53 protein-coding genes, 1 tRNA gene and 1 riboswitch (2 of these 55 running past the window's edge) are annotated in these 55319 nt (G+C 66.5%); of the genes, 26 read left to right on the top strand and 28 right to left on the bottom strand.

Annotated elements, in window-relative coordinates; all coding sequences use genetic code 11:
* The 3 genes in view from lptC to AC1DOQ_RS04815 are tightly spaced (at most 13 nt apart) and all read right to left on the bottom strand, a layout consistent with a single transcriptional unit that may run on beyond the window.
* Positions 1–395, bottom strand: the 5' portion of a protein-coding gene (lptC, locus tag AC1DOQ_RS04805; protein WP_477360797.1) for an LPS export ABC transporter periplasmic protein LptC. The gene continues 214 nt to the left of window position 1, outside the view; 395 of the gene's 609 nt are visible here — the first part of the coding sequence; its start codon is at positions 393–395; the stop codon falls past the left edge of the window.
* Positions 396–408: 13 nt separating this feature from the next.
* A complete protein-coding gene (locus tag AC1DOQ_RS04810) occupies positions 409–942 on the bottom strand; it encodes a KdsC family phosphatase (protein WP_441934927.1) in 534 nt (177 codons plus the stop codon).
* On the bottom strand, positions 942–1964 hold the full coding sequence (locus tag AC1DOQ_RS04815; protein ID WP_477360799.1) for a KpsF/GutQ family sugar-phosphate isomerase: 1023 nt from the start codon (positions 1962–1964) through the stop codon (positions 942–944). The genes AC1DOQ_RS04810 and AC1DOQ_RS04815 overlap by 1 nt, the downstream gene beginning before the upstream one ends.
* A gap of 87 nt (positions 1965–2051) precedes the next feature.
* Between AC1DOQ_RS04815 and AC1DOQ_RS04820 the strand changes: the two genes are divergently transcribed.
* Positions 2052–4034 (top strand): monovalent cation:proton antiporter family protein, encoded by a 1983-nt coding sequence (locus AC1DOQ_RS04820; protein WP_477360801.1) that lies wholly within the window; start codon positions 2052–2054, stop codon positions 4032–4034.
* Positions 4035–4104: 70 nt separating this feature from the next.
* On the opposite strand, the gene AC1DOQ_RS04825 is transcribed toward AC1DOQ_RS04820, so the two are convergent.
* The 4 genes from AC1DOQ_RS04825 to AC1DOQ_RS04840 all read right to left on the bottom strand — a co-directional run bounded on the left by AC1DOQ_RS04825 (position 4105) and on the right by AC1DOQ_RS04840 (position 7841).
* A complete protein-coding gene (locus AC1DOQ_RS04825) occupies positions 4105–5223 on the bottom strand; it encodes a GGDEF domain-containing protein (RefSeq protein ID WP_477360803.1) in 1119 nt (372 codons plus the stop codon).
* Positions 5224–5299: 76 nt separating this feature from the next.
* The gene (locus AC1DOQ_RS04830) at positions 5300–6148 is read right to left on the bottom strand and encodes an MOSC domain-containing protein (protein ID WP_477360805.1); all 849 of its coding nucleotides are present in this window, start codon (positions 6146–6148) and stop codon (positions 5300–5302) included.
* Between the two features lie 56 nt (positions 6149–6204).
* Complete coding sequence (locus AC1DOQ_RS04835) at positions 6205–7041, bottom strand: DUF6159 family protein (RefSeq protein ID WP_477360807.1); 837 nt, start codon at positions 7039–7041, stop codon at positions 6205–6207.
* Between the two features lie 20 nt (positions 7042–7061).
* Positions 7062–7841 (bottom strand): hypothetical protein, encoded by a 780-nt coding sequence (locus AC1DOQ_RS04840; protein WP_477360809.1) that lies wholly within the window; start codon positions 7839–7841, stop codon positions 7062–7064.
* Positions 7842–7970: 129 nt separating this feature from the next.
* A riboswitch (TPP riboswitch) is annotated at positions 7971–8071 on the top strand.
* A gap of 192 nt (positions 8072–8263) precedes the next feature.
* Here AC1DOQ_RS04840 and thiC point away from each other — a divergent pair.
* From thiC to thiE, 5 genes are read left to right on the top strand one after another with little or no spacing between them, the layout of a single operon-like run.
* A complete protein-coding gene (thiC, locus tag AC1DOQ_RS04845) occupies positions 8264–10144 on the top strand; it encodes a phosphomethylpyrimidine synthase ThiC (protein WP_477360811.1) in 1881 nt (626 codons plus the stop codon).
* A 5-nt stretch (positions 10145–10149) separates the two neighbouring features.
* Complete coding sequence (thiS, locus tag AC1DOQ_RS04850; protein ID WP_477360813.1) at positions 10150–10353, top strand: sulfur carrier protein ThiS; 204 nt, start codon at positions 10150–10152, stop codon at positions 10351–10353.
* 24 nt (positions 10354–10377) lie between these two features.
* Positions 10378–11169 carry a thiazole synthase gene (locus AC1DOQ_RS04855; RefSeq protein WP_477360815.1) on the top strand — a complete coding sequence of 264 codons (792 nt, stop codon included), beginning with the start codon at positions 10378–10380 and terminating at the stop codon, positions 11167–11169.
* Complete coding sequence (thiD, locus tag AC1DOQ_RS04860; RefSeq protein WP_477360817.1) at positions 11166–11909, top strand: bifunctional hydroxymethylpyrimidine kinase/phosphomethylpyrimidine kinase; 744 nt, start codon at positions 11166–11168, stop codon at positions 11907–11909. Before AC1DOQ_RS04855 ends, thiD begins: the two co-directional genes overlap by 4 nt.
* Positions 11910–11925: 16 nt before the next feature.
* Entirely contained in the window at positions 11926–12531 is a 606-nt protein-coding gene (gene thiE / locus AC1DOQ_RS04865) for a thiamine phosphate synthase (RefSeq protein WP_477360978.1), read from the top strand.
* A 46-nt stretch (positions 12532–12577) separates the two neighbouring features.
* Here thiE and AC1DOQ_RS04870 read toward each other — a convergent pair whose 3' ends face one another.
* A complete protein-coding gene (locus AC1DOQ_RS04870) occupies positions 12578–14572 on the bottom strand; it encodes a PhoX family protein (RefSeq protein WP_477360819.1) in 1995 nt (664 codons plus the stop codon).
* 409 nt (positions 14573–14981) lie between these two features.
* On the opposite strand from AC1DOQ_RS04870, the gene AC1DOQ_RS04875 reads away from it, so the two are divergent.
* Positions 14982–15536: a porin family protein gene (locus AC1DOQ_RS04875; protein ID WP_477360821.1), complete on the top strand. Its 555-nt coding sequence runs from the start codon at positions 14982–14984 to the stop codon at positions 15534–15536.
* A 129-nt stretch (positions 15537–15665) separates the two neighbouring features.
* Complete coding sequence (locus tag AC1DOQ_RS04880) at positions 15666–15914, top strand: outer membrane beta-barrel protein (RefSeq protein ID WP_477360823.1); 249 nt, start codon at positions 15666–15668, stop codon at positions 15912–15914.
* Between the two features lie 9 nt (positions 15915–15923).
* On the opposite strand, the gene AC1DOQ_RS04885 is transcribed toward AC1DOQ_RS04880, so the two are convergent.
* A complete protein-coding gene (locus AC1DOQ_RS04885) occupies positions 15924–16586 on the bottom strand; it encodes a GntR family transcriptional regulator (RefSeq protein ID WP_477360825.1) in 663 nt (220 codons plus the stop codon).
* 134 nt (positions 16587–16720) lie between these two features.
* Here AC1DOQ_RS04885 and AC1DOQ_RS04890 point away from each other — a divergent pair, with 134 nt between their 5' ends.
* From AC1DOQ_RS04890 to AC1DOQ_RS04935, 10 genes are read left to right on the top strand one after another with little or no spacing between them, the layout of a single operon-like run.
* Positions 16721–17746 (top strand): TRAP transporter substrate-binding protein, encoded by a 1026-nt coding sequence (locus AC1DOQ_RS04890; protein ID WP_477360827.1) that lies wholly within the window; start codon positions 16721–16723, stop codon positions 17744–17746.
* Positions 17746–18294: a TRAP transporter small permease gene (locus AC1DOQ_RS04895; protein ID WP_477360829.1), complete on the top strand. Its 549-nt coding sequence runs from the start codon at positions 17746–17748 to the stop codon at positions 18292–18294. The genes AC1DOQ_RS04890 and AC1DOQ_RS04895 overlap by 1 nt, the downstream gene beginning before the upstream one ends.
* A 4-nt stretch (positions 18295–18298) precedes the next feature.
* Positions 18299–19648, top strand: a complete 1350-nt coding sequence (locus AC1DOQ_RS04900; RefSeq protein WP_477360831.1) for a TRAP transporter large permease — start codon at positions 18299–18301, stop codon at positions 19646–19648.
* Positions 19649–21316, top strand: coding sequence for a malonate decarboxylase subunit alpha (gene mdcA, locus AC1DOQ_RS04905; RefSeq protein ID WP_477360833.1), 1668 nt, complete (start codon positions 19649–19651; stop codon positions 21314–21316).
* 2 nt (positions 21317–21318) lie between these two features.
* Positions 21319–21630, top strand: a complete 312-nt coding sequence (gene mdcC, locus AC1DOQ_RS04910) for a malonate decarboxylase acyl carrier protein (protein WP_477360835.1) — start codon at positions 21319–21321, stop codon at positions 21628–21630.
* The gene (locus AC1DOQ_RS04915) at positions 21627–22526 is read left to right on the top strand and encodes a biotin-independent malonate decarboxylase subunit beta (RefSeq protein ID WP_477360837.1); all 900 of its coding nucleotides are present in this window, start codon (positions 21627–21629) and stop codon (positions 22524–22526) included. The genes mdcC and AC1DOQ_RS04915 overlap by 4 nt, the downstream gene beginning before the upstream one ends.
* Complete coding sequence (mdcE, locus tag AC1DOQ_RS04920) at positions 22523–23239, top strand: biotin-independent malonate decarboxylase subunit gamma (protein ID WP_477360839.1); 717 nt, start codon at positions 22523–22525, stop codon at positions 23237–23239. The genes AC1DOQ_RS04915 and mdcE overlap by 4 nt, the downstream gene beginning before the upstream one ends.
* Positions 23223–23906, top strand: coding sequence for a malonate decarboxylase holo-[acyl-carrier-protein] synthase (mdcG, locus tag AC1DOQ_RS04925; protein WP_477360841.1), 684 nt, complete (start codon positions 23223–23225; stop codon positions 23904–23906). Before mdcE ends, mdcG begins: the two co-directional genes overlap by 17 nt.
* On the top strand, positions 23899–24768 hold the full coding sequence (mdcB, locus tag AC1DOQ_RS04930; RefSeq protein ID WP_477360843.1) for a triphosphoribosyl-dephospho-CoA synthase MdcB: 870 nt from the start codon (positions 23899–23901) through the stop codon (positions 24766–24768). The genes mdcG and mdcB overlap by 8 nt, the downstream gene beginning before the upstream one ends.
* Positions 24769–24770: 2 nt before the next feature.
* The gene (locus tag AC1DOQ_RS04935) at positions 24771–25697 is read left to right on the top strand and encodes an ACP S-malonyltransferase (protein ID WP_477360845.1); all 927 of its coding nucleotides are present in this window, start codon (positions 24771–24773) and stop codon (positions 25695–25697) included.
* A gap of 9 nt (positions 25698–25706) precedes the next feature.
* Here the strand turns inward: AC1DOQ_RS04935 and AC1DOQ_RS04940 are convergent, their stop codons facing one another.
* On the bottom strand, positions 25707–26168 hold the full coding sequence (locus tag AC1DOQ_RS04940) for a hypothetical protein (protein WP_477360847.1): 462 nt from the start codon (positions 26166–26168) through the stop codon (positions 25707–25709).
* Positions 26150–27061: a LysR family transcriptional regulator gene (locus AC1DOQ_RS04945; protein ID WP_477360849.1), complete on the bottom strand. Its 912-nt coding sequence runs from the start codon at positions 27059–27061 to the stop codon at positions 26150–26152. The genes AC1DOQ_RS04940 and AC1DOQ_RS04945 overlap by 19 nt, the downstream gene beginning before the upstream one ends.
* 126 nt (positions 27062–27187) lie before the next feature.
* Between AC1DOQ_RS04945 and AC1DOQ_RS04950 the strand changes: the two genes are divergently transcribed.
* Complete coding sequence (locus AC1DOQ_RS04950) at positions 27188–28264, top strand: tartrate dehydrogenase (protein WP_477360851.1); 1077 nt, start codon at positions 27188–27190, stop codon at positions 28262–28264.
* Positions 28265–28280: 16 nt separating this feature from the next.
* On the opposite strand, the gene AC1DOQ_RS04955 is transcribed toward AC1DOQ_RS04950, so the two are convergent.
* Positions 28281–29051 carry a class I SAM-dependent methyltransferase gene (locus tag AC1DOQ_RS04955; protein WP_477360853.1) on the bottom strand — a complete coding sequence of 257 codons (771 nt, stop codon included), beginning with the start codon at positions 29049–29051 and terminating at the stop codon, positions 28281–28283.
* A 90-nt stretch (positions 29052–29141) separates the two neighbouring features.
* Here AC1DOQ_RS04955 and AC1DOQ_RS04960 point away from each other — a divergent pair, with 90 nt between their 5' ends.
* The gene (locus AC1DOQ_RS04960) at positions 29142–29909 is read left to right on the top strand and encodes a helix-turn-helix transcriptional regulator (RefSeq protein WP_477360855.1); all 768 of its coding nucleotides are present in this window, start codon (positions 29142–29144) and stop codon (positions 29907–29909) included.
* Positions 29910–29962: 53 nt separating this feature from the next.
* Here the strand turns inward: AC1DOQ_RS04960 and ychF are convergent, their stop codons facing one another.
* The gene (gene ychF / locus AC1DOQ_RS04965) at positions 29963–31054 is read right to left on the bottom strand and encodes a redox-regulated ATPase YchF (RefSeq protein WP_441934895.1); all 1092 of its coding nucleotides are present in this window, start codon (positions 31052–31054) and stop codon (positions 29963–29965) included.
* A 108-nt stretch (positions 31055–31162) separates the two neighbouring features.
* On the opposite strand from ychF, the gene AC1DOQ_RS04970 reads away from it, so the two are divergent.
* Entirely contained in the window at positions 31163–31801 is a 639-nt protein-coding gene (locus tag AC1DOQ_RS04970; RefSeq protein ID WP_477360857.1) for a hypothetical protein, read from the top strand.
* 1 nt (position 31802) lies between these two features.
* Here AC1DOQ_RS04970 and AC1DOQ_RS04975 read toward each other — a convergent pair whose 3' ends face one another.
* Entirely contained in the window at positions 31803–32900 is a 1098-nt protein-coding gene (locus AC1DOQ_RS04975) for a patatin-like phospholipase domain-containing protein (RefSeq protein ID WP_477360859.1), read from the bottom strand.
* A 97-nt stretch (positions 32901–32997) separates the two neighbouring features.
* On the opposite strand from AC1DOQ_RS04975, the gene AC1DOQ_RS04980 reads away from it, so the two are divergent.
* Positions 32998–34797 (top strand): DUF3857 domain-containing transglutaminase family protein, encoded by a 1800-nt coding sequence (locus AC1DOQ_RS04980; protein ID WP_477360861.1) that lies wholly within the window; start codon positions 32998–33000, stop codon positions 34795–34797.
* 4 nt (positions 34798–34801) lie between these two features.
* On the opposite strand, the gene AC1DOQ_RS04985 is transcribed toward AC1DOQ_RS04980, so the two are convergent.
* Complete coding sequence (locus AC1DOQ_RS04985; RefSeq protein ID WP_477360863.1) at positions 34802–35284, bottom strand: GNAT family N-acetyltransferase; 483 nt, start codon at positions 35282–35284, stop codon at positions 34802–34804.
* Positions 35285–35328: 44 nt separating this feature from the next.
* On the opposite strand from AC1DOQ_RS04985, the gene AC1DOQ_RS04990 reads away from it, so the two are divergent.
* A complete protein-coding gene (locus tag AC1DOQ_RS04990; RefSeq protein WP_477360865.1) occupies positions 35329–36771 on the top strand; it encodes an HD domain-containing phosphohydrolase in 1443 nt (480 codons plus the stop codon).
* 30 nt (positions 36772–36801) lie between these two features.
* On the opposite strand, the gene pth is transcribed toward AC1DOQ_RS04990, so the two are convergent.
* The 7 genes from pth to AC1DOQ_RS05025 all read right to left on the bottom strand — a co-directional run bounded on the left by pth (position 36802) and on the right by AC1DOQ_RS05025 (position 43018).
* Entirely contained in the window at positions 36802–37386 is a 585-nt protein-coding gene (gene pth / locus AC1DOQ_RS04995; protein ID WP_441934890.1) for an aminoacyl-tRNA hydrolase, read from the bottom strand.
* Between the two features lie 134 nt (positions 37387–37520).
* Entirely contained in the window at positions 37521–38108 is a 588-nt protein-coding gene (locus AC1DOQ_RS05000; RefSeq protein ID WP_477360867.1) for a 50S ribosomal protein L25/general stress protein Ctc, read from the bottom strand.
* A 245-nt stretch (positions 38109–38353) separates the two neighbouring features.
* On the bottom strand, positions 38354–39304 hold the full coding sequence (locus AC1DOQ_RS05005; RefSeq protein ID WP_477360869.1) for a ribose-phosphate pyrophosphokinase: 951 nt from the start codon (positions 39302–39304) through the stop codon (positions 38354–38356).
* A 155-nt stretch (positions 39305–39459) separates the two neighbouring features.
* A tRNA-Gln gene (locus AC1DOQ_RS05010) sits at positions 39460–39536 on the bottom strand.
* A gap of 78 nt (positions 39537–39614) precedes the next feature.
* The gene (gene ispE, locus AC1DOQ_RS05015) at positions 39615–40514 is read right to left on the bottom strand and encodes a 4-(cytidine 5'-diphospho)-2-C-methyl-D-erythritol kinase (RefSeq protein WP_477360871.1); all 900 of its coding nucleotides are present in this window, start codon (positions 40512–40514) and stop codon (positions 39615–39617) included.
* Between the two features lies 1 nt (position 40515).
* Positions 40516–41127, bottom strand: coding sequence for an outer membrane lipoprotein LolB (locus AC1DOQ_RS05020; RefSeq protein WP_477360873.1), 612 nt, complete (start codon positions 41125–41127; stop codon positions 40516–40518).
* A gap of 85 nt (positions 41128–41212) precedes the next feature.
* A complete protein-coding gene (locus tag AC1DOQ_RS05025; RefSeq protein ID WP_477360875.1) occupies positions 41213–43018 on the bottom strand; it encodes a tetratricopeptide repeat protein in 1806 nt (601 codons plus the stop codon).
* 117 nt (positions 43019–43135) lie between these two features.
* Between AC1DOQ_RS05025 and mutM the strand changes: the two genes are divergently transcribed.
* The 3 genes from mutM to mutY are packed head-to-tail and all read left to right on the top strand — an operon-like array spanning position 43136 to position 47080.
* Positions 43136–43981 (top strand): bifunctional DNA-formamidopyrimidine glycosylase/DNA-(apurinic or apyrimidinic site) lyase, encoded by an 846-nt coding sequence (gene mutM, locus AC1DOQ_RS05030; RefSeq protein ID WP_477360877.1) that lies wholly within the window; start codon positions 43136–43138, stop codon positions 43979–43981.
* Between the two features lie 22 nt (positions 43982–44003).
* Positions 44004–45965 (top strand): dynamin family protein, encoded by a 1962-nt coding sequence (locus AC1DOQ_RS05035; protein WP_477360879.1) that lies wholly within the window; start codon positions 44004–44006, stop codon positions 45963–45965.
* Positions 45962–47080 carry an A/G-specific adenine glycosylase gene (gene mutY, locus AC1DOQ_RS05040; RefSeq protein ID WP_477360881.1) on the top strand — a complete coding sequence of 373 codons (1119 nt, stop codon included), beginning with the start codon at positions 45962–45964 and terminating at the stop codon, positions 47078–47080. The genes AC1DOQ_RS05035 and mutY overlap by 4 nt, the downstream gene beginning before the upstream one ends.
* 193 nt (positions 47081–47273) lie before the next feature.
* Here mutY and AC1DOQ_RS05045 read toward each other — a convergent pair whose 3' ends face one another.
* The 6 genes from AC1DOQ_RS05045 to AC1DOQ_RS05070 form a co-directional block, all read right to left on the bottom strand.
* Positions 47274–48413, bottom strand: a complete 1140-nt coding sequence (locus AC1DOQ_RS05045; RefSeq protein WP_477360883.1) for a deoxyguanosinetriphosphate triphosphohydrolase — start codon at positions 48411–48413, stop codon at positions 47274–47276.
* Positions 48410–50080: a bifunctional shikimate kinase/3-dehydroquinate synthase AroKB gene (aroKB, locus tag AC1DOQ_RS05050; RefSeq protein ID WP_477360885.1), complete on the bottom strand. Its 1671-nt coding sequence runs from the start codon at positions 50078–50080 to the stop codon at positions 48410–48412. Before aroKB ends, AC1DOQ_RS05045 begins: the two co-directional genes overlap by 4 nt.
* Positions 50081–50167: 87 nt before the next feature.
* Positions 50168–52144 carry an Ig-like domain-containing protein gene (locus AC1DOQ_RS05055; RefSeq protein ID WP_477360887.1) on the bottom strand — a complete coding sequence of 659 codons (1977 nt, stop codon included), beginning with the start codon at positions 52142–52144 and terminating at the stop codon, positions 50168–50170.
* A gap of 34 nt (positions 52145–52178) precedes the next feature.
* Positions 52179–54311, bottom strand: a complete 2133-nt coding sequence (locus AC1DOQ_RS05060) for a type IV pilus secretin PilQ (RefSeq protein ID WP_477360889.1) — start codon at positions 54309–54311, stop codon at positions 52179–52181.
* On the bottom strand, positions 54308–54856 hold the full coding sequence (locus AC1DOQ_RS05065; protein WP_477360890.1) for a pilus assembly protein PilP: 549 nt from the start codon (positions 54854–54856) through the stop codon (positions 54308–54310). The genes AC1DOQ_RS05060 and AC1DOQ_RS05065 overlap by 4 nt, the downstream gene beginning before the upstream one ends.
* On the bottom strand, positions 54853–55319 hold the 3' portion of the coding sequence (locus AC1DOQ_RS05070) for a type IV pilus inner membrane component PilO (RefSeq protein ID WP_477360892.1). The gene runs 196 nt beyond the window's last position; 467 of the gene's 663 nt are visible here — the last part of the coding sequence; its start codon lies off the right edge, out of view; the stop codon is at positions 54853–54855. Before AC1DOQ_RS05070 ends, AC1DOQ_RS05065 begins: the two co-directional genes overlap by 4 nt.

Genomic DNA, 55319 nt, shown 5'->3' on the forward strand with positions numbered 1-55319 from the left:
CGCGAGATGTCGACATTGCCGGCCAGGTCGATCTGGTTCTGGTCCTGGTTGACGTTGGCGGTGTTGGCCGTCATCGTCATGTGCGGACGGTCGGCGCTCATGGCCTGCACGACCGGCTTGTCGATCACCGAGGTATTGTTGGCCGGGCGGTGGGTCAGGCGCTCGCCCGAGATCACGTAGCGCGGCTGGCCGGTTTCCGACATCCGCACGAAGCTGAAGTTGTCGATGATGTAGTCCGGATCGTCGCCCACGTCGACGCGGTGCGCGTCGCCTTCGCCGCGCATCACCTGCACCAGCCAGAAGCTGCCGAAGGCGAAGAACAAGGCCGCCAGCATCAATGCCAGCAGACGCCAGCGGTGCGCGGTGCGCTTGTTGACGTAGGTGGTGGTCGCCATGGCTTGCGAGGGATTATCCAAAGTACGGTGCCAATGCCTGTTCGTAGGTTCCCTGGGCGCGCATCACCATGTCGCAGACTTCGCGCACGGCGCCGCGTCCGCCCGCATTCTTCGTCACGTAGTGGGCGCGGTACTGCACTTCCGGATGGCCGCTCGGCACCGTGACGGCAAAGCCGACACGGGTGAACAGCGGCAGGTCGATCACGTCGTCGCCGATGTAGCCGCACTGCTCGGCCGTCACGCCGGTCTTTTCCAGCAGTTCGGCAAAGGCCAGGCGCTTGTCGTGCTGGCCCTGGAACACGTGGGTGATCCCGAGGTCGGCGGCGCGCTTCACCACGATCGGCGAATTGCGCGCGCTGATGATCGCGGTCTGCACGCCGGTGCGGTTCAGCAGCTGGATGCCGAGGCCGTCCAGCACGAAGAAGGTCTTGGTGATCTCGCCGTTGGCGTCATAGGTCAGGCTGCCGTCGGTGAGGACACCGTCGACGTCGAAGATCATGACCTTCACGCGCGCGGCACGCTGCAGATGTTCCAGCTGGGTCACCATCAGATCACCTTGGCGCGGGTCAGGTCGTGGATGTGGAGGGCACCGACCAGCACGTCGTCGGCGTCGGTCACCAGCATCTGGTTGATGCGGAATTCCTCCATCACGGCAACGGCGTCGACCGCCAGCTGCTCGGGATGGATGCGGCGCGGATTCGCGTGCATGACGTCCTGGATCGTCAGCCGGCTGAAGTCGTGGGTCTTCTCGAACAGGCGGCGCAGGTCGCCGTCGGTGAACACGCCGACCGGGCGGCCGGCGTCGTCGACGACGGCGGTCATGCCCATCCCCTTTTGCGAGATTTCCAGCAGGGCCTCGGTCAACGGGGCATCCGGTTTGACTTTCGGCACCGCGTCGCCGCTGCGCATCACGTCGCGCACGTGGGTCAGCAGCTTGCGGCCGAGGGCGCCGCCCGGGTGCGACAGGGCGAAGTCTTCCGACTTGAAGCCGCGCAGCTCCAGCAGCGCGACGGCGAGGGCATCGCCCAGCGCCAGGGTGACGGTGGTGGAGGCGGTCGGCGCCAGGTTCAGCGGGCAGGCTTCCTTGTCGACCGAGACGTCGAGGTGGACGTCGGCCACCTGGGCCAGGCGCGAGCCCGGCTTGCCGGTCATGGCGATCACGGGCACGCCCATGCGTTTGACGGCCGGAATCACGACCGCCAGCTCGGCGCTTTCGCCGGAATACGAGATCGCGACCAGCACGTCGTGCGGCGTGACCATGCCGAGGTCGCCGTGGGCGGCTTCGGCCGGGTGCAGGAACAGGGCCGGGGTGCCGGTCGAGGCCAGGGTCGCGGCGATCTTGCGGCCGATGTGCCCCGACTTGCCGATGCCCGAGACGACCACGCGGCCCTTGCAGGCCAGCATCAGGGCCACGGCACGCGGCAGGCTGTCGTCCTGGCCGAGGCGCGCGGTCAGCTTGCGCAGCGCTTCGCCTTCGATGTCCAGGGTCTCGCGGGCCAGCTCCAGAGCGCGCTTTGCCTGGACCTCGTCAAAACTTGTCAGCATTATTTTTTCATCGGTTACACTCATGGTGGAAGTATATCCGAATTGAGAAAGCAAAAAACTTGCCAGTCGTAACAGAGCGCACATATTTAGGGATCGTAACCACACCCCAGCATGACATCAGGCCTTGAATTAACTTTGCTCCTGCTGGGCAGCGCCGTTCTCGGCGTGGTCGCGTTCCGGATGCTCCATCTTCCCCCGATGCTGGGTTACCTGGCCGTCGGCGTCCTGATCGGCCCCCACGCCCTGCACCTGGCCGAAAACGGCCCCAGCACCCATGCCCTGGCCGAATTCGGCGTGGTGTTCCTGATGTTCTCGATCGGCCTCGAATTCTCGCTGGCCCAGCTCAAGGCGATGCGGCGCATCGTGCTCGGGCTCGGGCTGGCCCAGGTCTCGCTGACCATCCTGATCACGGTGCTGGCCTCGCTGCTGGCCCCGCGCCTGCCGGCGCCGTTCAATACCGGCTGGCAGGCCGCGCTGGCGCTCGGCGGGGCGCTGGCGATGTCTTCCACCGCGATCGTCTCCAAGCTGCTGACCGAACGCCTCGAGCTCGAGAGCGAGCATGGGCGGCGCATCATCGGGATCCTGCTGTTCCAGGACCTGGCCGTGGTGCCGCTGCTGATCCTGATTCCTTCGCTGGCGCGGCCGGCCGAGGAACTGGCGATGAACCTGGCCTGGGCCGCGCTGAAGGCCGCCGCCGTGCTGGCCCTGCTGCTGTTCTTCGGCCAGAAGCTGATGCGCAAGTGGTTCACCATCGTCGCCAAGCGTCGCTCGCAGGAATTGTTCATGCTGAACCTGCTGCTGGTGACCCTGGGCGCAGCCTGGATCACCGAGCGCGCCGGCCTCTCGATGGCCCTCGGCGCCTTCGTGGCCGGCATGCTGATCTCCGAGACCCAGTACAAGCACCAGGTGGAAGAGGACATCAAGCCCTTCCGCGACGTGCTGCTCGGCCTGTTCTTCATCAGCATCGGCATGCTGCTCAACCTGGAGCTGGTGCTGGCCAACTGGTGGCTGGTGCTGGCCATGCTGGCGATTCCGGTGCTGCTCAAGTTCGCCCTGATCGCGGCGCTGGCCAAGGCCTTCGGCTCCTCCGACGGCGTCGCCATGCGCACCGGCCTGGCCCTGGCCCAGGCCGGCGAATTCGGCTTCGTGCTGCTGAACCTGGCCTCGGGCTCGAAGCTGATCGATCCCTTCCTGATCCAGCTGGTGCTGGCGGCGATGGTGCTGTCGATGCTGCTGGCGCCCTTCATGATCGCCAACAGCGACAAGATCGTCATGAAGATGGCCTCCAACGAATGGATGCTGCAGTCGCTGCAGCTGACCCAGATCGCCAGCCGCACGATGGCGGCGCAGAAGCACGTGATCATCGCCGGCTTCGGCCGCAGCGGGCAGAGCCTCGCGACGCTCCTGTCGGAAGAAAAGCTGCCGTGGTATGCGCTCGACCTCGATCCCGAGCGGGTCCAGGAAGCGCGCGCGGCCGGCGCCAACGTCTCCTACGGCGACTGCTCGCGGCGCGAATCGCTGATCGCGGCCGGCATCAACCGCGCCAGCGCGCTGGTGATCACCTTCGCCGACACCCGCCTGGCGCTCAAGGTGCTGCACCTGGTGCACGAACTGGCGCCCAAGCTGCCGGTGATCGTGCGCGCCCACGACGACACCGAATTCGACGTCCTCAAGCGAGCCGGCGCCACCGAGGTGGTGCCGGAGGCGCTGGAATCGAGCCTGATGCTGGCCTCGCACGCGCTGGTGGTGATGGGGGTGCCGCTGCGGCGCGTGGTGCACCGCGTGCAGGCCGCGCGCGACGAACGCTATTCCTCGCTGCGCGGCTTCTTCCACGGCGCCAGCGACATCAACGAAGATCCGGAGCACAGCTACGTGCGCCTGCATTCGGTGGTGCTGGCAGAGGATGCCGGCGCGGTCGGCCGCTGCATCGGCGACCTGGGCTTCGACGAAGTCGGCGCCGAGGTGACGGCGGTCCGGCGCGGCAACCAGCGCATCGAGCCGGAAGACGATACCGAACTGCGCGCCGGCGACGTGGTGGTGCTGCGCGGGACCGGGACGGCGGTCAACCGCGCCGAGGGCCGTTTATTGCGGTAGGGTGGGCACACCGTGCCCACGCACCACGTTTGCGTCATGCCGGCTTGCGCGTGGGCTCGGAGAGCCCACCCTACGCGGAAACGACCCGGTTGCGGCCATTCTGCTTGGCCTGGTACAGCGCCTGGTCGGCCTGGGCCACCAGAGCCGAGGCCACATCCTCGATCGGATCGTCGCCCTCGGCATCGTCCAGCGCCGCCACGCCGATCGACACCGTCACCGGCAGGGCCTCCCCTTCCGGCAGCAGGAAAGCCTGGTCGGCCACGCCGGCGCGGATGCGCTGCGCCACCAGGTTCGCGCTCTCGAGGTCGGCGTCGATCAGCAGCACCACGAATTCCTCGCCGCCGAAGCGGCCCAGCGCGTCGGACATGCGCAGCTCGTCCTTGATGCGCGACGCCACTTCGCGCAGCACGTCGTCGCCGGCCTGGTGGCCGTGGGTGTCGTTGACCTGCTTGAAGTGGTCGACGTCGATGTACATACAGGCGATGCTGTAGCCCTGGCGGCGCGCACGGCCGATCTCCTCGGCCAGGCGCCGGTCCATGTAGCGGCGGTTGTAGACGCCGGTCAGCGCATCGGTCAGGCCGATGTACTTCAGCATCTCGTTGCTGATCACGTTTTCCAGGCAAATGGCGATGATCGATCCCATGTGCTCGACGAAGTCCGTGCCCAGCAGCGGCGTGAAGCGGCTCGGGTCGCGGCTGCCCAGGTTCAGGCTGCCGATCAGGCGCTTGTTGCGCAGCAGCGGCACCAGGGCGACGCTGGCCAGGCCGGCCGGCGGATTGGGGAAGGCGCTCGCGTGGCTGACCGGGTGGTAGGGAGTCAGGCGCGGCCGCGGCGGGCGGCCCGGCCCGGAGTCGAAGCCCAGCTCCTCGGGATGTTCATGGAACAGCAGGTTGGGCAGGCTGTCGAAGTCCACGCCCAGCTTGTGCATCACGGTAAAGATGTCGGCGCCGCTGTCGACCAGCGACAGGGTCACGATGTCGAGGCTGGACACGATCGGCAGCTGGCGGAAGATGGTGGCGACCAGCTCCTGGAAGCTGCCCGCGCCCACGAGCTCGAGATCGAAGGCCTGGTGGCGCATCATGATCGCGTGGTTGCTCTCGGCCTGGTCGATCAGGCTGGCGAGCTGCCTGCGCAGCGCGGCGTTCTCGGCCATCAGTTCGCGCACACTGGCGCCCTGCTGCTCGTGCATGGACATTCCTTTCCGCAATTAGCCCTAACATTACGCCAACTCGGCCGTATTGCAAATGGGCGCCACGAAAACGTTGTCAGAATGCCAGTTCGGCCGCTAGTTCCTGGTCGACGCGCAGCACGCTGCCGGCGCCCGCGGAGACGATGCAGTTCATGCCGAAACAAATCCCGCCGTCGAGTTTCGGGTTGGCGCGGTAGGTCTGCAGGATGTCGAGCGGATCGGGGCCGGGTACGCCGGTGGCCTGGTCGATCGATGGAATCGGGCAGCGTGCGCAGGGTTTCACCGGGCGGATCTCGGCCGTGCCGGTGCTGAGGAAGGCCGTGTAGTCCTCTTCATAGGCTTCCAGCCCCGCCACCACCAGGTTGGGCCGGAAGCGGTCCATCGGCAGGGCCGCGCGTCCGGCCGCGCGCAGGCGCAGGTTCAGGTCGTCGAGCGAGGACTGGCCGATCAGCAGCAGCGGATAGCCGTCGGCGAAGCGGGTCTGCGACGGCAGGCCGCCGGTCCACTTGACGCTGGTCGGGCGCACCACGTCCTGCCGGAAGCGCACCAGGCGCAGGCGTTCGCGCGCGTCCAGGGCTTCGGCGAACCAGCCGGCGGCGACGTCGCCGCAGTCGGCCGCGCGGACGTCGTCGTCCCAGATCTGCACGTGGCGGACGGGTTCCTCATGCCAGGCGAGCGGCAGCAGCAGGTCGCCCATGCCGGGACTGCTCACGCGCAGGTTGCCGCCGTCGGGACGCGGCCGGATCAGCGCCATGCGCGGGAATTCGCGCTGGGTCAGGAACTGGCCGGACGCCGTGACCAGCATCCATTCGCGGTCGTGCACGCCATGCGCGGCCAGGCCGGTTTCGAGGAGAGTGGCTTCCTGCACCGGCATGCCGGCGCAGGATTTGATCGGGTAGAGGAGCAGCTGGGACAGGGTGGGCATCGCGGCGCTTGAATCGACTTCAGGGCCGCATAGTATCGCACCAATGCCTGCCGGCTTCAGGACTTTTGCCGGAATGCCGACGCCAGGACCGGGCCGTCGAAGCCGGGCGCATCGCTGCCGTAGAGGGCGTAACGGTACAGCACGGCCGAATAGATGCCGCTCAGCGTGGCGTGCATCAGCACGCAGCCGAAGAAGGCCAGCAGGACGATGGCGACAAACACGCCCACCACCACCGTCCCGGCGGCGATCTTCGCCATCAGCATGGCCAGCACGACGGCGCCGGCCAGCAGGCCGAGGTACAGCAGGCTGAAGGCGAGGTTCAGGCCGACCTGGCCGACGATGTTCTCGCCCCAGCTCCGCTTGAGCAGGGCCGTGCTCTCGGAGATCGAGTCGAGCGCGCCGCGGTCGCTGGTGGCGATCACCGGCACGACCAGGAAGGTGGCGACCGCCCAGCCGGCGCCGAGCAGGCCGGCGATGAGGCGGCCGATGAAACCGACCCGCTCCTGGATGGCGCGCAGGATCACGCCGATGGTGGCGGAGATGACCGCATAGCCGAAGATCGTGCCGATGCGGCGGTTGGCGATACGCAGGCCGTCGCCCAGGGTCGGGCTGCCGCCTTCGAGCCGCATCACGACCGCGCCCACCAGCGCCGTGTTGAAGTAGAAGATGACGAAGTACTGGACCACGTAGAACAGGAAGGCCGTCGAATACAGGCCGCCCTTGCCAATGCCGTCGAGCGAGCCCAGGCCGAGCAGCGGCAGCGCGAAGGCCAGCAGCACCAGGAACAGGGCGAAGCCGGAGATGATGGGGAACAGCATCAGGTGCTTGTCCTGCCTGAGCACCTGGGCGCTGGCGCCGACGAGGCGGAAACTGCGGCTGAGACGGTCGAACATGTTTTTTCTCCTCAGGATTTTTAATGGTCCAAGCCCTGCCGCCATGCTGCGAGCGCTTTCTGAACCTCGGCCGCTTCGCGCAAGGTCACATCCATTTGCACGTCGGCGACGGCCCCGCCGTTCTGGACGATGCGGTCGAACTCGTCGGCCAGCCGTCCCGCGCGCGACAGCAATTCGGCAGGTGCGTGCCGGGCTGCCAGCGATTTGCGGTCGAGCTCATCGCGCGACACGATCCGGTGAAAGCCGTAGATGAAGCGACCGATACGCTCGTAGGCCGGCACGCCGTCGCCACCTGCAGCCCGGCCGCCCAGCATCTGTTTTACATAGACCAGCCATTTGTCGTCGGGATTGAACCGGCCGTCGATCAGCTCGATCTTCTCGAAGCTGCGCCGGGTCGGTGCCATTCCGAGGAACACGAGGTAGCTGTTGCCGATGACGAAACCGGGACGGATGACGCAATCGGAGCCGTTCATCGTGCGCCCGCCGCCGCGAGCCCAGAACGCAAAGTCCGAATGATCGTTGTAGGTGGTGTCATTGCCATTGCGCTCCACGGGGCCGCCTGTCACCGTGAACACTTTCAGCTCCGCTCCCGCCAACCGCTCCAGCGTCAGAAAGCGGTATTCGACCTCATAGTCGTTCAGGGGAGTGGCGCCGACAACCTGCCCAACCGCCACGTCCGTCACCAGCTGAAGCTGTTCTTCGGGAGGGATTAGTTGCCTGGCCGGCGCTACGCGGCATGCCTCGGATGCCGCCGCGTGCAGGGCCAGCAGCGCGAATACAAGGCTGCGAATGGTCGTCATCGTTTTCATCGTGGGAAGCTTAGCAGGATGGATGGCGCAGAAATGCACGCAAAATCACAACTCGTACGTCCACATTGCCATCGTCCCAAAACCCACGTACACTCCGCCCGTTGCCTCTTCATGAGGCGGCAACAACGCTAGGGGTCCTGCGCCATCAACCGCGCGGGTGAGAAATACCCTCCGAACCTGATCTGGATAATGCCAGCGAAGGGAAGCTACAGAGTCCGCGTACGCCCTCGTGCTACGTTCCTCCGCACTCCTCCGCTGGATCGCCGATCTACGGGAGTCCCCAAAACCTGCTGCGCGTTGCATTGTCGGATTGCGATGCTCGCTGTACATCTCGTACAGCTGCGCTTCTCATCCAACACTGCTGCCGCTCGCGACGGTTTTGGTGCCTCCCTTCAGTGATACAAGGAGTGCACTTGAACGCCGATCCGAAATTCCTGTCCGCCAGCGCCACGGTCGATGCCGCGGCCGTGACGCCTCTTCCCAACTCGCGCAAGGTCTACGTGGCCGGCTCGCGTCCCGACATCCGGGTGCCGATGCGCGAGATCCATCAGTCGTCCACCTCCGCTTCCTTCGGCGCCGAGCCGAATCCGCCGGTCTGGGTCTACGACACCTCCGGGCCCTACACCGACCCCGAAGCGCGCATCGACATCCGCTCCGGCCTGCCCTGCCCGCGCTCCGGATGGATCCGCGAGCGCGGCGACACCGTCGAACTGGCCGGTCCCAGCTCGGGCTATGGCCAGGAACGCCTGCGCGATCCGAAGCTGGCCGAACTGCGCTTCGACCTGCAGCGCAAACCGCGCCGCGCGGCCGGCGGCCGCAACGTCACCCAGATGCACTATGCGCGCCAGGGGATCGTCACGCCGGAGATGGAATTCGTCGCCATCCGCGAGAACCTGCGGCGCCAGGAATACCTGCGCGGCCTGGAAGCCGCCGGCCCGACCGGGAAGAAGATGGCCGCCCTGCTGGGCCGCCAGCATCCGGGCCAGTCCTTCGGCGCTGCCATTCCCGCCGTGATCACGCCGGAATTCGTGCGCGAAGAGATCGCCCGCGGCCGCGCCATCCTGCCGGCCAACATCAACCACCCGGAATCCGAGCCGATGATCATCGGCCGCAACTTCCTCGTGAAGATCAATGCGAATATCGGCAACTCCGCCGTCACGTCCTCGATCGGCGAGGAAGTCGAGAAGATGACCTGGGCGATCCGCTGGGGCGGCGACACGGTGATGGACCTCTCGACCGGCAAGCACATCCACGAGACGCGCGAATGGATCATCCGCAACAGCCCGGTCCCGATCGGCACCGTGCCGCTCTACCAGGCGCTGGAGAAGGTGAACGGCAAGGCCGAGGAACTCACCTGGGAAATCTACCGCGACACCCTGATCGAGCAGGCCGAGCAAGGCGTCGACTACTTCACCATCCACGCCGGCGTGCGCCTGCCGTTCATTCCGATGACGGCGGACCGCCTCACGGGCATCGTCTCGCGCGGCGGCTCGATCATGGCCAAGTGGTGCCTGGCCCACCACAAGGAATCCTTCCTCTACACCCGCTTCGAAGAGATCTGCGAGATCATGAAGGCCTACGACGTCGCCTTCAGCCTCGGCGACGGTTTGCGCCCCGGCTCCATCTACGACGCCAACGACGAAGCCCAGCTGGCCGAACTGCGCACCCTGGGCGAGCTCACGCAGCTGGCCTGGAAGCACGACGTGCAGACCATGATCGAGGGACCGGGCCACGTGCCGCTGCACCTGATCAAGGAGAACATGGACCTGCAGCTGGAGCAGTGCCATGAAGCCCCCTTCTACACCCTCGGCCCGCTGACCACCGACATCGCCCCCGGCTACGACCACATCACCTCGGGCATCGGCGCCGCCAACATCGGCTGGTACGGCACCGCCATGCTGTGCTACGTGACCCCGAAGGAGCACCTGGGCCTGCCCGACAAGGACGACGTCAAGGACGGCATCATCACCTACAAGATCGCGGCGCATGCGGCCGACCTGGCGAAGGGCCATCCGGGCGCGCAGATCCGCGACAACGCCTTGTCGAAGGCACGCTTCGAATTCCGCTGGGAAGACCAGTTCAACCTCGGCCTCGATCCGGACAAGGCGCGATCCTTCCACGACGAGACGCTGCCGAAGGACTCCGCCAAGGTGGCCCACTTCTGCTCAATGTGCGGGCCGCATTTCTGCTCGATGAAGATCACCCAGGAAGTGCGCGACTACGCGGCTGGCGGCATGCAGGAAAAGGCGGTCGAGTTCATGCGCAAGGGCGCCGAGCTCTATCACAAGGAGTAAACGGCATGCTGGAGATCGAACTGAACGGCGCGGCGCACACGCTGCCGCGGGCCGCCAGCCTGCACGAACTGGTCGACATGCTGGAGCTGTCCGGCCAGGCGCTGGCGCTGGCCGTGAACCGCCGCGTGGTGCCGCGCGAGCAGTGGCGCACGACCCTGCTGCAGCCGCGCGACCAGGTGGACGTGGTGCGCGCCATCGGCGGCGGCTAAACTTTTTACGGAATCGGAGAACACATGAACCAGACCAAGGACCGGCCGCTCGTCATCGCCGGCAAGGAATACAACTCGCGCCTGCTGGTCGGCAGCGGCAAATACCGCGACCTGGACCAGACCGCGACCGCCACCGCGGCCGCGGGCGCCGAGATCATCACGGTGGCGATCCGCCGTGTGAACATCGGCCAGGATCCGCATGCGCCCAACCTGCTCGACGCGGTGCCGCCCTCGCGCTACACCATCCTGCCGAACACCGCCGGCTGCTACACGGCCAAGGATGCCGTGTACACCCTGCAGCTGGCGCGCGAGCTGCTGAACGGGCACAAGCTCGTCAAGCTCGAAGTGCTGGGCGACGAAAAAACCCTGTTCCCCAACATGCCCGAAACCCTGCGCGCCGCCGAAGAACTGGTGCGCGACGGCTTCGACGTGATGGTCTACTGCAGCGACGACCCGATCCAGGCGCGCATGCTGGAGGACATCGGCTGCGTGGCGGTGATGCCGCTGGCCTCCCTGATCGGCTCCGGCATGGGCATCCTGAATCCCTGGAACCTCTCGCTCATCATCGAGCAGGCCAAGGTGCCGGTGCTGGTCGACGCCGGCGTCGGCACGGCTTCCGATGCCACGGTGGCGATGGAGCTGGGCTGCGACGGCGTGCTGATGAACAGCGCCATCGCGCTGGCGCGGGACCCGGTGCGCATGGCGGGCGCGATGCGGCTCGCGGTGGAGGCCGGCCGCGAAGCGTACCTGGCGGGCCGGATGCCGCGGCGTTTCGCGGCCTCGCCCTCGTCGCCGATGGCGGGACGGGTCGGATGAGACCCTGCGTGCTGGTGTTTTCCGGCCTCGACCCTTCGGGCGGGGCCGGCATCCAGGCCGACATCGAGGCGATCGCGGCCCAGGGTGCGCACGCGCTGCCCATCGTCACGGCGCTCACGGTGCAGGACAACGAGCGGGTGTTCGAGGTGGCGCCGGTGGACGCCGGCCTGCTGACGCGCCAGGCCATGCTGCTGGCCGACACGATGCCGATCCGCGCGGTCAAGCTGGGCATCCCGGGCAATCTCGCGAATGCCGAAGCCATCGCCGGCATCGTCCTGCTGCTGCGCGCGCGCCAGCCGGCGCTGCCGGTGGTGCTCGACCCGGTGCTGGCCAGCGGCCACGGCGATGCCCTCGCACGCGGCAATGCGCTGGCGGCGCTGGCGCCGCTGCTGGCGGTGGCGACGGTGGCCACGCCCAACCTGCCGGAAGCGGCGGCGCTGGAGCTGTCCGGCTGTCCGCACGTGCTGGTCACCGGCGGCCATGGCGCTGGTGACGAGGTCGTCAACCGCTGGCACAGCCGCGACGGCATGCGCGAATGGCGCTGGCCGCGCCTGCCCGGCGAATTCCACGGCAGCGGCTGCACGCTGGCCTCCAGCCTGGCCGCCCGCCTGGCGCTGGGCGACGCGATGGCCCAGGCCCTCGAGCGCGCCCAGCGCTGCTGCAACCAGTCGCTGGCGGATTCGTATGCGATCGCCCCCGGCCAGCGCATCCCGCGCCGTATCGAACATCGAGGAGCATGAAGTGACAACGAAAGCACTGAAAGGACTGTACCTGGTGACGCCCGACTGGACCGATACCGGGCGCCTGCTGGCCGCGACGCGGCGCGCGCTGGAAGGCGGCGCCGCGCTGGTCCAGTACCGCAACAAGACGGCGAGCGAGGTGCTGCGCGAGGAACAGGCGGCCGCCCTGCTCGCCCTGTGCCGCCGGCATGGTGTGCCGCTGGTGATCAACGACCACGTGGACCTCTGCCTGCGCCTGGATGCCGACGACGTGCACGTCGGCGGCACCGATGCGCCGGTGGCCGCCGTGCGTGCGGCGCTCGGGCCGGACAGGATCGTCGGCGCATCCTGCTATGGCCGGTTTCCGCTGGCCCTGGCGGCGCAGGCGGCGGGCGCCAGCTATGTGGCCTTCGGCGGGTTCTATCCGTCCAAGGTGAAGGTGTACGAGGTGAGCACGGCGCCGGACATCGTGGTCGGTGCCAGCGAGCGGCTAGGGGTGCCGGTGGTGGTGATCGGCGGGATGACGGCAGAGAATGCGCGGCCGCTGGTGGCGCGCGGAGCGGCTATGGTGGCCGCGATCAGCAGCGTCTACCTGGCGGAAGATCCGGCTGCGGCTGTGCGGGAGTTTGCGGACTTGTTCTGATGCTTGTTGAGCGCGTGGGCACGGAGTGCCCACGTTCGACGCCTGGTTACGCCTTGGCCAGCTTGAACTGGGTCAGCTCGCCGGTCAGGTAACCCACCGCCGCACCGAACTTGTCCTTGTAGTTCGCGCGGATCAGCGGATCCAGCGTGGTCTTCACGTTGGCGTGGATGCCGCCCCAGTCGCCGGCGTGCTGGAAGTTGCTCATGATGTAGGTCCAGCCGTTGATGTCGTCGACCGCGTGCAGGCCGGTCGACTCGCCGCCGGCCGGCACCGACATCAGGCGCGAGAGCTGCTTGGTGTCGACGTTGTAGGCCCACAGGAAGTTGTTGACGTGCTGGCTGCTGTCTTCGCCAATGAAGAGGGTGCGCATCTTTTCCGAGAACTTCAGGTTGTCCGGATTCGCGACCTTGTTCGGGTTGCCGGTATTGCCCAGCGCGTCGGCGGCAATATCCTCGCCCACCAGCAGGGCCTTGGTGTCGGCCGGCATCCACTCGCTGTTGATGGCGTTGCCCGCGGTGTCTTTCTGGCCGCCCTTCAGGCTCAGCATCATGACGGCGCCGGCATTGACCGCTTTCGGGATCGAGATGCCGTTGCCCGGCACGTTCAGGGCGTTACCGGCCACCATCGAGCTCTGGCAGTTCTGCAGGGCCGAGTAGGCAATCTTGTCCTTCAGGTTGACGGTCGTGCCCTCCATCTTGGTGAAGCCCATCGAGGCGCCGACCAGCGCCGCGTAGCGGTGGGTCTCGAGGAAGGCGGCGGCCTTTTCCATGCCCGGCTTCAGCTTGAGCCACTCGGTGCGGCCATTGGCGGCAACCTTGGTATAGCTGGCGTCCTGCGGATCGCTGCTCTTGACGTCCATGATGTCGGTCGGCTTGAGCGAGGCGGCCAGCGAGCGGATCTCGTCGCTGGTGGCGGAGCCCAGCTTGATCCAGCTGAGCGGCGCGGCGGCGGCGGCCGGGTCCAGCGAGAAGCCGGCGCCGACCTTGGCCACGTACAGGGTGCCCGAGGACAGGTCTTTTTCCTTGTCGGCGACGAACACGAAGTAGCCACTGTTGGTGGCGTCGTCGCCCATGATCACGGTGCGGTTGTCGCCCAGCACCTGCACCAGCTCGTGCGAGATGCGGCCCATGCAGTAGTGTTTCTTGATGCTGCCGGTGCCGTCGGCATTGACGGTCACTTCCGGCAGGTGGCCGTAGTTGTAGGGGTTGGCGCGGGTCTCGTCGCCGTACAGGTTCTTGCTGAAGGCCTTGAACTGGGCGTCGGTGGCGGCGGTGAAGGCGTTCGGCTCGTACTCCTCGCTCGACAGGTGGGTGCCCCACGGCGACAGGCTGGCGCCGCAGGTGATCCACAGGCCGTTCACGCCCGAGGTGTCGACGTTGTGGTACTTCACCAGGCTCAGCTTGCCGTTGGCCGGATCCTGGTCCAGGGTCAGCACGGCGATCGGCGACGGCAGCTTGCCGTACATGTCGGTGGTGCCGTCCTGGGCCCAGGTGGTGTATTCGAACTGCACCACGGCGAACACGGTATTGCCCTTCACCCCTGTCACTTTCGCGTTCGGAACCGTCAGCAGCGAGGTGCCGTCCGGCGAGTCCGAGAAGAACTGGCGCTCCTTGCCGGCCACGGTGGTGTCGACGATCGGGCGGTTAGCGATGTCGTAGTAGCCGCCGGCCAGGATGGTGCCGCCGCTGCCGTTCGGGACCATGTCGCCGGTGATGAAGAAGGGTTTATAGGACAGCTTGAAATCGAGCTTGCTGCTGTCGCTGAAGCTGACCGTCATGGTCGAGCCGACCGAGGTGGTGGCCATCGCGGCGGCGTCCGTCAGGGTCGGCGCGTTCATCGAACCGAACGAGACGCTGGACAGGGTCACGGCCGGCGGCGTGGTCTGGCCGGGGTTGCCCGGCGCCGTGGTCACCGGGCTGTCGTCACCGCCACCGCAGCCGGCAAGCATGGCGCCCACGGTGCCGGCGCCGATCGGCAGCATCGGGGTCGCGCCGAGAAGGCGCAGCAGGCGGCGGCGGGACAGGTCGGTATTCGCATTCATACGTCAACACTCCAGGATCAGGTCATTGGGACCGCGCCGACGGCACGGAGAACGCTGGGCAGGATAGTGGAGACGTATGTCAGGAACATGACGGAAATTTAACGGTTTTGTGACACGCGCAGCCGGACTCGGGAACAGCAGCCTAGGCTCGCTCTTCAAACTTGTAAGTATTCGCAACAGAAGCGCATCGACCATCTGCGCTCAATTTGGGTCGATATCGCCACCAAGTCCACGCATCTTTCCAATCATAAAGACATGCATATCTGACTTTTCAGTCATTTATATGCACATGGGTAACAGTTTCTTACCAACTCGACAGTTTTTAAAAAGAAACAAGCTGCTATCGTTTTTCACGCCGCGATGCCTGCCGCATCCCGGCAAAGTGAAAACCAAAACAAAAGGAAGAACGATGAAAAAGACGATTTTCGCAGTGCTCGCAGGGTTCCTCGCCATGGGCGCCGCCCAGGCCCAGTCCACCGCCAACGACGCGCCGCGCGCCTACATGGGCATCGGCGTGGGTGCCGTCAAGGATTCCATCACCGGCGACCACAAGCGCAGCACCAGGATCTTCGGCGGCTACGAGTTCGACCAGAACTGGGCCGTCGAAGGTGGCTACAGCTACCTCGGCAAGAGCGGCTTCTACATGCCGCTGGAAAATGACATCTACCACGTCGGCGTGAAGAGCCAGAGCTTCTACGCCGCCGCCAAATACACCTTCCCGCTGACCGAGCGCACCGCGATGTACGGCAAGCTCGGCCTGGCCCATACCGAGGCCAGGTACTCGAGTTCGTTCAAGGGATGGAACTTCAAGGACAATACCAACGGCGTGTACGCCGCGGTGGGCGTGCAGACCAAGCTGACGGAAAACGTGTCCCTGTTCGCCGAATACGAGCGCAACGGCAAGCAGTTGCGCAACGGTGCGGACAACAAGGTCTTCAGCGCTGGCGTGAAGTACGGTTTCTGAGCGGAGGCGCCAATATGAAAAATGTGATTCCAGGCGTGCTCGCGGCTTTCCTTGCCGCCGGCGCCGCCCAGGCCCAGACGGCGGACACCGCGCCTGCCGCACCTGCCGCCACCGACGCGCCGCACGCCTATGTGGGCCTCGGCGTCGGCATCGGCCTACGGCAAGTTCGGCCTGTCCCACAGCGAGAGCAAGGTCTCGGCCGGGCTCCCGGGATGGAACTATACGGTCAGCGATAACGGGCTGTATGCCGGCCTCGGTGCGCAGTACAAGCTGACCCGGGAGATTGCCGCGGTGGTCGAGTACGAGCGCTTCGGCAAGCGCAAGGAAGGCGGACCGAAGGCCGATGTCTACAGCGCCGGCCTGAAATACAGCTTCTGAGCAGGGTCGCTAAGCCGCCGCGACATTCAGCGCATCGAGGGAGGCGACCAGGTCCGTAAAGCGCTGGCCCTGCACCGCCACATGGCCGCGCAGCAGGTCGCCCGCCTTCTGGCTGTCGCCCTCGATGATCGCATTCACCACCGCATCGTGCTCGCTGAACGAGTGCTTCATGCGGTCGCGCACCCTGAGCTGCAGGCGCCGGTAGGGACGGAGCCGGCGCGACAGGGCGCCCGCCTGTTCCGCCAGAAAATGGTTGTGACTGCCCGCAAAGATGGTCTGGTGGAACACTTCGTTGCGGTAGTAGTACTCGTCCGGGTCGCGCGCCTCGTAGGCGCTGCTGCAGGCCCGGTGCGCTTCCAGCAGCTTGGCGTGCTCGGCGGCCGACATGCGCCGCGCCGCCAGGCGTGCGCACATGGCCTCCAGCTCGGCCATCACCTCGAACATCTCCACGATCTCGTGCGGCGACACCGTCGCCACCACCGCCCCGCGGCGCGGACGGATCTGCACCAGTCCCGCCGACGCCAGCTGGATCAGGGCTTCGCGGATCGGGGTACGCGATGCCCCGAATTCGGTGGCCAGTTCGGTCTCATCCAGATGCTGCCCAGGGAGTAACTTCCCGGTGGCGATCTTCTCTTCAATCTGTTCGCGTAGCCGATCAGAGAGCTTTTTCATGGCGCTGCTTCCCGCTTAAAAAATCATCGTAACCCCGATTGACATTGTATTTTTTCTACGTCATCTTGTATACACAAACAAAAAACTTGCATGCACCAGCATGTGTTCCCGTGAAGAGAACTGAGGAGATAGACATGGTATCAATCAAGCGACGCAGCACCCTGGGCGCCCTGGCACTTGGCATGAGCATGGTCCTGGCCGCATTGCCGGCATCGGCCCAGAACACGGTCATCAAGATTTCGCACCAGTTCCCCGGCGGGACCATCGACAAGGGCGATTTCCGTGACCGCCTGGTGCGCATGTTCGCCGCCGAGGTCGAAAAACGCACCAAGGGCAGCGTCAAGTTCGAGATCTACCCCGGCTCGTCGCTGATGAAGACCAACGCCCAGTTCTCCGCGATGCGCAAGGGCGCGCTCGACATGTCGCTGGTGCCGCTGTCGTACGCCGGCGGCGAAGTCCCGGAAACGAATATCGGCCTGATGCCCGGCCTGGTGACCTCCTATGAGCAGAGCGCCGCATGGAAAAATGCCGCGGTCGGCAAGGAACTCACCAGGATCCTCGCCGACAAGGGCGTGGTGATGGTTAGCTGGATCTGGCAGGCCGGCGGCATGGCATCGCGCGGCAAGCCGATCGTCGAGCCGGAAGACGCGAAGGGCATGAAGATCCGCGGCGGCTCGCGCGAGATGGACCTGATCCTGAAGGAAGCCGGCGCCGCCGTCGTGACCCTGCCGTCGAACGAGATCTATGCCGGCATGCAGACCGGCGCCATGGATGCGGCACTCACCTCCTCGACCTCGCTGATCTCGTTCCGCCTGGAAGAAGTGTCGAAGGCGCTCACCACCGGCCGCGGCAAGTCCTACTGGTTCATGCTGGAGCCGCTGATGATGTCGAAGGCCGCCTTCGACCGCCTGAGCAAGGAACAGCAGGCCGTCATCCTGCAGGTCGGCGCCGACATGGAAGCCTTCGCGCTGAAGGAAGCCAAGGCGGACGATGAAGAAGTGGCCAAGGTATTCGCCAAGGCCGGCGCCAAGACCGTCGACCTGAGCGACGCCACCGTCAAGAAATGGCAGGACATCGCCCGCCGTACCGCCTGGAAGGACTTCGCCGCCAAGAACGCCAACACCGCCAAGCTGCTGCAGCTCGCCGAACAGGTGAAGTGATGAGTGCCCACGGATACGAGGCCCAGGCGCCGCAAGCGCCTGCGCTGCCCTCGCACCGCGGGGCGGCCACGCTGGCGGTGTTCCTCAACAGGGTCAACCACCTGCTGCTGGTGATCTCGATGCTGGCCATGATCCTCACCGCGCTGGTGCTGAGCTACTCGGTGGTGATGCGCTACTTCTTCAAGGTCGCCACCGACTGGCAGGACGAGGCCGCGGTCTTCATGCTGGTCGGCGCCACTTTCTTTTGCGCCGCCTACGTGCAGTCCTTCCGCGGGCACATCGGCATCGAGGCGYTGGCCGGCCTGCTGCCGGCGAAGGTGAACCGGGTCCGCCTGATCCTGGTGGACCTGCTGTCCTTCCTGTTCTGCGCTTTCTTCTCCTGGAAATCGTGGACCCTGTTCCACGAAGCCCTGGTCGAAGGCCAGACCACCTCGTCGACCTTGGCGCCGCCGCTGTGGATCCCGTACTCGCTGATGGCGTTCGGGATGACCTTGCTGACGCTGCAGATCCTGGTCCAGCTGATCGGCCGCCTCACCGAAAAGGAATGAACCCATGAGCGCACTTTCCCTCGGCGTCGGCTACGCCGCCGCCACGCTCGTCGTCATGTTTTCGGGCATGCCTATCGCCTTCGCACTGGGCGCGGTCGCCACCGTGTTCATGTACTTCTTCATGCCGGCGTCCTCGCTCGACACGATCACCCAGAACGTGTACGAGGAAATGGCATCGATCACGCTGCTGTCGATCCCGCTCTTCATCATGAAGGGCGCGGCGATCGGCAAGTCGCCGGCAGGCCGCGACCTGTACTCGGCCATCCACGCCTGGCTGAACAAGGTGCCCGGCGGCCTCGGCATCGCCAACGTGTTCGCCTGCGCGCTGTTCGCCGCCATGGCGGGCTCCTCGCCCGCCACCTGCTCGGCGATCGGCTCGGCCGGCATTCCCGAGATGCGCAAGCGCGGCTATTCGCCCGGCTTCGCGGCCGGCATCATCGCCGCCGGCGGCACCCTCGGCATCCTGCTGCCGCCGTCGATCACGATGATCCTGTACGCGGTGGCCGCCGAGCAGTCGCTGGGCCGCCTGTTCCTGGCCGGTATCGGCCCCGGCCTGATGCTGGTGCTGCTGTTCGCCGGCTATGCCGTGCACCGGGCGCGCAAGGAATACCGCCTGGCCCATGAGCTCTACCAGCGCGGCGGCGAGAAGTCGGCCTACCTGGACGCCCATACCTACACGCTGGCGGAGAAGGTCGAGATGCTGCCGCGCGTGCTGCCCTTCCTGGTCCTGCTGACCGGCGTGATGATCGCGCTGTACGGCGGCTATGCGACGCCGTCGGAAACCGCCGGCCTGGGCGCCCTGCTGGCGATCGTGCTGATGGCCGTCGTGTACGGCATCTGGCGGCCGAAGGAACTCGGGCCGATCCTGAGCTCGACGATCAAGGAGTCGACCATGCTCCTCATGATCATCGGCATGTCCCTGCTCTATTCCTACGTGATGAGCTACCTGCACATCAGCCAGTCGGCGGCCCAGTGGGTGGTCGGGCTGCACCTGTCGAAGTGGGTGCTGCTGTCCGTGATCCTGCTGATGGTGATCGTGTTCGGCTTCTTCCTGCCGCCGGTATCGATCATCCTGATGACCGCGCCCATCATCCTGCCGCCGCTGCGCGAAGCCGGCTTCGACCTGATCTGGTTCGGCGTGGTGATGACCATCGTGATGGAGATGGGCCTGATCCACCCGCCGGTGGGCCTGAACATCTTCGTCATCAAGAACATCGCGCCGGACATCCCGCTGTCCGACGTGATCTGGGGCGTGATGCCCTTCGTGGTGCTGATGTTCGTGGCGGTGATCCTGCTGTGCCTCTTCCCGCAGATCTCGACCGCCCTGCCCGACATGATCATGGGAGCGCGCTAGATGGGTAACAACGAAAGAAGCTGGGACCGCCAGCGCGCCAACCGCGAGCGGCGCCTTGCGCGGGCGCGCGAGCAGCTGGGCGCCGGCCTGCAAGGCAAGATCGTCGACACGGGCCTGGCGCGCGAACTGCTGCACCAGGTGATCGAATGCGGCGACCGCGTCTGCCTGGAAGGGAACAACCAGAAGCAGGCCGACTTCCTGGCCAGGACCCTGGCCGCGCTCGACCCCGGCCGGGTCAACGGCCTGCACATGCTGCAGTCGGTGCTGGCCCTGCCGGAACACCTGGACGTGTTCGACAAGGGCATCGCCGCGCGCGTCGACTTCTCGTTCTCCGGACCGCAGGCCGGCCGCCTGGCCAAGCTGGTGTCGAGCGGGAAGATCAATATCGGCGCCATCCATACCTACCTGGAGCTGTTCGGCCGCTACTTCATCGACCTGACGCCGCAGGTGGCGCTGGTGGCGGCCCAGGCGGCCGACCGCCACGGCAACCTGTACACCGGCCCGAATACCGAGGATACGCCGGCCATCGTCGAGGCCACCGCCTTCAAGAGCGGCATCGTGATCGCCCAGGTGAACGAGATCGTCGACGTGCTGCCGCGCGTCGACATCCCGGCCGACTGGGTCGACTTCGCGGTGGCGGCGCCGACCCCGCACTACATCGAGCCGCTGTTCACGCGCGACCCGGCCTTGATCTCCGAGATCCAGGTGCTGATGGCGATGATGGCCATCAAGGGCATCTATGCCGAATATGGAGTCGAGCGCCTGAACCACGGCATCGGCTTCGACACCGCCGCCATCGAACTTCTGCTGCCGACCTATGCGGCCTCGCTGGGCCTGAAAGGCAAGATCGGCCGCAACTGGGCGCTGAACCCGCACCCGGCCCTGATTCCGGCGATCGAGGCCGGCTTCGTCGAGACCGTGCACTCCTTCGGCTCCGAGCTCGGCATGGAAGACTATGTGCGCTCGCGCCCCGACGTGTTCTTCGTCGGCCCGGACGGCAGCATGCGCAGCAACCGCGCCTTCTCCCAGGTGGCCGGCCACTACGCCTGCGACATGTTCATCGGCTCGACCCTGCAGATCGACTTGCAGGGCAATTCGTCGACGGCGACCCTGGGCCGCATCTCCGGCTTCGGCGGCGCCCCGAACATGGGCGCCGACGCGCGCGGCCGCCGCCACGCCAGCCCGGCCTGGCTGAAGGCCGGCGCACAGGCGCGGCGCGGCAAGAACGTGATCCCGCGCGGACAAAAGCTGGTGGTGCAGATGGTCGAGACCTTCCGCGAGCACATGCAGCCGGCCTTCGTCGAGCGCCTCGACGCCTGGCAGCTGGCCGAACAGGCGAAGATGGCGATCCCGCCGGTGATGATCTACGGCGACGACGTCACCCACATCCTGACGGAAGAAGGCATCGCCAACCTGCTGCTGTGCGCTACCTCCGAGGAACGCGAACAGGCGATCCGCGGCGTGGCCGGCTACACGCCGGTCGGGCTGGCGCGCGACCGGCGCATGGTGGAAAACCTGCGCGACCGCGGCATCGTCCAGCGGCCCGAGGACCTCGGCATCGACAAGCGGCTGGCCACGCGCGACCTGCTGGCGGCCAGGAACATGAAGGACCTGGTGCGGGCATCCCACGGCCTGTACAAGCCGCCCAAACAGTTCAGGAACTGGTAATCATGGAAACCCTACGATTCAATTTCAACGGCGGCCAACGCCGGATCACCGGTGCCCGCCTGGTGGGCGTGGTCGGCTCCGGCAACCTGGAGATCCTGATCGAACGCCGGCCGCTGGACGGCGCCTGCGCGATCGAGATCAGCACCGCCGCCCACGGCTTCGGCCCGATCTGGGAAGCGGTGGTGCGCGACTTCCACCAGCGCTGGCAGCTGGCCGACGTCCGCGTAGCCATCAACGACATGGGCGCGACGCCGGCGGTGGTCAGCCTGCGGCTCGACCAGGCCGCCGAATCCATCACGGGAGAGGCCTCATGAGCAGCTACCAGGAAGCCACCGCGCGCCAGCGCATCGCCGGCATGCTGGACAAAGGCAGTTTTACGGAATTCCTGCCGCCGCAACTACGCGTGGTGAGTCCCCACCTCCACCAGCTCGATGCGCCGGTGTCCTTCGACGACGGCGTGGTGGTCGGCAAGGGCAGCATCCAGGGCCGGCAGGTGTTCATCGCCGCCCAGGAAGGCGGCTTCATGGGCGGCGCGGTCGGCGAAGTCCATGGCGCCAAGCTGGTGGGCATGCTGCGCCGCGCCGTCGACGAAGATGCCGGCGCCGTGCTGCTGCTGCTGGAGACCGGCGGCGTGCGCCTGCATGAAGCGAACGCCGGCCTGATCGCCGTGTCGGAAGTCATGTGCGCCGTGCTCGACACCCGCGCCGCCGGCATTCCGGTGATCGCGCTGGTGGGCGGCTCGAACGGCTGCTTCGGCGGCATGGGCATCGTGGCCCGCTGCACCAACGGTGTCGTCATCTCCGAGGAAAGCCGGCTGGCGATGTCGGGGCCGGAAGTCATCGAGACCGCCGGCGGCGTCGAGGAATTCGACGCCCGCGACCGCGCCCTGGTCTGGCGCGTCACCGGCGGCAAGCACCGCTACCTGATCGGCGACGCCCAGGCCATCGTGGCCGACGACGTCACAGCCTTCCGCGATGCGGCGCTGCGGCTGGCCGATGCGGCACGCGGCGCGGGCACCGGACTGACGCTCGAAGCGCTGGAGGCCGAGCAGCGCATGCTCGGCAGCCGCCTCGAACGCTTCGGCAAGCTCGACGATCCGCTGGAGATCTGGGAAGACCTCGGCATCGACGAGCCGCAGGCTGTGCCCTTGCTCGAGATCGACGCATTCCGCGAACTGGCCGACGGCCACCGTGAAGGAGCCGCATCATGAACTGGCAACAAGTGGCGGACGCCCTGTTCCCGCAGGGACACCGCATCGTCGAACGCGACCGCTTCCTGAGCGGCGAAGCCCAGGTGGACGGCAAGACGGTGACCGTGATCGGCACCACCGGGCACACGCCGATCGGCGTCGAGATCGCACTGGCGCAGGCCAGCGCCATCCTCGACACGGTCAGGCGCCATCCGGGCCGGTCGATCGTGATCCTGGTCGACACCGAAGGCCAGCGCCTGCGCCGCCGCGACGAGATGTTGGGCATCAACAGCTACATGGCCCACCTGGGCAAGTGCGTCGAGCTGGCGCGGCGGAGCGGCCATCGTATCGTCGGCCTGGTGTACGACCAGGCGCTGTCGGGCGGCTTCATCACCAGCGGCCTGATCGCCGATGCCTGCTATGCCCTGCCCGAAGCCACCATCCGCGTGATGGGCCTGCCGGCCATGGCGCGCATCACCAAGGTGCCGCTGGAACGGCTGGAAGAGCTGGCCGAGGACAACCCGGTGTTCGCACCCGGCGCCGAAAACTACCTGCGCATGGGCGGCGTGGCCGGGATCTGGCACGAGAACCTGGCGGCCGCGCTGGCGGATGCGCTGGCCCAGGCGGGACCGGGAGACCGCCGCGCCGAAGTCGGCCTGGAACGCGGCGGCCGCAAGCTGGCCTTCCCGGTCGCGCAGGCGGTACGCACGGGATCCGATGTACAGGCGGCATGACCTGGTCTGGCCGACGCCCCGGGGCTGGGCCTCGGTCCTGCGCGGCCTGGACGGCGCGGCGCGCGAACTGGCCCAAAGCTGGCAGGCGCGCGGCTTGCCGGCCGTGGTGCGCCGGCTCGAGCCCGATACGCCGCCCGGCCTGCTCTGCCTGGGCATCCCCGCGCCGCCCGATCCGCACAGCGGCCAGAAGATCCGGCTCGGCTTTGCCGTCGAACGCAGCGAGGTCGCGGCAACGCGAGGCGCGCTGGCACTGGACGAAGCCGAAGCGCCGGCAGCGTGGCAGCCGGGCCTGCGCAAGCTGCGCATCGCGCTGCGCGCCGCGGGCGTGGACTGCCGGGTGTTCGGCTCGATGGCGATGCAGACCCTGAGCGGCGAGTGCTATCTCGGCGCCGGCTCGGACATCGACCTGCTGCTGCGTCCCCTCGACGCGGCCCAGCTCGAGGCCGGCCTGGCGCTGCTGGCGCGCCATGCACAAAGCCTGCCGCTGGATGGCGAGATCGAATTCCCGTCCGGCCATGCGGTGTCCTGGAAGGAGTGGCTGGGCACCGATGCGCCGCAGGCGAATCGACTCGATCGCGTGCTGGCCAAGCACCTGAATTCCGTGGCGCTGCTGCGGCGCGACGCCCTGCTCGCCCAGTTCGGCACGGACGGCGGCCGTCATGGCTGAGGCCTGCCTGCTCGCGCGCGGCCACGCGGTCCCGGACGCCACCGCGGCCGGCGCCATCGTCGCGCGCCACGCGGTGCGCAGCCTGTACCAGGAACTGGCGCTGTATCCCAAGCCCGGCCTGGTGTCGCTGGTGGATACCGGCAGCCACGACGACATGGACGCCTCGACGTTTGTCCGCAGCCTGTTCTCGCTGCGCCGCTACTTCCTCGACATCGCGCTGGCCGGCGCCAGCGGCAACGGATTCGAGACCCTGCGCCGGCTCGGCATCGAAGCGGAACGGCGCATGCTGCTGGCCACCGGCGGCATCAACACGCATCGCGGGGCGATCTTTTCGCTCGGCCTGCTGTGCGCGGCGGCCGGGCGTGCGGCTGGGCTGTCCTGGCAGCCGGAGCTGCTGCGCGCGACGCTTGCGGAGCGCTGGGGCGACGCGCTGGCCGGTTACCGCGGGCCGGCCGCATCGAACGGTGCGCGGGTCCGCAGCCGTCACGCGGCGCCGGGCGCGCGCGAACAGGCGGCGGCCGGCTTTCCCGCGATTTTCGAACTGGCCCTGCCCACCCTGCGCCGCACGCTGGCGGCCGGGCGCGGCCTGCGCTGCGCCCGCATCGACACCCTGTTCACACTGATGGCCGGGCTGTCCGATACGAACGTGTATCACCGCGGCGGCGCCGAAGGGGCGCGCATCGTGCGCGACACCTCCCTGCGTTTCCTGGAGCGCGGCGGCACCGCGGCCGGCGACTGGGAGGAGGACGCGGTGGCGGCGCACCACCGTTTCGTCGCGCACCGCCTGTCGCCCGGCGGCGCGGCCGACCTGCTGGCCGCGACCTGCTTCGTCCATTCCCTGGCGACCGAGGGAGCGCCCTGACGATGCGGCTGGCCATCCTCTGCCCCGGACAGGGCGCGCAAAGCCCGGCGATGTTCGGCCTCGCAAGTGGCGACCAGGCAGCCTTCGGCCAGGCCGAAGCCTGGCTGCGCGATGCCGGCGGTCCGGTGGCGGAGAAGCCATTGCGGGACCTGCTCTCTCACCCCTCGGCCATGTTCGACAACTTCTGCGCCCAGCCGCTGGTGGTAGCCGCCACCCTGATGGCCTGGACCATGCTGGCCGAACACCTGCCGCGCCCTGCCCTGGTGGCCGGCTATAGCGTCGGCGAAGTCAGCGCCTATGCGATCGCCGGCGCCCTGCCGCTGGAGCGAGCGGTCGCCATTGCCTCGCGGCGCGCCGCGATCATGAGCGAAGCCGCGGCAAGCGCCGGCGAACAAGGCATGGCGGCGGTCTCCGGGCTCACATCGCAAGCCGCGCTGGACCTCGTCCGGCAAGCCGGCTGCGAAGCGGCCATCGACACGCCCGGCGCCCTGGTTGCCGGCGGCCTGCGCGCAAACCTGGACCGCCTGGCGGCACTCGCGCCTTCGATGGGCGCAACATATAAACCCTTGCCGATCACGGTGGCGTCGCATACCGGCCTGCTGGCGAGCGCCGTCGATCCGCTGCGCAGCCTGCTGGGGGAGCATGCCGCCGCCCCTGCCCTGCCGCTGCTGGCGGGCGTGAGCGCGTCCGCCGTGCACGACGCCGCACAGGCGGCCGAGCTGCTCGCGCTGCAGACGGCAACCACGATCCGCTGGACCGAGTGCCTGGACGCGATGCTCGAGGCGCGCATCGACGTCGCCCTGGAGCTGGGTCCCGGCAGCGCGCTGTCGCGCATGCTGCGCGAACGGCATCCGCAGATCGCCTGCCGCTCGGTGGCGGATTTCCGCAGCGTGAAGGGCATTGCGGCCTGGGTCGCGGCCCAGGCCTGACACCGGTCGTCAGAACTGGTGGCGCAAGCCGATGTAGGAGATGAGGACGCACGCATCGCCGGCGCTTTCGTGGTGCCCCATCCTGCCGATATAGGTGGTCGCCTTGCCGGCGGCCCAGGACGCGCCCAGCCCAAGGCCGTCCTTCGAATACATGATGCCGCCGCCGAAGGTCGAACCGCGCGTGCCGCCGCCCGCCTGCTCGCCCGCCCCGTAGTCGAGCTGCAGGCTGACCGGGCCGACGCTGCGCTTGTCGATGACGCTGTTGTCGATGCGGCAGCCCTGCATGAAGATGTCGCCGCCCGTGTAACAGGGATCGGACCAGTAGTTGCCCCAGCTCTGGTCGAGCGGATTGAAGGACCAGCCGACGTTGTTCACGGCGTTGTACTGGCGGCCGGACGGCACGACGATGGCGGGCTGGCCTGGGTGGTCGTGGCGATCCAGCCCGTATAAACTCAGGACGCGTTCAGCCACTCTTCCAGAAAGGCGACGCAGACGCGCACATTGGCCGTCGTTCCCAGCCGCGCCGGATAGATCGCCCAGACGTCGGCTTCCTGCGCGTAGTCCGGCAGCACCCTCGCCAGGCGCCCGTCGTCCAGGCTGCGGCCGACGTCCCAGATCGAGCGCAGGATGATGCCGTGGCCGTCGATCGCCCACTGGTGCACCAGTTCGCCGTTATTGGTCGAGAGCGCCCCTTTGACGCGCACGGATTCCTCGCCGGCCGGCCCGCTGAGCTTCCAGCGGCCGAAGTCCTGGTCGCGCTCGCGGATCACGATGCACTGGTGCTGCGCCAGTTCGGCCAGCTGGCGCGGCATGCCGTGGCGTTCGAGATAGGCCGGCGCGGCGCACAGCACGCGCTGGTTCCTGGCGATGCGGCGCGCGATCAGGTGCGGCTCCTGCACCTGCCCCACCCGGATGTCGAGGTGGAAGCCCTCGGCGATCAGGTCGATCGGCCGGTCCAGCAGCTCGAGCTGCACTTCCAGCTCGGGATACTTGCGCGCCAGCGCGGAGACGGCCTGGCCGACGCGGTTGCGCCCGAAGCCGGAACTGGTACACAGGCGCAGCAGCCCGCGCGGCGTACTCCCCTTTTGCGAAATGGCCTCGCCCAGCTGGTCGACGTCTTCCTGGATCCGCAACGCCCACTGGTGGACCACGGTGCCGTGGTCGGTCAGGGCCAGCGTGCGCGTGGTCCGGTGCAGCAGGCGCACCCCGAGGGTTTGTTCGAGCACCGCGATGCGCTTGCTGACGAAGGCATTCGAGACCCCGAGTTCAAGCGCCGTCGCGGAAAAGCTGTGTTTCCTGACGACGGTGCAGAAGAGCTTGAGGTCTTCCAGCAGGGAGCGGCTGGCATGGAGATCTGGGCGCATGGGAACGAGAAGCATCGGGGGGATTATTTACGTTTCGTGTCTTTTCGATTCACGAATCTGCCGATTATATGCTCGATCGTATTCGATATGATGCTAGCCAACGTCAACCCTGTCCAAGGAATCATCATGAAGAAGCAGAAGATTGCAGTCATCGCCGGCGACGGCATCGGCAACGAAGTGATGCCGGAAGGCCTGCGCGTGCTGGAAGCCGCCGCCGCCCGCTTCGGCCTCGACCTCGAATTCACGACCATGGCCTGGGCCAACTGCGACTACTACCTCGAGCATGGCCAGATGATGCCGGACGACTGGCGCCAGCAGCTCGAAGGCTTCGACGCCATCTATTTCGGCGCCGCCGGCATGCCCAACCTGGTCCCCGACCATATCTCCCTGTGGGGCTCGCTGCTGAAGTTCCGCCGCGAATTCGACCAGTACGTCAACCTGCGACCGGTGCGCCTGATGCCCGGCGTGCCGAGCCCGCTGGCCAACCGCAAGCCGGGCGACATCGATTTTTACGTGGTGCGCGAAAACACCGAGGGCGAATACTCGTCCGTGGGCGGCAAGATGTTCGAAGGCACCGATCGCGAATTCGTGGTGCAGGATGCCGTGTTCACCCGCAAGGGCACCGACCGCATCCTGAAGTACGCCTTCGACCTGGCCCAGAGCCGTCCGAAAAAACACCTGACTTCCGCCACCAAGTCGAACGGCATCTCGATCAGCATGCCCTACTGGGACCAGCGGGTCGAAGCGATGGCCGGGTCCTATCCGGAGGTGAAGTGGGACAAGTACCACATCGACATCCTGTGCGCCCGCTTCGTGCTGTCGCCGGAACGCTTCGACGTCGTGGTCGCCTCCAACCTGTTCGGCGACATCCTGTCGGACCTGGGCCCGGCCTGCACCGGCACCATCGGCATCGCACCGTCGGCCAACCTGAACCCGGACCGCAGCTTCCCCTCGCTGTTCGAACCGGTGCACGGTTCCGCACCCGACATCTACGGCAAGAACATCGCCAATCCGATCGGCATGATCTGGTCCGGCGCGATGATGCTGGAATTCCTCGGCAACGGCGACGAGCGTTACCAGGCGGCGAATGACGCCATCATGAAGGCGATCGAACTGGTGCTGGCGCAGGGGCCGAAGACGCCGGACCTCGGTGGCTCGGCGAATACGACCGAGGTCGGCAAGGCGATTGCCGCGGCGCTGTGATCCGGCCTGCCTGCATTCATCCCACCTTGCGGGCTGCGATCAAGGCCGTATCGACGGTGAAGCTGCCGTCCTCGCCGATCTCGAAATAGTCGACGACAGCGGTGCTTGCGCGCCGCTGCAGCGAACGGATCGCGGCCGCATGGCCGGCGGGCGTCTTCATCCTTTCGATCCATGGCGCGAACGCCAGCCGCAGTTTATACGTCGCGACCTGCGCGACCTCGAAGCCGAGGGACGCCAGCGTGGCCTTCCATTCGTCCAGCGATGCATTGCGCACGTGCGAAGGGTCGCGCAACAGCTCCATGGTCTGCAGCCAGGTGTCCAGCAAGGGCAGGCCAGGCGAGACGACGTCCGCGAAGAGCGCCAGTCCATCGGGCTTCAGGACCCGGTGCATCTGCGCCAGGCCTGCCGTGAAGTCGTCCCAGTGATGCGCGCTGTAGCGGGTGGCGACGATGTCGAAGGACGCGGGCGGACAGGGAAGCGCCTCGGCCGCGCCCTGTTTGGTGACGATGTTCCCCAGTCCGCGCCTGCCCGCCTCCGCCGCGACGGTTTCCAGCATGGCGGCCGACAAGTCGTAGGCAACCACCTTGTCCACCAGGCCGGCCAGCCGGAACGCGACATGGCCGCCGCCGCAACCCATGTCCAGCGCAATGGCCTCTGGACGCGGTCCGACCAGGGCGGCCATCGACTCCAGGTCCTCGCCCTGGGCGTGAACGGCGCTGGACAGGTAGGCCTGGGCGCGGGAATCGTATTGTTCGAGGACGGCGGCGTGATGGGTATCGGGATGCATGTTGGCTCCGGTAAGGTCAGGTGAAAACACATTGTGTTGAATCCACATTACTGTTACAAGGAGCCTATTTATCCTGGTATAAATTGCGCCATGAACGACGAAGAACAACGCCGCCTGCTCGGAACATTCATCCGCGCGCATCGGGAGCGCCTGACGCCGGCCAGGCCGGGCCGACGGCGCACGCCGGGGCTGCGGCGCGAGGAACTGGCCGATGCGGCCGGCCTCGGCGTCACCTGGATCACCTGGCTGGAACAGGGCCGCGAGGTGCGCGCTTCCGCCGGCGCATTGGCGCGCCTGGCCGAAGCGCTGCAGTTGTCCGCGGCGGAGCGGGCATCGCTGTTTGACCTGGCCGGCAAAAAAGATCCGCAGGCCGGCGGCGAACACGTCGACGACCTGTCCCCCGCCCTGCTCCCGCTGCCAGGGCTCGTGTCCGCGCCGGCCTACCTGCTGGACCACACCTGGACGGCCAGGGCCTGGAACGCCGCGGCGGCCGACTTGTTCGTCGGTTGGCTGGACGAGGCCGCACAAGACCGCAACCTGCTCCGCTACGTCTTCCTGTCACCCGCCGCGCGGCTGCTGATCGCGGACTGGCAGCCGCGTGCGGAACGGCTGGCGGCCGAGTTCCGGGCCGACTTTCATCGCCGGCCGGGAGACGCGACCATGAAGGCGCTGGTCGACGACTTGTGCAGGGAGAGCGGCCTGTTTGCGCAATGCTGGGACCGGCAGGATGTGCTGGGGCGGGAAGGCGGCGAGCGCCAGTTCAATCATCCGGCACAGGGCGAGCTGACGTTCCTGCAGACGACGCTGCTGGTGGCATTACAACTGGAAATCAAGCTGGTATGCCTGGCGCCGTATTGAGGGCGTAAAAAAACCCGGCATCGCAAGATGCCGGGTTTGACGATCGGGATGGGTCAGACGTTGAACAGGAAGTTCAGCACATCCCCATCCTTGACCACGTATTCCTTGCCCTCGGCGCGCATCTTGCCGGCTTCCTTCGCACCAGCCTCGCCCTTGTAGGCAATGTAGTCATCGTAGGAAATCGTCTGCGCGCGGATGAAGCCGCGTTCGAAGTCGGTGTGGATCACACCGGCTGCCTGCGGGGCGGTATCGCCGACATGGATGGTCCAGGCGCGCACTTCCTTGACGCCGGCCGTGAAGTAGGTCTGCAGGCCGAGCAGCTTGTAGGCGGCGCGGATCAGGCGGTCCAGGCCCGGCTCTTCCATGCCCATGTCGGACAGGAAGGCGGCCTTGTCGGCGTCGTCGAGGTCGGCGATCTCCGCTTCGATGGCGGCGGAAATCGCCACGATCGGTGCGTTCTGTGCTTTCGCGTATTCGGTCAACTGGTCGAGCAGCGGGTTGTTGGTGAAGCCGGTGTCGGACACGTTGGCCACGAACATGGCCGGCTTGGCGGTGATCAGGCACAGCGTCTTGATCATGGCCATCTCGTCCGCATCGAGGCCGGCGGTGCGCACCGGCTTGCCTTCGTTCAGGTGCGGCATCAGGCGCTCGCAGATCGCGACCAGCTTGGCCGCATCCTTGTCGCCCGAGCGCGCCTTCTTGTTCTCGCGGTGGATCGCCTTTTCGACGGCGCCCATGTCGGCCAGCGCCAGTTCGGTCTGGATCACTTCGATGTCGTCCAGCGGGCTGACCTTGCCGGCAACGTGAATGACGTTGTCGTCTTCGAAGCAGCGCACCACGTTGACGATCGCATCGGTCTCGCGGATGTGGGACAGGAACTGGTTGCCCAGGCCCTCGCCCTTCGACGCACCCGCCACCAGGCCGGCGATGTCGACAAATTCGACGATCGCGTTGACCATGCGTTCCGGTTTGACGATATCGGCCAGCGCCTGCATGCGCGGATCCGGCACCTCGACCACGCCGACGTTCGGCTCGATGGTGCAGAACGGATAGTTTTCAGCCGGGATGCCGGCCTTGGTCAGGGCGTTGAACAGGGTGGACTTGCCGACGTTGGGCAGGCCGACGATGCCGCATTTGAGACTCATGGGAAGCTTTCAGGATCGAATTTACGAAACCTCGTATTGTAACCCCGCCAGGCACGAAAGATCGCAATCAGGTTCTAACGCGATATGTTTAGCGTTGCTGCACCGCGAATGGCACAATATGTTTCCGCATTGCAAACACACCACGACATGCCATCGATTCCAGCGAAAGACGCCTACAAGAGCTATGAAGGCCTCACGCTTCGCGGCATCGCCGCGCACATCATCAATTCCGTGCAGTTATATAACGTCGACGGGATTGGAACGCGCAACGACTGCCAGCTGGCCATTAATTTCCTCATCAGGATGTACCACGTCCGCCTGACGTTCATGAGCAGGCTTCCGATGCCGATGTCCAACGCCGCAAGATTGGCCAGCGGCGAAAAGCTCATCAAGGAACATGCCATTCCGGTCGCAACCATCATGAAGTTGCTGATCGATTCGGAGATTCCACCGACAAGGCTGCCGATCGAACAACTCCTCGATCGCGTCATGAAACTGCTTGACGCGACGACCTGCCGCGCGCTCGTCACGAAGGAAGAAGACGCCAGGCTCACCGCCGCAAACCTGGCGGACCGGATGCCCGAAGGGTTCAGCTATCCCTGGGCCGACCCATGGGTACGCTACAAGAAGGCAGGCATCGAGATCGATGGGCTCGAGGAATACACGAAGGCATTCGCCGAGGCGGCCGCTGCGGCGCACGCTGCGGAAGAAGCCCGGCGGGCCGACAAGGATCCCAACCGCGGCTGAGTCAAAACGGACGAATGCGCGACAAATCCGGCATGTTCACGAACGCCGCGAACTCGTCGCGCAGTCGCTCGCCCTCGTCCATCGCCTGTTTCCAGGCAAGAATCCGCGCATCGTGGTTGAGGCCGTAGAACTTGAAGTCGCTACGGTCGATCAGTTTCCCGCGCGGCAGTTTGCCGAGGAATTCCGGGCTCGGCGCCACGATCAGCACATTGTCCAGCCAGCCGCGGTTCGGTCCGCGCGTGGCGCGGCGCCAGGGCAGTGCCTTGTCCAGCCAGCCCGGCACGATGTGTTCGCTGAAATGCGGGTAGAGCACGATCGCCCCCGGCTCCTGTGCCGCGATACGCGTGTAAGGCAGCGCCAGGTTGTAGTCGACGATGCCGCCGTCCCAGTAATGGCCCTGCGGCGCCCCGGCGATGTCGCGCACCGGCTTCATCAGCATCGGCAGGGTGCCGGAAGCCAGCAGGCCGGACGCCAGGTTCTCGCGCGTCAGCGGCGAAAAGTGGGTGGCGAAGCTGTCGAACTTCTCGCGCAGCCAAGGGGCGGCGCTGCGCATGTCGCCGATCACGACGCGGTCCATCAGCTGGGCCAGGCGGTCACGCGATGCCAGGTTGTGCAGCGCCGCCGCCGCGAACCCCTTCATTTCCGCGTACCGGTGCCCGGGCGCGGCCAGGGAGCGCTTGCCGCGCACGGTCAGCAGGTGCAGGCGGTGCTGCGGGTGGTTGACGATGTCGTCCTCGTGGCCGCGCACGAATTCTCCCAATAGCCCTTGCACCACTTCGTCGATCTGTTCCTGCGAGGGCTTCGTGCTGGTATAGCGCTGGCCGCTGTAGAGCTCGCCCAGGCGGGCGAAAGCCTTGACCGGATCCTTCTGGCAGGCGGCCGCCATGCGCCAGGCGCCGATCGAGGAGCCGATCAGGGTGCGCTCGCGCGGCGCGCTTGGGAACCACTCGCCGAACACCCACTGGTCGAGCGAGCGGAAGATCAATCCCTTGGGGCCGCCGGCGGCGGCGGGAACGACCGCGATGTCGCCGGCGCGCAGGCCATGCGTGCGGATCTGGGCCAGGGCCAGCGGCCCGGCGTGGAAGCTTAGTGCGCTCATCCCGAAATTATCGCAGGAAGAGCGCGCTTGCGTTCGCTCAAGGGCCACCAGGTCGGCCTTCGTAACATGGTCCGATCGCTCACTTCGTGGAAGCCGCATGACCGCCCGCCGCTACACAGCACAGTCCGCTATCGCGCCCTGCCCGGCCTGGGCGCCTGGCATGCCGGCGCTGGCCGGCTTGCTGTTGCTGCTGGCCCTGGTGCTCGCCGGCGCCCCTGCGCGGGCGCGCGATACCGGCACCGATCCGGCCGTGGTCGTCGACCGCTTCATCCAGCACTACGTGGTCGAGCCCGACGGCGGCTACCGGCTCAGCGTCGAGCTTGCCAAGACCATCCTCCAGCAGCGCGCCCTGCGTGCCCACGGCCAGGCCACGATCAGCTACAACCGCAGCCTGGACGAGGTGCTGTCGATCGAGGCCTGGACCATCAAGCCGGACGGCCGGCGGGTGGCGGCGCAACCCGGCCAGGTGCAGGACCAGCAGGAAGCGGCGAGTGCAAGCGGCGAAGCGCCGATGTTCCAGGACACGCGCCTGAAAGTCGTGGTGTTTCCCGAGGCGGCGGTGGGCGACCGGCTGGCGCTGCGCTACGTGCTGAGGCGCAAGGCGGCGCTGTTCCCCGGCCACTTCGAACACCTCTCGTCCGCATCCTTCTACCTCAACAGGAATTACCTGCTGATCTACGACATGCCGGCCTCGATGCCGCTGCATGCGGACGCGGTCGGCTTCGTGCCGGTGCCGGGCGACAGTCCGCCGGGGCGCCGGCGCTACCAGTGGCGCTACGTGAACGGCGACAACGATCGCCTGGAAGCCGGCTCGGTCAGCTACCTCGACTACGGCAAGCGCTTGGCGGTCTCGACCTTTCCCAATTACGCCGCCTTCGCGCGCGCCTTCCGCCTCGGTGCCGCGCGCGCCGCCGGCAAGGCCCGGCCGTCGGCAGCCATCACGGCTCTGGCGCGCCAGCTGACGGCCGGGCTGCCGGACGCGCGCGCCCGCGCGCTGGCGCTGTCGGACTGGGTCAGGCACAACATCCGTTACGTGGGCGTCCACGTGGGGCCGGGCGGCGTGGTGCCGCATCCGGCCGCCACCGTGCTCGATAACCGCTACGGCGACTGCAAGGACCACGCCGGCCTGCTGGAAGCCCTGCTGGCCGCGGCCGGCATCGACAGTAGCGGCGCGCTGGTCAACAACGGCAATGCCTACCGCCTGCCGGACGCCCCGACCCTGGGCGTGCTCAACCACATGATCACCTGGGTGCCGAGCCTCGGCCTCTACCTGGATCCGACGGCGGAGATGTTGGGCGCGGGCTATCTGCCCGCCGGCATCCTCGGCAAGCCGGTGCTGCTGCTGAAGACCGGGACCTTTGCGATGACGCCGATCCTGCAGCCCGAGCGCAACCGCACCGCGACCTGGTTCGACATCCGCCGCGACGGCCAGAGCCGCTTCAAGTCGAGCAAGACAGCCAGCGGCGGCGGCGACGAAGTCCGGCTGTCCTTTTCCGGCACCAGCGGCGGTTTCCTCGAGCTGCCCGGCCCGAGCGGGCTGGCCACCACCCACGATCTCTGGGGCGGACTCGGCCAGGCCGTGTTCAAGCTCGGCGAAGAGAGCGAGCGGCGCCAGGACTTCGTCTGCCCGGCCATCGACATCGAGGACGAAACCGGCTTCCGCTTCCCGAAGGGGGTGCGCATCCTCGCCATGCCGCGCCCGGTGCAGCTGATGGACGGCGGCATTTATTATCGCGCCCGTTACGCGCGGCGCGGCAGCGAGGTCGTGGTCGGGCGCCGCCTGACCTTCCGCCATGGCCGCCCCACCTGCACCCCGGCCGACTTCCGCGCCATGCAGCCGGCGCTCGAGCGCATCGTCCGCGACCTGCGCAGCCAGATCGTGGTCGCCGGCAGTTGACACGCTAGACGGCGCGCAGCCGCGCCACCGCCTCGTCGCTCAATTCGAAACGCAGGTCGACTCGCTCGCGTCCCGAGCGATAGCCGCCGGGCCAGCGCGCGATCACCTCGAAGCCGCAGCGCTGGAAGAAGCCGGCCGTGTGCGGATGCGTGTCGACCGTCACCCAGCGCGGCTTCAGCTTGCGTCCCGCCATGTGCAGCAGGCGGTAGTTCAGCAGGACGCGGCCGATACCGCTGCCGTGGCGGTCGGCGCGCACCAGGCCGAACACCAGCGTGCCCAGGTCGTAGAACGCCGAGAGTTCATAGCCGCCGAAGGCGACCACCTCGTCCCCCTCGACCGCGACGAAGAAGGGGCCGTCCGGCTCGTCGAGGGCCGAGCGCAGCCAGGCCTCTTCGGACGCCGGGAAATGGTCGGGGACATTGCTGCGGAAGGCCGCCAGCACCGCCTTGCGGTCGGCCGGGCGATAGCGCCTGATGCGTGGTTTCATGCGTGCTCCTTGTTGACTCTCATGTTGGCCGTTACATTATGGCCATGCAACTCGACGAAACCATCAGCGTGGAAGATGCCGTGCAGGTGCTGGCCATGGTCGGCGACCTGAGCATGGGCCTGCCGCCCGATCACTCGATCCGGACGGCGCGCCTGGCCGCGCGGCTGGCGGAGGAAAACGGCGATGCCGCGGAGGCCTGCACCAGCACCCGCCTGGTCGGGCTGCTGCGCTGGTCGGGCAGCACGGCGACGGCGGCCGGCTTCGCCAACCTGCTCGGCGACGACGTCCTCGGCCGCCACGCGATGGTAACGCGCACCATGTCCGGCAATCCCAACCTGACCCTGCCCAATGTACTGCCGCTGGCCCAGATGCAGTGCGAGGTCGCGGGCGACATCGCTGCCCTGCTCGGCTTGTCGAGCGACGTCGAGGAAGCCCTGCGCCACCTGTTCGGCAGCCACCACCGCGGCGACATGCAGGATGCGCTGTTCGCGCCGAACATTCCGCGCGCCGTATTCTACGTGCGCCTGGCCGGCGACCTCGAGGTGCTGGCGCCGGCCCACGGTACGGACAGCGCGCTGAAGCTGATCGGCGAACGGGCCGGCGTCAAATACCCGGCGACCTTGGTGCAGCGCCTGCTGCCCCACGCCCAGGACTGGCTGGCGGCGCTGGACGAGCCCTCCTGCGCGGCCGACTATCCCGGCCACGACCGCCGCGTACCGCTCACCATCATCGCCGACGTGATCGAGCTGAAGCTGCCCTGGCTGGCCGGCTACTCGCGCCGGGTGGCGGAGCTGGCCAAGCGCAGCGCGGTCCCGGCCGGCCTGATCGCGCTCGAGGAAAAGCCGCTGGTGCGGGCCGCCCTGCTGCATGGGATCGGCCGGGTGGCGGTGCCGAACGCGGTGTGGCAGCGCCCGGGAAAACTGTCGGTGCTGGAATGGGACCAGGTGCGGCGGGTGCCGTTCTGGACCGCGCGCGCCGGCGACCAGGTGCCCGCCATCGTCCAGGATGCGACCTTGGCCTCCTTCGTCTACGAGCGCGTGGACGGCAGCGGCTACTTCCGCAAGGCGCGCGGCGAAGCGATCGGGATGCAGGAAAGAGTATTGGCGGTGGCGGCCGCCTACACGGCGATGTGCTCGCCGCGGCCCTGGCGCCCGGCCCATGGCGACGCCGCCGCCGGGACCCTCCTCGTGGCCCAGGCCGGCGCCGGACGCTTCGACCGCGGGGCGGTTGCCGCCGTGATCGAGGCGGCGCGGGCGATGGCACCGAAGCCCGGCAAGGTGACGCCGGTCCGCGATCCCCTGCTGTCGGCGCGCGAGATCGAGGTGCTGCGCCACATCAGCCTGGGAGAAACGAGCCGGGAAGCGGCGCGCGCGATGAAGATCAGTCCGGCCAGCGTGCGCACCCACGTCGACCATATCTTCGAGAAGCTGGAGGCGAGTTCGCGGCCGGCGGCGACCTTGAAAGCGCTGACGCGCGGGTTGATCTAGGTAGGGTGGGCTCGGAGAGCCCACCCTACATCAATCGGTATGCAATTGCGTCGTGGCCTGGTTCAGCTTGCCCTCGCAAACCATCGGAATGATGCGCAGCGACTTGTCGATCGCCTCTTCGATCAGGGTCTGCTCCTCGCGGCGCGGACGGTGCAGCACGAAGTCGGCCACGCCCTGCTGCAGGTTGAGGGTGCGCGGATGGCCGATGCCGAGGCGCAGGCGCCAGTAATCCTGGGTCCCGAGCGCCGAGGTAATGTCCTTCAGGCCGTTGTGGCCGCCCGAGGAACCACCGCGCTTGAGCTTGGCTGCGCCGGGCGGCAGGTCGAGTTCGTCGTGCACGACCAGGATCTCTTCCGGGGCGATCTTGAAGAAGCGCGCCAAGCTGCCTACCGACTGGCCGGAGCGGTTCATGAAGGTCAGCGGTTCCAGCAGCCATACCTCATTGCCCGAGATCGAGGTCTTGGCGACCATGGCGTTGAAGCGCGATTCGCGCTGCAGGCGGCAATTGGGCAAGGTGTTGGCAAGGTTGTCGACCAGCCAGAAGCCGGCATTGTGGCGGGTTTGTTCGTATTCCGGGCCGGGGTTGCCGAGGCCGACGATCAGGCGGATGTGCATAAACGGTCAAGTTCGCGTAAAACTCGATTATCGCGGAAAACCGCGAATGGCTGAACAAAACAAAAAACCCGCCGGACGCGAGTCGCAGCGGGTTTTTGCCCAACCGCTCCCGAAGGAGCGGTAGCGAGTAACAATTACTCGGCAGCGGTTTCGGCCGTAGCGGCACCACGCGGCACCGACGAGGTGGCGATGGTCTGGTCTTTGCCGTGAGCAACGACGGTCACGCCTTCCGGCAGGGTCAGGTCGGACACGTGGACCGAGGCGCCGGTTTCCAGCTTGCTCAGGTCGACGGTGATGAATTCCGGCAGTTGGCCCGGCAGGCAGGACACTTCCAGTTCGTTCAGCACGTGCGACACGATGGCGCCGCCCAGCTTGACTGCCGGCGAGATCTCGGCGTTGACGAAGTGCAGAGCGACCTTGGTGTGGATCTTTTGCGAAGCATCGACGCGCTGGAAGTCGACGTGCAGGACGAGTTGCTTGTATGCGTGCATCTGGAAGTCGCGCAGCAGCACTTGCTGAGCCTTGCCATCCAGTTCCAGGTCCAGAACGGCACCGTGGAAAGCTTCTTTCTTGAGCGCGTGGAACAACGCGTTGCCGTCGACGGCGATCAGTTCCGGGGCAGCGGCGCCACCGTAGATGATGCCAGGGGTCTGGCCAGCGTTGCGCAGGCGGCGGCTCGCTCCGGTACCTTGCTGTTCGCGTTTGAATGCGACTACTTTCATGTGAAACTCCAAAAATAAAGTGGGCACGAATGCCGGAAGACTCCGGCCCGGTTGCCCGGATTGTGAACACCCCCGCGACCAGGGGTGTCCGTGGAATGAGCGCATTGCTACGCACTCAAGAAATCGACAACATCGTCCCCGCGCAGGCGGGGATCCAGGTTCTTTTCCGACATGGACGTGGGCACGGGGCGCCCACCCTACCGTTCAATGTAGGGTGGGCACCCCGTGCCCGCGTTCTTATTCTCTTAGTCGACGAACAGCGAAATGACCGAGTCGCCCTTCACGATACGCTTGAAGGTTTCGGCCAGCAGCGGCGCGCTGGTCAGTTGACGGATCTTGCCGCAAGCCTGGCCAGCCGGGCTCAGCGGGATCGTGTCGGTGACGACCAGTTCGTCCAGCGGCGAATTCGCGATACGCTCGATGGCCGGGCCGGACAGGACCGGGTGCGTGCAGTACGCCACGACTTTCTTGGCGCCACGCTCTTTCAGGACTTCGGCGGCCTTGCACAGGGTGCCTGCGGTGTCGACCATGTCGTCCATGATCACGCAGTTACGGCCCTGGACTTCACCGATGATGTTCATGACTTCCGACACGTTCGCCTTCGGGCGGCGCTTGTCGATGATCGCCAGGTCGCAGCCGAGGCGCTTGGCCAGCGCACGGGCGCGCACCACGCCGCCGACGTCCGGCGACACCACCAGCAGGTCGTCGTAGTTGCGCTTCTGCAGGTCGCCCAGCAGGATCGGCGATGCGTAGATGTTGTCGACCGGGATGTCGAAGAAGCCCTGGATCTGGTCGGCGTGCAGATCCATGATCAGCACACGTTCCACGCCGGCTTCCTGCAGCATGTTGGCGACCACCTTGGCCGAGATCGCGACACGCGCCGAGCGCGGGCGACGGTCCTGGCGGGCATAGCCGAAGTAGGGAATCGCCGCGGTGATGCGGCCTGCCGATGCGCGCTTCAGAGCGTCGACCATCAGCATGATTTCCATCAGGTTGTCATTGGTGGGAGCGCAGGTCGATTGCAGAACGAAGACGTCCTTGCCACGAACGTTCTCGTTGATTTCGACCATTACTTCGCCATCGGAGAACTTCGAGACCACGGCCTTGCCAAGCGGAATGCCGAGGTTTTTTGCGACCCCTTCTGCTAGCGCCGGATTGGCATTGCCGGTAAAAACCATCAGGTTTTCGTAAGCCATGGGGAGTCCCAGAAGAGTAAGCGTTGAAAGAAACTGAAAAGTCGTTAATGCAAGAAGATTAACGCTTGGACTACAAAAAAAATGGGCCGCTCTAGGCGGCTCCCACTTCTATTGCCTGCTGGAGCACTAGTCATCCACAGTTCAGGCAAAATCTTTGGCAGGGGAACAAGGATTCGAACCTTGGTATGCCGGAATCAAAATCCGGTGCCTTAACCAGCTTGGCGATTCCCCTACACTGAAACTTGTACTGCTTTTGCTTCTTATCACCGCTTTGGCTTGTTGCCGTTGCGCTGACAGGCAAAATTTTATTCTACAACTCGTTGATTTGCAAGAGCGATTTCATCGGATGTTTCGTTAGCGAACTTGCTTTCCACGCTGTCCACTTCGCCGGTACCTGCTTCAGCACCTGCTCTGCTTCTTGCTCTGTGGAAAACGCGCTGAACACGCACGCTCCGGAGCCAGTCATCCTGGCCGCTCCATGACCACCCAACCATTCGACCGCCTCTGCTACCGGCGGGAACAGGCGAACTGCCACGTCCTGCAAATCATTTTTCCCGAACCCCGCTGAATCTTTCGATTCGGCTTGATGCCCTAGGAAGTCCGCTATTCTGACGGGTTTAGTGTTTCTTGTCAAATCGGGTGCCGTAAAAATTGCTGCCGTTGGCACGGAAACACCAGGCTCGATCACCACATACCAGCAATCCGGCCCCGGCACCGCCTGCAACGCCTCCCCTACGCCCTCGGCAAATGCGGTCTCGCCGAACAGGAAGAAGGGGATGTCGGCGCCCAGCGGCAGGCCGATCGCCATCAGCTCCGCATCGCTCAGGCCGGCCTGCCACAAATGATTCGCGGCCATCAGCGCGGTGGCGGCATCCGACGATCCGCCGCCCAGCCCGCCACCCATCGGCAGGCGCTTGTCGATGCGCACGCTGATGCCGGGCGGCAGCCTGCCGTGGCGGCGCTGGAACTCGGCCTGCAGCGCACGCAGGGCACGCACGATCAGGTCCTGCTCTGCCGGCACGCCGGGCACGTCGTTGACGCGCACGATGAGGTCGTCGTCGCGCAGGTCGAAGTCGAGGGTGTCGCTTTTATCGATCAGCTGGAACACCGATTGCAGCAGGTGATAGCCGTCCGGGCGGCGGCCGGTCACGTGCAGGAACAGGTTGAGCTTGGCTGGCGCGGGGCAGCCGTGCAGGGAAGACGGCGCCATCTCAGCTTTCCGGGAAGATCGTGATGCTGATCGACAGGTCACCGCTCTCCGCGGTGGCGCCGCGGTTAGCCTGGATGAGCTTGGGCAGCGGCGCACCGTTCGGGCCCGGCTTGTCCTGCCACTCGGCAAAGCGCAGGCTCCAGCCATCGCGCGTGAACACATTGTTGTTGGCCGGCGATGCCACGAAGCGTTTGCCCTGGGCGTCCGTGGCATAGCCTTGCAGCCAGTCGCGCAGGCCGGCCACCGGCAGGGAGTAGCCGAGCGCCTGCCGGGTCAGCGTGTCGATGTCCTTTTCCGTGCGCGGTTCGCGCTTGGGCTGGGTCAGCGTGGCGGAGTCCGGCGTGACGCTGATCTCGGCAACGGTCTGGCCGAAGGGGTCGAACATCGATACCTCGATGTGGCCCGGGCGCTGGGTCCAACTGAATTTGCCGCCAACCCGGTTCGTCTCGTTATTGTTCAGGTAGGTCACCGCGATCTTGCCGTTCAGGTCGATGGTGTCGCGGTAGGCGGCGACCGAGGCGGTGGAGAGATTGGCGGTGGAGGTCGCGCAGCCTGCCAGGGTGAAGGCGATGGTGGCGGCTGCTAGCAGGCGAAATGGAAACTTGATCGGCATCGGTGCAAACTTGGCCCCCCGCCTGCGCGGGGGCGACGTTGTTGTGAAATTTTATTTCAAATGGCTTATTTTTTGAAAGATTCTTTCAAAGCGATGCGCGCAGTCGCGTCAGCGTACTTTTGAGCGCATCGTTCTTCGGATCCTTGGCCCGCGCCTCGCGCCACAGCTTGCGCGCATCGTCGTGCTGGCCCTTCTTCCACAGGACCTCGCCCAGGTGGACGGCGATCTCCGGATCGTTGCGCAGCGCGTAGGCCTTGCGCAGCTGGGCTTCGGCTTCGTCCAGCTTGCCCATGCGGTATTGGACCCAGCCCATGCTGTCCATGATGAAGGGATCGGTCGGCGCCATCTTCTGGGCCTTGTCGATCAGCTGGTAGGCTTCCTTCAGGCGCACGTTGCGGTCCGCCAGCGAATAGCCGAGGGCGTTGTACGCGTGCTGGTTGTCCGGCGCCTTGGCGATCACCTGGCGCAGCGCCTTTTCCATCACCGCGGGCTTGCCCATCTTCTCGGCCATCAGTGCGTAGTCGTACAGGAAATCCGTGTTGTCCGGGAAGCGCTTGAGGCCCTGCTCCATCAGCTTGAAGGCTTCCTGGTTCTTGCCGGCGTCGCGCAGCAGCTGGGCTTCGACCAGCAGGACCTGGGCCTGCTCGGCCGGCTCCGCGGGCTTGAGCGTGCCCAGCAGCTTGCGGGCGCCGGCCAGGTCGCCCTGCTTGGCAGTCAGCTGGGCGCGGCGCAGGTCGGAGCCGAACTGGATCTTCGGGTCATTCGTGTCGAGGCGGTCGAGCCAGGCCAGCGCGCCCGGGATGTCGCCGCGGTCCTCGGCCAGCTGGGACAGGATCAGCACGGCCTTGGTCGGGTCGCGCTCCTCTTCCGGGGCCTTTTCCATGACGTCGACGAAGCGCGTGAAGTACTGCTCGGCGCCCTGGTTGTCGTTCATCTGCATCGACAGGATGCCGAGCGCGTACAGGGTGCCGGGATTGTTCGGCTGGGCCTTGTCGAGCGCCAGGAATTCCTTGCGCGCGGCCTCGTACTGCTTGGCGTTGACCAGCAGGCGGGCGTAGGCGGTGCGCACTTCCTTGGCGTCCGGATGGGTGGCCAGGAAGTCGGCCAGCACCTTCGCCGACTGTTCGTCGCCTTCCGTCACCTGGGCCAGGGTCAGGACGGCGATCTCGGAATCCGGCTTGATCTGCAGCGCGGCGCGGGCTTCGCGCAAGGCGTCTTCCCGCGCGCCGCGCGCCAGCGCGGACTGGGCCAGCACCACGTGGGTTTCCATCATGTTGCCGTAGGGCGCGACCAGGCGATCGAGCATGGCGATGGCGGCGTCCTTGTCCTTGGCGCGCATCACCAATTGCTGCATCTGGAACATCACCAGGCCGCGGGCGCCCGGGGTGGCGTCGGCCAGGCGCTGCTTCAGCACATTTTCCGCTTCGGAGAGGTTGTCGGACAGGACTACCAGCCCCAGATAGTACTGATTGGCCTCGTCGGAGTTGGGCGCGTACTGGCGCCACAGCTTCACCGCAGCGAGGGCGTCGTCGGGCTGCTTGGCCGACAGCGCCATCTCGGCGGCGCGCTTGGCCAGGCGCGGATCCCTGGTCTGCTGGGCCAGGCTCATCAGCGTGAGGTAGGGACCCTGCCAGTCGCCCTTCTTGTACGCCAGCTCGGCAGCCATGAGCTGGGACATCATCTGGGGCGTCATCGTCACGTTCGGCAGTTGCTCGTCCCCCTGCTGGGCGCTGTCCTGGGCCGGCTCGCCGGCGGCGGCGCGGCGTTGCGCCTCGGCGGCGGCGAGCGGCTGGTCGGAATGGTCGGCCTGGCTGGCCGGCTGCTGCTTGGGCGCCACAGCGCATGCAGACAGCAGGGCCGAGAGGGTTACAATGGCGAAAGTGTTTTTCAAGGTCGATCCCGCATCAACAAGATGGACCGATTCTACGCTTAACGCCTGCCGCGCGTGCGCCGTTGCAACACGAATTTACATACTTTTCCACTGTTCTTCCCTGCATCTTTCCCTGATATGCCCGAACTCCCGGAAGTAGAAGTCACTCGGCGCGGCGTCGCTCCGCACCTGGAAGGCCGTGTCGTCGAACAGGTCGTGCTGCGGCGCGAGGGCCTGCGCTGGCCGTTTCCGCCGAACCTGGACGCGCTGCTGGCAGGCCGCGAAATCCTGTCGACCAGCCGCCGCGGCAAGTATTTGCTGATCCATTTCGAGCACGGCACCCTGATCGTCCACCTCGGCATGTCCGGCCACCTGCGGGTGCTGCCGGAAGGCGTCGAGCTGAAGAAGCACGACCACTTCGACCTGGTCGTCCGGGAGAAACACGCGGGTCCCGAAAGCCGGCGCGTGCTGCGCCTGCACGATCCGCGCCGCTTCGGCGCCGTGCTCTGGCACGGCAACGACGACGGCGAACTCGAGCAGCACATCCTGCTGCGCGGCCTGGGCGTCGAACCGCTCGAGGACGGTTTCTCCGGCGCCCTGCTCCACCGCGAGACGCGGCGGCGCAACGCGCCCATCAAGCAGGTGCTGCTGGCCGGCGACATCGTGGTCGGGGTCGGCAATATCTACGCCTGCGAGAGCCTGTTCCGCGCCGGCATCAATCCGAAGACGGCGGCCTCGCGCATCAGCCGTGCCCGCTACGACAGGCTGGCCGAGGCCATCCGCGAGATCCTTGCCGCCGCGATTGTGCAAGGTGGCAGTACTCTGCGTGACTTTATTGCAGTAAATGGTCAGTCCGGATATTTCCAGCAGACATATTTCGTCTATGATCGTGCAGGAGTGCCTTGCAGAAACTGTGGCGCGCCCGTGCGCCAGATCGTCCAGGGCCAGCGGTCGACGTTCTACTGCGCGACCTGCCAGAAGTAAGCCAAAGATAGGCGGCACAACAATGCAAGATATTCAACAATACGGGGCCTGGCGCGCCAGCGTCGCCGAGGCGCTGGAACGCTACCGCGGCTGGGTGCAAGCGGCCGAACTGCTGGACGGCGCGGCCGAACAGCGGCTGGCGCGGGCCCTGGCCCGGGTCCGCGACGACCGCCTGTCGGTGGCCTTCGTGGCCGAGTTCTCGCGCGGCAAATCGGAGCTGATCAACGCGATCTTCTTTGCCGACTACGGCCAGCGCATCGTGCCGTCCAGTCCCGGCCGCACCACCATGTGCCCGACCGAGCTGGCCTGGGAGCCGCAGCTGCCGGCCTGCATCCGCCTGCTGCCGATCGAGACCCGCGCCGGGCGCCTGGCCACCAGCGACTACCGCGAGGATCCCGCCGCCTGGACCGTGCTGCCGCTCGACCTCGAATCGCCCGAGCGCATGATCGAGACCTTCCGCCAGGTCAGCCTGACGCGCCGCGTGAGCGTCGACGAGGCGCGCAGCTACGGCCTCTACGATCCGGAAGACCCCGACCTGCTAGGGGCCCTCGGCGACGACGGCCTGGTCGAGATCCCGCAATGGCGGCATGCGCTGATCAACTTCCCGCATCCGCTGCTCAAGCAGGGCCTGGTCATCCTCGACACCCCAGGCCTGAACGCGATCGGCACCGAGCCGGAACTGACCCTCAACCTGATCCCGAACGCGCACGCGGTGCTGTTCATCCTGGCCGCCGAGACCGGCGTGACGAAGAGCGACATCGAAGTCTGGCGCACCCATATCGGGGCCGGCCCGGGACGCATCGTCGTGCTGAACAAGATCGACGCCCTGTGGGACGAGCTGCGCACGGAAGCGGAGAACGAGGCCGCGATCGCGCGCCAGCAGGCCGGCGCGGCCCAGCTGCTGGGCCTCGAGACATCCCAGGTGTTCCCGGTCTCGGCCCAGAAGGGCCTGGTCGGGCGCGTCAACCAGGACATGGCGCTGTTCGAGAAAAGCCGCATCGGGCTGCTGGAATCGGCCCTGTTCAACGAACTCATTCCGGCGCGCCAGGACATCCTGCGCCGCCAGCTGCGCGAGGACATGGACGCCATCACGGCCGGCCAGCAGGCGCTGCTGGGCGCGCGCATCCGCGACCTGGTCGAGCAGTTGCAGGAGCTGCAAAGCCTGCGCGGCAAGAACCAGGGCGTGATCGCCCACATGATGCGCCGCGTCGAGATGGAGAAGAAGGAATTCGACGCCAGCCTGTTCAAGCTGCAGGGCACGCGCGCCGTGTTCGCGACCCTGTCGACGGAGCTGTACAGCAGCATCGGCATGGACGTGCTGCAGGAACAGGTCGATGCGGTGCGCACCGCAATGGAAGGCGTGCTGTTCGCCACCGGCATGCGCGCGCCGGTACGGACTTTCTTCGACGAGGCGCGCGCCAGCCTGGACGCCTCCACCGCGAAGATCGGCGAGATCGGTGCGATGATGGAGACCATGTACCGCCGCTTCTCGGCCGAGCACGGCCTGGCGCTGGCGATGCCGATGCCCCTGTCGCTGGCGCGCTACCGCAGCGAAGTCGACGCCGTCGAGGCGATCTGGCAGAAGCAGTCCGGCACCGCGACCCTCCTGATCACCAGCCGCGGCACGATGCTGGAGCGCTTCGTCGACACCATCGCGGCGCGCGTCAAGCACACCTTCCGCGCCGCGAATGCCGACGTCGAGGCCTGGCTGAAGGTGATCATGGCGCCGCTGGAAGCGCAGATCCGCCAGCACCGCGAGCAGCTGCGGCACCGGCAGTCGTCGATCCAGCGCATCCACGACGCGACTGAAAGCCTGGAACAGAAGATCGCCGCCTTCGAATCGGCCCAGCAGGAACTTGAGCAGGTCAAGGCGAAATTGTCCACCTTGACGGGCGCGGTGACGCGGGTGCTGGATGCGCCGCTGGCTTCTTCGCCGGCTTCTTCGCCGGCGGTGACGGCATCGCAGATTTTGGAAACTGCATGAAAAGATTGACCGAATTCGATATCAGCGAGCTGGAAGATCCCGGCTTTTCACGCGCCGTGATCGACTGGCAGCGCCAGCACGGCCGCCACGCCCTGCCCTGGCAGAACACGCGCGACGCCTACCGCATCTGGCTGTCCGAGATCATGCTGCAGCAGACCCAGGTGGCCGCGGTGCTGGGCTATTACGCGCGCTTCCTGGAGCGCTTCCCGACCGTGCAGGCGCTGGCCGAAGCCACTGTGGATGAGGTCATGGCGTATTGGGCGGGCCTGGGTTACTACACCCGGGCGCGCAACCTGCATGCCTGCGCGCGCCGCGTGGTCGCCGAATACGGCGGCGTGTTCCCGTCCGATCCGGCGCTGCTGGCCGACCTGCCGGGCATCGGCCGCTCGACCGCCGCCGCCATCTCCGCGTTTTCCAGCGGTACGCGCGCCGCGATCCTGGACGGGAACGTCAAGCGCGTGTTCGCGCGCGTGTTCGGCATCGACCAGTATCCCGGCCTGAAGCCGGTCGAAGACGCCCTGTGGCGCCGCGCCGAGGCGCTGCTGCCTGCAGGTGGCGAGGGGATCGAATCCTATACCCAGGGCCTGATGGACCTGGGCGCGACCCTGTGCACGCGCTCGAAGCCCGACTGCGGCCGCTGTCCGCTGCAGGATCGCTGCGTGGCCCACGCCACTAGCCGCACCGCCGAACTGCCGGTGCGCAAGCCGAAAAAGGCGACGCCGGAAAAGCGCGCGCAGATGCTGGTCGTGATCGACCGCGGCCAGGTGCTGCTCGAGCAGCGGCCCGGCACCGGAATCTGGGGCGGCCTGCTGTCGATGCCGGAAGTCGGCGGCCATGTGGCGCTGGACGAGGACGAGGAACTCGACGCGGGCGCGGCGTCGGAGGCGGCGGAGAAATTCGGCACGGTCGACGAGACGGAAACCCTGCTGCCGCTGGAACACGGCTTCACGCACTACAGGCTGCACATCCACCCCTACCGGATCGGGCTGACGTCGCGCGCCGAACTCCCGGCCGGCTACCTGTGGTGGGACCTGTCCCGAATCGACGAAGCCGCCCTGCCGGCACCCATCAAGAAACTGCTGGGCCAGCTGGGCCAGCCCTCCCTGTTCGGCTGAACAAATTCGGGGTCAAATTCGGGGTCAGAGCACTTTTTTGGGCAATGTCCTACTGCCATCTTTTTAGGCAGCTTACGCAAGGCCGTCATGCAAGCCGGCAGCTTGGCTGGCTGATGGTATTACGCGCGAGGAATTGTTCGAAAAAGTGCTCTGACCCCGAATTTAGGCCGAAAAGTGCTCTGACCCCGAATTTTTACAACTCGTCCAGCGAGAAGATGCGCTTGTGCTCGCGGATCGCGTAGCGGTCCGTCATGCCCGCGATGTAGTCGGCGATCTTGTGGGCCTGCTTCATGGTGTCGCCGGAGGCCAGCTGGTAGTCGAAAGGCAGCAGCACCGGGTCCGTCATGAAGGCGTCGAAGAGTTCGCGCACGATGCGGCTGGCTTTCACCCGCATGCGGTTGACCTTGTAGTGGCGGTAGAGGTTGGCGTACAGGAAGCGTTTCAGGGCCGTGGTCTCTTCGCGCATCTTCGGCGAAAAGCGGATCAGCGGCGGTCCCGCGCGCACCTCGTCGATGCTGTTCGGGGCCGCCTCGAGCAGCAGTGCCGCCGAGGTCTCGACCAGGTCGGCCGTCATCGCCGTGATCATCAGGCGGATCGTCTCGTACAGCTCGCGCCGGCCCGGCAGGCCCGGATACTGCCGCACGACCTGGTGGTGCAGGCGCGCGAACAGTTCGACCTCTTCCATCTGCTTCATGGTCAGCAGGCCGGAGCGCAGGCCATCGTCGATGTCGTGGTTGTTGTACGCGATCTCGTCGGCCAGGTTGGCCAGCTGGGCTTCCAGGCTGGGCTGGTGCCTGTCGATGAAGCGCTGGCCGAGTTCCCCCAACTGGCGCGCATTCGCCAGCGAGCAGTGCTTCAGGATGCCTTCGCGCGTTTCGAAGGTCAGGTTCAGGCCGTCGAAGGCGCCGTAGTGCTCCTCGAGATGGTCGACCACGCGCAGGCTCTGCAGGTTGTGCTCGAAGCCGCCGTGGTCCTTCATGCATTCGTTCAGCACGTCCTGGCCGACGTGGCCGAAGGGCGTGTGGCCGAGGTCGTGGGCCAGCGAAACCGCTTCGACCAGGTCCTCATTCAGGCGCAGGCTGCGCGCCAGGGTGCGCGCGATCTGGGCGACTTCGATCGAGTGGGTCAGGCGGGTGCGGAACAGGTCGCCCTCGTGGTTCAGGAAGACCTGGGTCTTGTATTCCAGCCGGCGGAAGGCGGTGGAGTGGATGATGCGGTCGCGGTCGCGCTGGAATTCGCTGCGCGAGCCGGCCGCGGGTTCGGGATGGCGACGCCCACGGGACTTCGACGAGTGCGCCGCATAAGGTGCCAGGTGGGCGTCGAAATCGATCATCCCCGGTTCCTCGTGACGTTGGCGTCCAGGGTCGCCAGCAGCTGCTCCCGCGGCGCGCCGGTGATGCTCGGGCTGCCCAGGGGCTTGAGCAGGATGAACTTGATGGCGCCGCCCTCGTTCTTCTTGTCGACTTCCATCAGCTCGATCCAGCGCTCGGCACCCAGGTCCGGCGCTTCGACCGGCAGCCCGGCCGCCTTCACCAGGCGGCGCACGCGCAGGGCGTCGTCGGCACCGAGCAGGCCGAGGCGGTGCGAGAGGTCGGCCGCCATCACCATGCCGCAGCCGACCGCTTCGCCGTGCAGCCACTCGCCGTAGCCGAGGCCGTTCTCGATCGCGTGGCCGAAGGTGTGGCCGAAGTTCAGCACCGCGCGCAGGCCGCCTTCGCGCTCGTCGCGGCGGACCACGTCGGCCTTGATCTCGCAGGAGCGCAGGATGGCGTGGGCCAGCGCGCCTGGCTCGCGCGCCACCAGCTTGCCGATGTTCGCCTCGATCCACTCGAAGAAGGACAGATCCAGCACGGCGCCATGCTTGATCACTTCCGCCAGGCCGGCCGACAGCTCGCGGGCCGGCAGGGTGTCCAGCGTCGCCGTATCCGCGATCACGGCGCGCGGCTGGTAAAAGGCGCCGATCATGTTCTTGCCGAGCGGGTGGTTGATGCCGGTCTTGCCGCCCACCGAGGAATCGACCTGGGACAGCAGGGTCGTCGGGATCTGCACGAAGGGCACGCCGCGCATGTAGCTGGCGGCCGCATAGCCGGTCAGGTCGCCGATCACGCCACCGCCCAGCGCCACCAGGGTGGTCTTGCGGTCGCATTTATTCGCCAGCAGGGCGTCGAACACCAGGTTCAGGCTCTGCCAGTTCTTATATTCCTCGCCGTCCGGCAGCACGATGGTGACGATCTCGCGTCCGCTCGCGCGCAGCGGCGCCGCCACCTTTTCCAGGTACAGCGGCGCGATCGTGGTGTTGGTGACGATCGCGATCTTGCCGCCGCCGGCGCCGATGTGACGGGTCAGCAGTTCGCCGTCCTCTAAAAGTCCGCGTCCGATCAGGATCGGATAGCTACGTTCGCCCAGGTCGACGTTAAGGGTAGTACAGGCTTGTTCGTTCATGTGTGTGCGTGCCTTGGTCCGCTGGCGCGCCGCATCCAGCGCGGCCAGCTGGTCCAGTATTGTCTGAACCATCGATTGTACGTTAGGCCGGCCGGTGTCGATGACGAGGTCGGCGATCTCGCGGTACAGGGGCTCGCGCTGCGCGGTCAGGTCTTCCAGTTTCTTGCGCGGATCGGCGGTCTGCAGCAGCGGGCGGTTCTTGTCGTGCGAGGTGCGCGCCAGGATGCTGTTGACGCTGGCCCGCAGGTAGATCACGGTGCCGCGCTCGGACAGCAGGCGCCGGCTGTCCGGATTCAGCACCGCGCCGCCGCCGGTAGCCAGCACCAGGCCGCTGCCGGCCGTCAGTTCGCGGATCATGTCGGCTTCGCGCCGGCGGAAGCTGGGCTCGCCTTCGATCTCGAAGATCCAGGGCACCGAGGCGCCGGTGCGGGCTTCGATCTCGTGGTCCGAATCGACGAAGTGCATGCCCAGGCGGCGCGCCAGCAGGCGGCCGATGGTCGTCTTGCCGGCACCCATCAGGCCGACGAGGAAGATGTTGTTGTTCTTGCAGTGAGGCACTATTCTCGATCGCTCAAAAAGCAAACGGCCAGGGTAACCTGGCCGCCGCGTGATTCGTTCAGTTGCTACCGGTTTCAGTGCATTGTATTACGGGCAGGTGAACGTGAGTTTAAAAGGAATGGTCGTTACCGTATTGAACGGCGCCGGCGTGGTGACGGTGACGTTGAACGAGGACTGTACGGTGGTCGTGCAGTTGGTCGGATTCGAGCCCGAAATGCTGAAGGTGTGGATCGAACCCTGGTTGCCGCTGACCGCGATGCCGCTCGGATCGTCCACGTTGCTGCTGCTATGCGGTGCGATGTTCGGCACGGTGGCCGGCTGGACCGCCGCCGCGTTAGCGTTGAGCATGCTCGTGATCGCCACCGTACTGCCTGCCGGCAAGGGGTTGAAGTTCACGTCGTTGAACTGCAGCTGGAACACCTTGGTTGCGCTGGCGCTGATCGCGCCCAGGTCGTTCGGGGTCAGGGCATCGAAGGATACCTTGTTGCCGTTCATGAGCGTGTTCACGGCGCGCCCACTGCTGAAGAACACCGCGGTGCGGGCCGTCAGGAAGTTGGTGCCGTCGGTGGTGCTGGCGCAGATCGTCGCCAGGCCCGGGCGGGTGCTGTCCGGGGTGATGCTGTTGCAGGGCGTGACCGGCACGCCCGGGGTGGCGGTGAACGGCGCCTGGGCGCGCAGCGGCACCGCGCAAGTGCCGTTGGTGGTGTTGCAGCCGCCCTTGTCGGACGTGCCGATGATGCCCAGGTTGGTCTGGAAGACCACCGGGGTACCGTCCGGCACCGGGTTGGAGAAGGCGTCACCCAGGCTGACCGAGACCGTGGCCGCCGGATTGCCCGGCGAACTCTGGACGTTCCAGCCTTCGAAATTGAACTTGTCGGTCGCGATCGAGAACGCGCGCTGCACCGGCTTGCCGGTGGTCACGACGATCGAGTCCGACAGGGTCGAGATATCCGGACTGCCGTTGACGCCCGTGTTCGGCAAGGTGGCACGCACCTTGAACGTGGTGGCGGTGGTGCCCGAATTCACGGTGGTCACCACGTTGCCGCTGGCGTCGGTGGTATCGCTGAGCTTGTTGATCGTGACGTCGGCCGTGTCCGGGTAACGCTGGAAGGTGACCTGCTGGCCGGCCAGCGGGTTGCCGAAGGTATCGACGACCTTGAAGGTGAGCAGCGCGGTTTCGGTACGGTTGATGCCGCCCTGCCCCTGCACCACCAGCGACTGGTTGGTCGGCGACGCCGAGGCGAACTGCACCGAGGCCGCGCGCGGCGGCGCGATCGTCAGCGACAGCGTGGCCTGGGTGGAGATGCCGTCCGCCGACACGGTGATCACATCGCTGGTGCCGCAGCCCTTGTCGCGGTAGACGGTCCTGGCGACGCCGTTGTTGGTCGCCACGGTGGCGGCCAGGGTCGCCTTGCCCTTGTCGGCGCAGTCCGACCTGAAGCTGACGTTGACCGGCTGCGCGGTGTAGGCGGCGCCGCCGCTCAGCACGCTCACCGACAGGTCGGTCGATTCGTAGGCCTGGATCGAGGCGGCCGAAGCGCTCATGGCGCCGAAGGACAGCGAGGTGGCGCCGACCGAGTAGTTCGAGGTGCCCGTCACGGCGCTGCCGGCCACGGTGCTGGTGGCGGTGACGGTGCCGGCGCCGCCCGAGGCTGCGCTGGCCGGACGCATGGTGACGCTGGCGATGCCGTTCACGTCGGTCAGCGCGGTGCCCGACGAGGGCGAGAATACCGCCAGGTTGTTGTCGGTGGCGAAGGTGACGATCGCGTTCGGCACCGGCTTCTTGTTCGCGTCCAGCACGGTCGCCTTGACCGTCAGCGGGGTCGCGCTCGACAGGGCGTTCGATGCCGCGCCGCCGGCGCCGGTAAAGCCCACGCTCACGGTCGGGCTGGCGGTCACGGTGGTGCCGCCGGTGCCGGTGCCGCCGCTGCCGGTGGAACCGCTGCCGCCGCCGGTCACGGCGCCAGGGTTGCCGCCGCCGCCGCCGCAGGCGCTCAGTACCAGCGCCATCAGCAGGGCTGTGGCGACGGGCGCGCCGCGGCGCGCGATGTTGGTATTGCTCATGTCTGCCTTCTTCTTGTCGATTGTATTGACTGGTTCAGTGTGCCGCGTTCTGCAGGTGCTCGGTCACGATCTTCGGGGTGATGAATACCAGCAGCTCGGTCTTCGAGGTCGAGCGCGCCGTGGTCTTGAACAGGTGGCCCACCACCGGCAGGTCGCCGAACAGCGGCACCTTGGAGTCGTTCGAGGTCTCGGTCTGCTGGTAGATACCGCCGAGCACCACCGTGCCGCCGTTCTCGACCATCACCTTGGTCTTCACGTGCTGGGTGTTGATGGCGAATCCGGAGGCGGTGCTCTCGCCTTTCGAATCCTTGTTCACGTCGACGTCCAGCACCACGTTGCCGTCCGGCGTGACCTGCGGCGTCACTTCCAGGCGCAGGTTGGCCTTCTTGAAGGTGACCGAGGTCGCGCCACTGCTGGTGGCCTGCTGGTAGGGCAGTTCGACGCCCTGCTCGATCACGGCCGCCACGTTGTCTTCGGTGACCACGCGCGGGCTGGAGATGATCTTGCCCTTGCCGTCCGCTTCCAGCGCCGACAGCTCCAGGTTCAGGAAGCGGTTGGCCGCCGACGAGAACAGCGAGAAGGCGATGGTCGGCGCATTGACGCCGTTGATCGGCGCCGCCGGCAGGTTGACCAGCTGGGTGTTGTTGTAGGAGTCGCTGGTCAGGGCCAGCTGGCCGGTGGTCTGGCCGATGCCGTTCAGATTGCCGCCGACCGCCACGCGCTGGTTGCCGCTGACCTGGTAGCCGGAGTCGCCGCCGCGGATGGTGCGCATGTCGGCGAAGCCCAGCTTGGCGCCGAGGTTGCGCGAGAAGCCGTCGTTGGCCTCGACCAGGCGCGCTTCGACCAGCACCTGCTTGGTCGCGATGTCGACCTTCTGGATCAGCTTGCGCACTTCTTCCAGCCTGGACGGGATGTCGGTCACGAACACCTGGTTGGTGCGCGGATCGATGGTGGCGCTGCCGCGCTTCGACAGCACGCGGTTGCCGGCGCCGGCCGCGCCGCCGCCGTCCAGGCCGAACACGGTACGGAAGGCTTCGGCCTTCTGGTAGTTCAGCTGGAAGATCTCGGAGCGCAGCGGCTCGAGGTCGGCGATCTGGGCCTTCTGCTCGAGCTCCAGTTTTTCCTTGGTCAGCAGCTCTTCCTTCGGCGCGATCCACAGCACGTTGCCGTTCTTGCGCATGTCGAGGCCCTTGGCCTGCATGATCACGTCCAGCGCCTGGTCCCAGGGCACCTGCTTCAGCTGCAGGGTCAGGCTGCCGCTGACGGAATCGCTGGCGATGATGTTCAGGCCCGAGATGTCGGCCACCGCCTGCAGGGCGGCGCGCACTTCGACGTTCTGGAAGTTGAACGAGATCTTCTCGCCCTTGTAGCCCTGCGGTCCCTGGGCCAGGCGGTTCGGGTCTTCCTTGACCGGCTTGACGTCGATGACCAGCTGGGTGTCGCTCTGGTACACGCTCTGTTCCCAGTTGCCCTGGGCCTCGATCGTCATGCGCACGTTCTCGCCCGAAGGCGTGGTGGTGACGCGGGTTACCGGGGTGCCGAAGTCGGTCACGTCGAGGCGGCGGCGCAGCGTGGCCGGCAGGCCGGTGCGCAGGAAGTTGACCGTGATCTGGTTGCCGGCCTGGCGCACGTCCACCGGCACCTGGCTGTTCGGCAGGTCGACCACGATGCGGCCTTCGCCGTTGGCGCCGCGGCGGAAATCGAGGTCGCGCAGGTTCTGGCGGGCCGCCGGGGCCGCCGGATGGGCCGGCAGGCCGGACGCGTTGACCGCCTGCGCCACGCCGCCCGAGCCTTCGACGGTCAGGATCACCGACTTGCCGTCGATCGCGGCGGCATAGCTCAGCGGGCGCTTCAGGTTCAGCACCAGGCGGGTGCGCTCGCCGGCCTGCACCACGTTCACGCCGCGCACGTCGCCCAGGTTGATGTCCTGGGCACTCTTGCCGGTGGCGTTGGCGGTGGAGCCGAAGTCGAGCGCGATGCGCGCCGGGTTGGTGATCGAAAAGCCGATCGGCAGCTTGGCCGGGGCCTGCTTCATCGCCACGTTGATGACGACGTTATTGCCTTGCTGGTTGGCGCTGATCGATTCGATCGCGTTGTCCTGTGCGAAGACGCTGCCGGCGCCGAAGGCCAGCACCAGGCCGAGGGCGATGCTTCCAAGTCGGGTCATTTATGGTTCTCCTTGCTTTGCAGCTCAAGCTTCGCGATGCGCTCGACCCATTCGCCGGCAGCGTCCTGCACCACTTCACGGATATTGATGGCGTCGTCGCCCACGCGGGTGACGATGCCGAAATTCTGGCCGATGCGCTGGCCGGCGCGGACCTGGTAGACCGCGCGGTCGACCTGCAGCAGCGCGTAGTTGGTGCCGCCCTTCTGCATCGTGCCCACCATGCGCATGGTGTCGAGCGGGAAGTTCTCGAGCAGTTCGCGCGCTCGCTTCAGGTCGGGCTTGTTCGGGTCCGGCGAGGTCTCGGCCGCCTTGGCCAGCTGGTTGAGCAGCTTGTTCGGATTGAAGGGGTCCACCGCGTCCCTGTCGCCGTAGGCGAAGGGGATGAAATCCTTCGGTTCGGCCAGCGGCTTCACGGCCGGCCGGGTGTCGCGCTTGACCTGGTCCATCCAGTCGCGCACTTCCTTGACGTCGCTGTCGCCGCAGCCGGCCAGCAGCAGCGCCGCGGCCGCCAGGGCGCCGGCCCGCTTCATCATGTGCCCGCTCACGCCTTGGCCTCCTTCTTCTTTTTCTTCCTGGCCTTCGATTGCGCATCCAGTTCGTCCTGGTCGAGGTAGCGGAAGGTCTTGGCGATGGCGTCGAGCGACAGCGTGCCGTCCTTGCCGGTGCTGAGCGCCAGGTTGTTCAGGGTGACGATGCGCGGCATCTTCGCCACGTCGGCGGCGAATTCGCCGATGTCGTGGTAGCTGCCGGTGACCTTGATGTCGATCGGCTGCTCGGCATAGTAATCCTTGACCACCGCCTGGCCCGGCCTGAACAGCTCGAACTGCAGGCCGCGGCCGAGGCCCGCCTGGTTGATGTCCGACAGCAGGGCCGCCATCTCGGCCTTGCTCGGCAGCTGCTTCTCGAGCCGTTCGACGTAGCGGTTGACCTGCTGCTGCTGGGCTTCCAGCGCGTCCAGGTTGATCGCCTGCGCCATCTTCGCCTTGTAGGCATCGCGCAGGGTCTGCT

This window comes from Massilia sp. 01N417 (assembly GCF_056399645.1).

Bases quoted from the DNA above. Each gene is read 5' to 3' on its own strand.
- AC1DOQ_RS04810 (WP_441934927.1), bottom strand. From the start codon at position 942: ATGGTGACCCAGCTGGAACATCTGCAGCGTGCCGCGCGCGTGAAGGTC.
- AC1DOQ_RS04815 (WP_477360799.1), bottom strand. From the start codon at position 1,964: ATGAGTGTAACCGATGAAAAAATAATGCTGACAAGTTTTGACGAGGTC.
- AC1DOQ_RS04820 (WP_477360801.1), top strand. From the start codon at position 2,052: ATGACATCAGGCCTTGAATTAACTTTGCTCCTGCTGGGCAGCGCCGTT.
- AC1DOQ_RS04825 (WP_477360803.1), bottom strand. From the start codon at position 5,223: ATGCACGAGCAGCAGGGCGCCAGTGTGCGCGAACTGATGGCCGAGAAC.
- AC1DOQ_RS04830 (WP_477360805.1), bottom strand. From the start codon at position 6,148: ATGCCCACCCTGTCCCAGCTGCTCCTCTACCCGATCAAATCCTGCGCC.
- AC1DOQ_RS04835 (WP_477360807.1), bottom strand. From the start codon at position 7,041: ATGTTCGACCGTCTCAGCCGCAGTTTCCGCCTCGTCGGCGCCAGCGCC.
- AC1DOQ_RS04840 (WP_477360809.1), bottom strand. From the start codon at position 7,841: ATGACGACCATTCGCAGCCTTGTATTCGCGCTGCTGGCCCTGCACGCG.
- thiS (WP_477360813.1), top strand. From the start codon at position 10,150: ATGCTGGAGATCGAACTGAACGGCGCGGCGCACACGCTGCCGCGGGCC.
- AC1DOQ_RS04855 (WP_477360815.1), top strand. From the start codon at position 10,378: ATGAACCAGACCAAGGACCGGCCGCTCGTCATCGCCGGCAAGGAATAC.
- thiD (WP_477360817.1), top strand. From the start codon at position 11,166: ATGAGACCCTGCGTGCTGGTGTTTTCCGGCCTCGACCCTTCGGGCGGG.
- AC1DOQ_RS04870 (WP_477360819.1), bottom strand. From the start codon at position 14,572: ATGAATGCGAATACCGACCTGTCCCGCCGCCGCCTGCTGCGCCTTCTC.
- AC1DOQ_RS04875 (WP_477360821.1), top strand. From the start codon at position 14,982: ATGAAAAAGACGATTTTCGCAGTGCTCGCAGGGTTCCTCGCCATGGGC.
- AC1DOQ_RS04880 (WP_477360823.1), top strand. From the start codon at position 15,666: ATGTGGGCCTCGGCGTCGGCATCGGCCTACGGCAAGTTCGGCCTGTCC.
- AC1DOQ_RS04885 (WP_477360825.1), bottom strand. From the start codon at position 16,586: ATGAAAAAGCTCTCTGATCGGCTACGCGAACAGATTGAAGAGAAGATC.
- AC1DOQ_RS04890 (WP_477360827.1), top strand. From the start codon at position 16,721: ATGGTATCAATCAAGCGACGCAGCACCCTGGGCGCCCTGGCACTTGGC.
- AC1DOQ_RS04900 (WP_477360831.1), top strand. From the start codon at position 18,299: ATGAGCGCACTTTCCCTCGGCGTCGGCTACGCCGCCGCCACGCTCGTC.
- mdcA (WP_477360833.1), top strand. From the start codon at position 19,649: ATGGGTAACAACGAAAGAAGCTGGGACCGCCAGCGCGCCAACCGCGAG.
- mdcC (WP_477360835.1), top strand. From the start codon at position 21,319: ATGGAAACCCTACGATTCAATTTCAACGGCGGCCAACGCCGGATCACC.
- AC1DOQ_RS04915 (WP_477360837.1), top strand. From the start codon at position 21,627: ATGAGCAGCTACCAGGAAGCCACCGCGCGCCAGCGCATCGCCGGCATG.
- mdcE (WP_477360839.1), top strand. From the start codon at position 22,523: ATGAACTGGCAACAAGTGGCGGACGCCCTGTTCCCGCAGGGACACCGC.
- mdcG (WP_477360841.1), top strand. From the start codon at position 23,223: ATGTACAGGCGGCATGACCTGGTCTGGCCGACGCCCCGGGGCTGGGCC.
- mdcB (WP_477360843.1), top strand. From the start codon at position 23,899: ATGGCTGAGGCCTGCCTGCTCGCGCGCGGCCACGCGGTCCCGGACGCC.
- AC1DOQ_RS04935 (WP_477360845.1), top strand. From the start codon at position 24,771: ATGCGGCTGGCCATCCTCTGCCCCGGACAGGGCGCGCAAAGCCCGGCG.
- AC1DOQ_RS04945 (WP_477360849.1), bottom strand. From the start codon at position 27,061: ATGCGCCCAGATCTCCATGCCAGCCGCTCCCTGCTGGAAGACCTCAAG.
- AC1DOQ_RS04950 (WP_477360851.1), top strand. From the start codon at position 27,188: ATGAAGAAGCAGAAGATTGCAGTCATCGCCGGCGACGGCATCGGCAAC.
- AC1DOQ_RS04955 (WP_477360853.1), bottom strand. From the start codon at position 29,051: ATGCATCCCGATACCCATCACGCCGCCGTCCTCGAACAATACGATTCC.
- AC1DOQ_RS04960 (WP_477360855.1), top strand. From the start codon at position 29,142: ATGAACGACGAAGAACAACGCCGCCTGCTCGGAACATTCATCCGCGCG.
- ychF (WP_441934895.1), bottom strand. From the start codon at position 31,054: ATGAGTCTCAAATGCGGCATCGTCGGCCTGCCCAACGTCGGCAAGTCC.
- AC1DOQ_RS04970 (WP_477360857.1), top strand. From the start codon at position 31,163: ATGGCACAATATGTTTCCGCATTGCAAACACACCACGACATGCCATCG.
- AC1DOQ_RS04975 (WP_477360859.1), bottom strand. From the start codon at position 32,900: ATGAGCGCACTAAGCTTCCACGCCGGGCCGCTGGCCCTGGCCCAGATC.
- AC1DOQ_RS04980 (WP_477360861.1), top strand. From the start codon at position 32,998: ATGACCGCCCGCCGCTACACAGCACAGTCCGCTATCGCGCCCTGCCCG.
- AC1DOQ_RS04985 (WP_477360863.1), bottom strand. From the start codon at position 35,284: ATGAAACCACGCATCAGGCGCTATCGCCCGGCCGACCGCAAGGCGGTG.
- AC1DOQ_RS04990 (WP_477360865.1), top strand. From the start codon at position 35,329: ATGCAACTCGACGAAACCATCAGCGTGGAAGATGCCGTGCAGGTGCTG.
- pth (WP_441934890.1), bottom strand. From the start codon at position 37,386: ATGCACATCCGCCTGATCGTCGGCCTCGGCAACCCCGGCCCGGAATAC.
- AC1DOQ_RS05000 (WP_477360867.1), bottom strand. From the start codon at position 38,108: ATGAAAGTAGTCGCATTCAAACGCGAACAGCAAGGTACCGGAGCGAGC.
- AC1DOQ_RS05005 (WP_477360869.1), bottom strand. From the start codon at position 39,304: ATGGCTTACGAAAACCTGATGGTTTTTACCGGCAATGCCAATCCGGCG.
- ispE (WP_477360871.1), bottom strand. From the start codon at position 40,514: ATGGCGCCGTCTTCCCTGCACGGCTGCCCCGCGCCAGCCAAGCTCAAC.
- AC1DOQ_RS05020 (WP_477360873.1), bottom strand. From the start codon at position 41,127: ATGCCGATCAAGTTTCCATTTCGCCTGCTAGCAGCCGCCACCATCGCC.
- mutM (WP_477360877.1), top strand. From the start codon at position 43,136: ATGCCCGAACTCCCGGAAGTAGAAGTCACTCGGCGCGGCGTCGCTCCG.
- AC1DOQ_RS05035 (WP_477360879.1), top strand. From the start codon at position 44,004: ATGCAAGATATTCAACAATACGGGGCCTGGCGCGCCAGCGTCGCCGAG.
- mutY (WP_477360881.1), top strand. From the start codon at position 45,962: ATGAAAAGATTGACCGAATTCGATATCAGCGAGCTGGAAGATCCCGGC.
- AC1DOQ_RS05045 (WP_477360883.1), bottom strand. From the start codon at position 48,413: ATGATCGATTTCGACGCCCACCTGGCACCTTATGCGGCGCACTCGTCG.
- AC1DOQ_RS05055 (WP_477360887.1), bottom strand. From the start codon at position 52,144: ATGAGCAATACCAACATCGCGCGCCGCGGCGCGCCCGTCGCCACAGCC.
- AC1DOQ_RS05060 (WP_477360889.1), bottom strand. From the start codon at position 54,311: ATGACCCGACTTGGAAGCATCGCCCTCGGCCTGGTGCTGGCCTTCGGC.